The sequence below is a fragment of the Chitinophaga sp. genome (assembly GCF_035761305.1).
Taxonomy (GTDB): Bacteria; Bacteroidota; Bacteroidia; order Chitinophagales; family Chitinophagaceae; genus Chitinophaga.
Genome location: NZ_DASTRI010000132.1, coordinates 1 through 43,022 on the forward strand (window position 1 = coordinate 1; position 43,022 = coordinate 43,022).

Sequence of the window (43,022 nt, forward strand, 5' to 3'; positions counted from 1 at the left end):
TTTGTTGTACCGCAAGGCACTATGCTGCAGTTTAACCCGACGGTGAACGACTCTACGGTCCTTACTTTCCGCTGGACGCCTGCCGGCGACTTCCCGGATCCCACGGTGCTGCGTCCCTACCTGCAGGCCATGCACGATGAAACCTACACGCTTACAGCAGTAGGGCAGGGTAACTGCGCTGCCGCCGACGAGCTGACCGTAAAAGTGCTCAAGCCGGTGAAGGTGCCCAATGCATTTTCTCCCAACGGCGATGGTATTAACGATACCTGGGTGATTACCAACCTGGCCGATTATCCCGGCGCAACAGTAGACGTGTACAACCGTTACGGACAGCGTATTTACACTTCCAACGGCTACCATGTGGAGTGGAACGGCACCTGGAACGGCAGGGCCCTGCCGCTGGCAACCTACTATTATGTAATAAAGCTGCAGAACGGTTTTCCACCGCTCACCGGCAACGTAACCATTTTGAGATAAATAAAAATTGTACGTATGAAACTTCTTACCAGAACCCTGTGCATGCTGGTCATAGCAACACTCTCCGCCCTGGGTACACAGGCGCAGATTGACCCGCACTTTTCACAATACTACGTGTACCCCTCCTGGTTAAACCCTGCCTTAACCGGCGCATTCGACGGCGACTACCGCCTGTCGGCCATTTACCGCACGCAATGGGGTAACATCAGCAGCCCCTTCTCAACCTTTGGCGCTGCGGCGGATATTACTACAAACAAGAACTTCAACTTCGGCGCCAGCATCCTGAACCAGTCAGCCGGCGATGGGGGCTACAACTACACCACGGCCTATGCCAACGTAGCTTACACCGGCGTTAAGTTTGGCGCCATGCAAACGCACCAGCTGGCCTTTGGCATGCAGCTGGGTTTTATTCAGCGTAAGTTCGATCCCTCCAAGCTCACCTTTGGTGACCAGTGGAACCCCATTACCGGCTACAATCCCGGTAATACTTCTGCCGATGTATTCAATAAAACATCCGCTATGTCGTTTGACGCCGGCGCGGGCGTGTTGTACTACGATGCCGAGCCCGGGAAAAAATATAACCTCTTTGGCGGTTTTTCAGTAGCGCACCTCACCCGCCCGAAAGATGAGTTCAGCGGTAAAGGCGATGCCCGTTTCCCCATGCGTTTCATTGGCCATGCGGGTATAAGGCTGGCGCTGTCCGATGTGCTTACCCTTACGCCCAATGCCATGTACATGCGGCAGGGTACCGCAACAGAAAAAATGTTTGGCGCATATGCGCAAATGAATGCCGCCATGAATACCGATTTCCTGCTGGGTGCCAACTACCGCGTAAAAGACGCCATCTCCGTATACGCCGGGTTCATATATAAAACCATGACCCTGGGCGCCAGCTACGACATCAACAACTCTGACCTGGGCAAAATGGCAAGGGGCGCCAATAGCTTTGAAGTATCGCTCACCTTCATTGGCCGTAAGAAATACAAGGCGCAGGAAGTGGAATTTGTTTGTCCGAGATTATAATCATTCAAAAGATCAACACCCATGAAAAGAACATTCTTAGTTGCAGCAATTGTGTTAATGGGCATGGCGGCACAGGCGCAGTTCACCTACGACTACCTGAAAGCAGGCGACTTTTATTATAAAAAAGCCGATTACAATTCTGCGGCGCAGTATTATGAAAAATACCTGGCGTCCCGCAAAAGCATTGTGCGCCCCGCGGCATACAACCCTTACACTACCGGCACCCTCCGTAAAAAAAAGGGAGCCCCTGTAAGCAGCGGGCAGCAGGCCATTTACAACCTGGCGGAGAGCTATCGCAAGCTGCACTACTATGTAAAGGCCGCGCCTTATTATGAAGAGGCGCTGGAATTTGATAAAGCACAGTTCCCGCTGGCGGCTTACTATTATGCCACTGCATTGCGCGCGCTGGAAAAATATGAAGCAGCGGAAAAAGCGTTCACCTATTTCCTGGGTATACACGAAGCTAAAGATGATTATACCCAGGCCGCAGAAAGGGAGGTGCGCAACCTGCGCTTTATACAGGAGCAGCTGCACCGCGGCGACCTGGCGGATTATGTTGTGCGTAAAGGCGTTACCGGCCTTAATGCCACCGGCGCCAGCTATGCGCCGGTGTGGATGAACAACGGTACTTTAATATTCACCTCCACCCGGCCCGACAGCGCTACAGATAAAAACCATGTGCACCTGAACCGTGTGTACCAGGCTACGGTTACGGAAGGCCGCGCCGGTAACATTACCCGTTTTGAAGTGCCGCAGCCGCGGGATGAGCACCAGGGCGTTGTCAGCATTTCACCGGATGGTAACACCCTGTTCCTTACCCGCTGGAAAGTAGAGGATGGGAAAAAAACAGCAGCTATTTACCGCAGTAAAAAATATGGCGATACCTGGGGTGAGCCTGTAAAGCTGGACGAGCAGGTGAATGCGGCAGGCTACAGCGCACAGCAACCTTTTGTAATGCCTGATGGTACGCACCTGCTATATGCCAGTGACCGCAAAGGCGGCTACGGCGGCTTTGATATCTGGTATGCCGACCTGGATGCAGACGGCAAACCATTGAACAGCCGTAACCTGGGCAGCACCATTAACAGCAACGCCAACGAACAGGCGCCTTACTTCCACGCGCCCAGCGGCACGCTGGTGTTTTCCAGCGATGGCGGTGTTGGCATGGGCGGTTACGATTTCTTTTACAGCAAAGGCAGTTTGGATAGCTGGGAACCGCCTGTGAACTTCGGCTATCCCGTGAACTCCGTGAAAGACGACATCTACTTTACCAGCAAAGGCACGGGAAAGAATATACTGGAAAACGTATGGATTGGCTCTGACCGCGATGCCGCATGCTGCCTGGAGCTGTTTGCCCTGAGCAGGCATATACCCGACACCATAACGGCTGTGCCGCCGGTAGTAAAAGAAGTACCACCGCCGCCGCCGGTTGAAACACCCACCATCCTTCAGAATGTGTATTACGATTTTAATGTAGCCACACTGAAAACGGAATCTTACCCCGCGCTGGATGTGCTGGTTGATATGTTAAACCAGCATCCGGGCATGCGTATTGAAATCAGCGCGCATACCGACAGCAAGGGTACAGACGGGTTCAATAACCGCCTGTCTGAAGAAAGGGCGAAGAACGTAGTGGAATACCTGATCAGCAAAGGCATAGATAAAGACCGCCTGGAATACAAAGGCTATGGCGAAACAAGGCCCATTGCGCCGAATACTACGCCGGATGGTAAGGATAACCCTGAAGGCCGTCAGCAGAACCGTAGAACAGAGTTTAAGATACTGAAGTGATCAAATATGAAGTAGGAGGTAAGCGCTACTTCGTTTAAAAAAAATGTTATGCAGTTACTTTTTAAAAAATGCATGGCGGTTGCTTTAATAATCTGTATGGGAATGCATTGCGTGCATGCGCAGCAACAACCGCATTACACGCAGTACATCATGAATCCGTTTATTATTAACCCGGCCGTGGCAGGCATAGAGAACTATTGGGATGTGAAGGCCAGCCACCGGCATCAGTGGACAGGTTTAAACGGATCGCCGGTAACTACCTACCTCACGGTGCACGGGCCGCTGCGCAAGAACGATTATCCGCAGGCATCGCCCACAGGTTTTGAAACAGAAGGCGTAAACCCCCGTGGCAAGGCCTACTGGGCCGATTATGAAGCGCCGCCTTCACATGCAGGCATGGGCTTTACGTTACTGAACGACCGTACCGGTCCGTTGAACCGTTTTTCATTTAGCGGCACCTATGCGCATCATATAGGTCTTGCGCCCCGCACCAGCTTAAGCGCAGGCATTTCACTGGGCATGCAGTCCATTACGCTGGACGCTGCAAAGCTTGAATTACAGAATCCTAACGACCCGGTAATTGCCGGTAGCTCGCTGCTTAACAAGTGGAAACCCGAAGTGGCCGCCGGTCTGTGGTTGTATTCCGCAGACTATTTCATCGGCTTGTCGGCGCAGAACATTATTCCCATGAACCTGGGGTTTGATGACGGTAAGGTAGTAGGCGACTCCGTATACCGGGGCAAGCTGATACCGCACCTGTTCCTTACCACCGGTTATCGCATGTGGCTTTCGGACGATGTAACTCTGCTGCCCTCTGTAATGGTAAAGTACATTACCGCGGCGCCGGTAAGCTTTGATGTGAACGCAAAGGTGCAGTACCGCGACCGTATATGGGCCGGCGCATCTTACCGCTACAACGATGGCGTAGCCGCCATGCTGGGCGTTAACATCAGCGCTACGTTCAACATCGGGTATTCCTATGATTATACCAGCTCCTCCTTAAACACGGTGAGCCATGGCTCGCATGAGATACTGGTAGGCATACTCATTGGCAACCGCTACGGCGACCTGTGCCCGCGCAACATCTGGTAACCATAACAACATAATTATTCATTTTTCAACCAATCCAATACAAACAACAAACAAGAGTTCTTATGAAACGTTTTTTCAAGGCCTCATGGCTTATTACTTATGCATTTGCATTGTCTATTGTATTAGCGGCAGCATCCTGCTCTAAAGACGGGGATCCGGGCCCTGCCGGTAAGGATGGTCCTGCTGGTCCGCAAGGCCCTGCCGGCCCGCAGGGTCCCAAGGGCGACAGCGGCACAGCCAATGTGATCTACTCCGGCTGGATGGATGTGACCTTTGATACAGATGCTGACTCGCTTACCTGGGTAGCTGCTTTGGATGCGCCGCAGCTGTCGCAGGAAGTGCTGGCCGGCGGCGAAATAAAAGTGTTCATGAACCTGGGTGCTGCTGATGATCCGCTGGTAGTGCCCCTGCCTTATTTTGACGGTGGTTACATCATTAATGTACGTTTTGTTGAGCAGGCCATTGGATTGCTCAGCAACGCCAACCTGTCGACCTATACAGACGATGCCGGCGTGAAAGCGCAGCAGGCGCGCTATATCATTATTCCGGGCGGTACCGCTGCGCGCAAGGCGGCCAGCATTGACTGGAATAATTACCAGGAGGTAAAAGCCTACCTGCATTTAAAAGATTAAAGACTGATCTACTAATAACTCCATCACAGATTAGATTATAGGAGAAGGGCTGCCCTTTTCAGGGTAGCCTGATTTTAACCTTAATTTTTGGGAACCTTCTATACAGTGCATATGAACAGACATTGTGACCTTACCGACGAAGAATTAATACAGCGCTATTTATCCGGCGACAGCACCGCTTTTACCCGGCTGGTGTACCGGCATAAGGACCGCATTTTTACCACCATTGTACTGCTGGTAAAAGACCGTACCCTGGCAGAAGACATTTTCCAGGAAACATTTATCAGGATCGTGAATGCTTTAAATGCCGGGCATTATACGGAGCATCATCGTTTTATTGCCTGGGCCGTTCGCATTGCCCATAACTGCTGCATTAACCATTTCCGGAAAGTACATGTATCGCTGCCGGTAGTGCTGGGTTACGGGGACGGGGCAGCAGCGCATTTTTCGGGTACAGAGCAAAGCGAGGAGCAGCGCCTTATAGCCCGGGAGTGGCAGCAGGAGCTGCACGGCATGCTGGATATGCTGCCGGCAACACAACGCGAAGCGCTTATACTGCGTTACTATGCAGACCTTAGCTATAAGGAAATAGCGCAGGTGGTGAACATAGGTATTAACACCGCCCTGGGCCGCGTAAGGTATGCCATTATGAACCTGCGGAAAATTATGGAGCACGCAAGAGAGAATGCTATTGCATAACAACGCCGTACAACCGGTTAAACCTGCACGCTTCGGAATTTATCGGATGGGTAGCTTTAAACCAGGCAGGGGGAGGAAAAGAGAGGGTTAAAAGTGTTCGCCTGTTACTGTGTCAGCACCTGGGTTGCAGGCACTAAGCAGCAATAACAGGCGTGATTGCAGGTTATTGTTCCTGCGCAGGTTTGGCTGCAGCCGCCTTTTTACCGGTAGCCGCTTTTTTGTCAGCTGCTTTTTTACCGGCCGCGTTCTTTTTAGCTGCTTTCTTATTAACAGGTGCTTCTTTCTTAACCAGCGGCAGGCCTTTGCTGAATACCTTGGCCGCTTTTTTTACCCGGTTCCTGAATTTCTTTTCCCCTAACTGTTCCTTCCAGTTACTAAGCAGCGTTTCAAACTGCTGTTCAATGGCTTTACGGGTATCCTTACCGGAAGGATGGTCCTTTTTAACTGTTGACATTTAAAAAAAATGGTTTATAAATTATAATTAATGTGTAGTAACATAAAGTTAACAATTATATAATCCCGGCAATGTTAAGTTTTTGGCCCTCACCGGCAGCAGCAGGCTGCCAGGCTGTCGTCGTTATCCCCGGCAGGCCCTATTTTTGATGCACAAACGGAAAAAACAACCATGGAAACAAAAAACGCGCAACCTTCATTCGGAGAGCTGATAAACGGGAGCAAGCCCGTGCTGGTGGATTTTTCCGCCGAATGGTGCGGCCCCTGTAAAATGATGCCTCCTATTTTAAAGGAGCTGAAGAATATGACCGGGGATGATGTAGTGATCCTGAAAATGGATGTAGACCGCAACCCCAAGCTGGCCGCCGCTTACCAGGTACAAAGTGTGCCTACGCTGATGGTGTTCCGTAATGGGGAGGTGAAATGGCGCCAGAGCGGTGTAATGAATGCCCGCGAGCTCAAAGGGGTAATTGACCGGTTTAAGGTCTGATTTTCCCGCATCCGCAGTATCTTGCGGTGCATATGCCGGTTATTCAGCAATCTACTTATAAACCACCTTTCTTTTTACGGCACCGTCATTTACAGACGATCTACCCTGCTTTGTTCCGCAAGCTGCCGCGCGTGCATTATGACCGGGTACGCCTGACCACCACTGACCAGGATTTCCTGGACCTGGATTTCAGCCGAATTGGCAGTAAAAAAATCGTGCTGATCCTGCACGGACTGGAGGGCAATGCCAGCCGGCAGTATGTAAAAGGCATGGTGCACATTTTTAACCAGGGTGGGTACGATACGGTTTCGATGAACTTCCGCGGCTGCAGCGGCGAACCCAACCTGCTGCTGCGCTTTTATCACAGTGGTGAAACCGGCGACCTGGCGCAGGTGATCAACCATCTTATCAGCACCAACACCTACACGTCCATTTACATCGTTGGCTTTTCACTGGGCGGCAACGTTACCCTTAAATACCTGGGAGAGCAGGGCGGCAATATTCATCCCGCTATACGCGCCGCAGTGGCTATTTCGGTGCCCTGCGACCTGCAGGACAGCTCCGTGGAGCTGGAGAAGAAACATAACGCTGTTTACATGCGGCGCTTTATCCGCGAGCTGGGCTGCAAGCTGCAGCAGAAAGCGCGGCGTTTCCCGGGAATGATCAACCTGGACAATTACCATCTTATTAAAAGCTTCCGCCAGTTTGATGATCTTTATACGGCGCCTATCCACGGGTTTCCGGATGCGCTCACCTACTGGGCCCGCTGCAGCTCCAAACCTTTCCTGGAAAACATCCGTGTTCCTACTTTGCTCATTAATGCCCTGGATGATCCTTTCCTGGGCAAGGGCAGCTTTCCCTATGAAGCAGCGGAGAAAAATGCCTGCTTTTACCTGGAAACACCCCGCCACGGCGGACATGTAGGCTTTGTAACCTTCGGCGGCACGTTTTACTGGTCAGAGCGGAGGGCATTCGGGTTTGTACATTGCAATGAGCAGAAAGCAGGAAGCAAAAAGTAAAAAGCAAAAGGTAAAAAGCAAAAAGTAAAAAGCAGAAAGCAGAAAGCAGAAAGTAAAAATCGTAAGGCTTATATTTATAAGCTTAATTATATAAGTCAGGATGTAGCCTTTCATAAAATTTGCCGGCATTTAACACTCCTCCTGAATAATCCGGCGAGTGCAAAACCACCCCCATCTTTGTCGTTATCACCCCTGCGCCGCTACATGGGGTTGGCTTATTTTTGGTGAACAAATTCTTTGACTATGCGTAAGCTAATTATGAAGATGTCGATCTCGGTCGACGGTTTTGTCGCCGGTCCCAATGGGGAGAAAGATTGGGTCTTCAAAAGCTCGGATGAAGCTTCAAGAGCCTGGAGCGTTGGGCAAATTCTGGATGCCGGCCTGCTTATTATGGGCAGGAAGTCGTTTGAGGAGATGGCGCCTTACTGGCCAACTGCAACGGGGCCTTTTGCCGCACCAATGAACGAAATTCCCAAGGCCGTATTTACCCAAAAAGGGTTTAAGGGATTGCGCGGCGCTTCTTCGTTGCCCGCAGCTGCCTCCTGGGCTGAGGCGCAGGTCTTCGACGGCGATCTTGCCGAAACTATTAAGCAGCTCAAACAGGCGCCGGGGAAGCCCATTGTTGCACTGGGCGGTGCGGGGTTTATGCGCAGCCTGATAGGAACGGGCCTTATCGATGAATACCACCTGGCGGTTCATCCGGCAGTGTTAGGCGCCGGGCTGCCGATCTTCGCCCCGCCCGCAAAGCCGCTCGACCTGAAACTGGTAGCTGTAAAGGATTTTCCCGGCGGAATTGTTGTGCACACTTATCAGCCTGTATAGGGTTGCCAAACAGCGCATAGCGCTTTGCGGGATGGTATTCCGGCTTATATTTATTGATGCCAGCCCGGATAGTAACTATTACAGCCAATGCAGGAAAGCCTTCTGCTTTTTGCTTTCCGCTTTTCTCAATACTTCTTATAATAAATCAGCTCTCCGGCTTCACTGCTGCCGCTGTTCTCACTGGGCACAAACAACGTTACCAGTATGGCGTTACGCCCGTCAATCACGGTGTTGGTGATAGTAGGGTTGGCAAAGGCCAGGCTGCCATGATCAGTTACAATATGCAGCTGGTCGGCATTGCCCGTTTGGTAGTCATATAAATAGGTGCGCCAGGTGCCGAAATCGCCTTTAGTGCCCTGGCCTTCTATTACGCCAAAATTATAGCCTTTGTACACCGCAGCATCCCGGTCGCCGATGTTGCCTTTTACGCCCCAGTATAAAAGCGCATTATCAAAGTTGGGTTGCCTGCTGGTGGTCCAGCTGTTAAAGTTGGTGAGCGTGCCGCGCGCCTGCCGGTCTACGTCGCAGTTGGAGTAGTAATGATGGCCTACATCCAGGCGCGTGCTGCTGGCATAATACAGGTTGGGTGTACCTTCTGCACAGGATGATAGTGTTCGCGGCGCTTCAAAGCTTTTCGCAACAGCGCCGTTCTGCAGGTCGGTCCAGTTGCGGAAGTACACGAATTTCAGGTGGTTGTTGGGCTCTTGTTCCCAGGCCATTACAAAACCGCCGTCGGCCGCAACGGCAATAGTGGGCTGTGAGGCGCTGCCGGTATTGCTGCCGGCCAGCTCGCGAATCCAGGTCCAGTGCAGCACGTCGGCAGAAGAGGCCAGGTTTACTTTTGCTTCACCGTTCACGTAGGTGTGATATACGGCAATAAACCCGCCAGCGGGGTTGGCAATGATCTTTGCGCAATCCATGGTATGGCCCACATTGTCTTTGGCATTATAAATATGCGCATCGGCGCCGGTTACATTTTCAATAATGACTCTCAGCTCTGCGCGGGTAGGGTCCGACGGCGCGCCCAGAGCAGTAGCCCCGGACGCGGCAGTTAAGGTGGTGTTTTCAGCAGGTGTATTGGTTAAGCTGTTTTTACTGCAGGCGCTTGCCAGCAGGCATAAGCCCGCGGCAAACAAAAAAGATATTTTCATAACAGTGGAGGATTTGGGTTTTCAATTATAACAAGATATTACTTTTCATCATCGTTTGCAACAGATGGGGTGGCTGCATCGCCGAGTAATAAATTTACCTGCTCCGGGGGCAGCTCCTGTACGTTGCGCAGCTTGCGTTCAATGGTGCGGGTGCGGCGGTTTGCTTCATCTATCACGTTGCTGGCTTCCTGTAATTTTTTCTGTGTTTTGTCCAGTATAGTTCCGAAGTTGCCGAACTCTGTTTTTACAGCGCCCAGCAGCTGCCATACTTCGCTTGAACGTTTTTCAATGGCTAGTGTACGGAAACCCATTTGCAGGCTGTTGAGCAGCGCCGACAGGGTAGTGGGGCCGGTAATAATAATGCGCGACTCCCGCTGTATGCTTTCAAACAATCCCGGTGAGCGAAGCACCTCTGCATACAGGCTTTCAAACGGCAGGAACAGGATGGCGAAGTCGGTGGTGTTGGGCGGGTCAACGTATTTGTTAAAAATATCGCCGGCGCATTTTTTTATGCCCCTGATAAAGTTTTTGCGGCACTCCTCTATTACCTCCGGTATGGCCTGGTCATAAGCTTCAGTTAGTAATTCAAAATCCTCTTTTGGAAATTTGGAGTCAATAGGCAGCCAAAGCGTTTGTTCTTTTTCATCTTTGCCCGGCAGCTTTACTGCAAACTCCACCAGCGCATTGGAGCCGGCTTTGGTTTTTACGTTTTTGCCGTATTGATCTGGTGTCAGCAATTGCTCCAGCATATTTTCCAGCTGGTATTCACCCAGTATGCCCCTGGTTTTTACATTGGTAAGCACCCGCTTCAGGTCGCCTACGCCGGTGGCCAGCTGCTGCATGTCGCCCAGCCCTTTATGTACGGCTTCCAGCCGTTCGCTCACTAAACGGAACGACTCGCCCAGGCGTGTTTCCAGTGTTTTCTGCAGCTTTTCATCTACCGTGGCCCGCATCTCATCCAGTTTTTTTTCATTGCCGGATTGCAGGTCTGTGATCTTTTTATCCAATGAGCTGGTAAGGTGATGCAGCTTATCTTCCATGCTGCGTGTAAGCATGTGCAGGTTGGTGGAAAAGGTTTCAAGCTGGTTCTTTTGCAGGTCGCTGGTGGTTTTCATGGCAGTGGAAAGCTGTCCGCCAAAAAGGCGCAGCGTGTCCGTCATTTCAGTACGGGCGGCCCTGGCCGCTTCAGTGGCTTCTGTACGGTTAGCCGTCATTTCCTGCTTTATAATGGCTTCCAGCCGGTGCAGGCTGTCCAGCACCTGGTCGGTTTTATATTGCAGGGTGTTTTGCTGCGCATTGCCGGCGGCTTTGTTCACCAGCACCAGTATTACTACTAACAGCAGTATAACAAGCGCCAGTAAAAGGTATGTGATTTCCATCGGTTCTTCTTTTTAGTATACAATAAAGTGGGGTATTTATCATTAAACGAAAAACAGCCGGAATAATTTTTATACTAAAATTTCAATGTTTGTTTTCCCGGTGGTTTCCGCTTAACTTCTGCCATATCAGCTCCATCACCCGCTCCCGGTCCTCCAGCCAGTCTTTTGCATACACGTTCACGGTTTGCCAGCCGAATGCCTGTAAAATGGCAGGTCGCTGGTAATATTGCTCCATTACATCCGGGTTGCGGTAATGCACGGCATCGTCTACTAAAATGCCCAGGCAGTACTGTGTATCGGCGGCCTGCCGTTTAACAGCCAGCGAACATTTGAAGCTGCTTTGTCCCACTCCTGTATCTGCAACAAGCCCCGCTGCTTCCAGCGCTGCTTTTATCTGCTGTGTTACGGTGTTGCTGTTATCCGCTGTATAAGAGGCCTGTTTGCCGGGCGGCGCCACATCGTCCAGCACCTGCCGGGCCTGTGCTGTATTGCCGCTGCTCACCATTTCGGCATACTGTAAAAAGCGTTTGAAATAGCGTGCGCCGTCATTATGCTCATTGGTAATGTGCTGGTGCCGTATGCTGCTTACCACTGCCATGTGCCTGCGCGCCCGGCTGAATATTACATTCAGGCGCTTTTCGCCGCCGGGGCGGTTAATGGGGCCAAAGTGCATACGCATATCGTGTTGCCGGTCGTGGCCGTAGCATACGCTGATGATGATAATGTCCCTTTCATCGCCCTGCACATTTTCCAGGTTCTTTACAAACAGGCCGGTGAACTGCCCCGCCTCTTCGCGGTTGCCCGCATTTTCCAGCAGCGCTTCAAACTCCCGGTCGGCAGCAGCCAGTGTGTTGAGCGCAGCTATGATGGCAGCCTGCTGCTCCTGGCTGAATGCTACTATGCCTATGCTATCCTGCACATTATCCAGCAGCAGCTGTTTTACAAGATGGGCTACATAGTTCGCCTCCTGGTCATTACGCCGGTTTTCGTATATGCCATTAGGTAAGTAGTGCCAGGTTATGCTGGGCTGCAGTAACAGCTGCGCATTGGCAGCGCCTTCTTCCGGCTGCTGCACATGCTGCAGGGGCGTTTGCCGTACAGGTGTGGTACGATCCGGTATGGTAAGCAGCGCAGCGCCATAGAAGGCATGGTTGGAAAAGCTGATGAGCGACTCATACCGGCTGCGGTAATGCCAGCTTAGCATGGCGTCCGGCAGCTTGCCCGCACCCAGCAGCAGCAGGCTTTCCGCCGCTGTTAAATGATCGTCAGGGGCATCTGCTGTATCAGTGGCTGCCTGTTGCCGGAAAAACTGTGCCGGCGGCATTTGCTTGTCGTCGCCTGCAATGATGGCCTGCGGTGCGCGAAACAGGGCGGGAATGCCTTCTTCTACTGGTATCTGGCTGGCCTCATCAAATATCACTACATCAAACAATGTATGGTCCGGCGGCAGGCTGTCGCTTACGCTTAAAGGGCTCATGAGCCATACGGGCTTAATATCTTTCAGCACCAGGCCGCTTTCTGCCGAAGCTATTTCCCGTATGCTGCGGAAACGCATGGTTTTACTCATTTCATGCTCCAGTACGCGGCGGCCTTCCGCATATTGTTTTTTGAATGCCTTTTGTGCCGGGGTAAGCTGTGTGGCGGCAGTATGGCTAATGGCATAATGCTGCAGGAACTGCTGCCGTCTTTTAGCCCGGATGTAATCGCTGTTCAGCTGTAACAGCAGCTGGTAGGTTTGATCAATTTCCGTTACCGCCTGCTGCAGGGTGTGTTGTGTGGTGGCTGCAAAGCCGGGGTGCCGGTCCAGGATAAGCTGCAGCGAAGCCTGCGCCATGGCGGCTTCGGCCTGCGCCGGCGTAAGAGGAATGTGCCGTATCACTTCCTGCAAAGGCAGCGGCAGCGCGGCAAATGCCTGCAGGGCGGGCAGCAGCTTTTGCAGGGCGCCGGCATGCCGGCTAATAGCAGTAAGCTCCTCATTCACCTGCAGCAGGGATTTTTGTCCGTACCTGTATAAACACTGGCGCAGCTGCAGCTCCAGCTGTTGCAGGGTATTGTTCAATGCATTCAGCTGCAGCACCAGCTCGTTGGCGGCAGGGTGCTGCAGCAGGTAATCCACCTTTGCGTCGCCCAGCTTACGGCGTAATGTTTCAATGCCTATGTGTATGGTTTGCAGGTTGTCAACCCGGTATTTTTGCTGTGTGTGATGTAAGTGTTCCTGCATTTTTTCCAGTGCTGCATATTCGTCCTGCAGCTGTTGTAAAACAACACCGTAAGCAGGCGGCAGCTGGTAGCCGGAAAAATCGTAGGCCTTTAGCAGCTGCTTTTTCAGCCGTTTCCACGAGCTGCTGAAGAACCGGAAAAACGATTGTTCGTACCTGCCGGCAATGGCTAACCCATATTGCGTTTCCTGCGGGCTGAATTTGTGCAGCCATTTGCTGTTGATCTTTGCCGCCTGTTTGTAGGCCTTTTGCAGTTTGCGGTACCGGCGGTAAGCTTTTTCAAACCGTTTGGCATCTTTATGCGTAGGATCTACCAGGTGCAGGTTGCTGCGCTCTGCCAGCGGCGCCAGCACAGCGGCGGTTTTTACCAGGCCAATGATATTGGCCAGCTTTTCCGTGTGCTCATACGGCAGCTGGTTAGTGGTAATGATCCGCACAATTTGGTCAATGGCGCTTTGTGCGTGGGCTGCCATGTTGTGCACCAAAGTAAAAGCCTGGTCTGATTGTATGGCACCGTTGCCCAGGTTGCGGAAGGGGTGCAGCGCCAGCGCGGGGGCAGCGCCCTGCTGCTCCAGCGTATGTGCCAGCGTTTGCAGGGTGTCGCCAAACTGCAGCCACTGGCTGTAGCCGGGTATGGCGGCCTGCTGCGTGCTGTCGGGGGAAGGTATATGCGGTTGCAGGTCAATAAGGCGGGCTATCAGCTCCCGGGTGGTAATGCCTGCATCTTCGTATATACTTTGCTGTTGTATATGATAAGCCTGTAATACCTGCAGCTGCCGTTGTAAATGCTCCGTAGCTATTTGCCGCCGCAGTGTTAAGTGGGTAAAGTCCATACGGGAGCGCAGGAACTCGCCGTACACGCTTTTCAGCTCCTGTATGAACGCTTTTTTATCCGCCTGGCTGTCGTGAATATAGCAGCAAAGCTCTGCCAGGTTATTTTGCTGCAGGCGGTGATATACCACATCCAGCGCAGCCCTTTTTTCACAAACAAACAGCACGCTTTTACCCCGGGCCAGGTAATCTGCTACCAGGTTGGTGATCGTTTGGCTTTTGCCTGTGCCTGGCGGGCCCTGTATAATATAGCTTTGCCCGGTGCGGCTCTGTAAAATAGCATTTGTTTGTGTAGGATCGGCGCTGATCACATGATACCATTCAGCAGGCGCGTGCACTACCGGCGGGGGTGGCGGCGCTTTGGGCCGGTCGCTGAACAATGTGGTGAATACCGGGTGTGTAATATCCTGTGCCAAAGCCTGGTTATAATCGCGTACCAGGCTCATTTTTTTATAATTGAAATTGCCCAGCACCAGGTTGCAGATGTCCAGCTCCCAGTGCAGGGGACCGGGTGCGGCAACCGGCGGCGGGGCGGTAGTTTCGTGTAATGCAGCACCTGCGGGCAGCTGCCGTAAACGTTTCAGGTAGGTGTTAACAGTTTGCTGCGCGGTATAGTACAGCTGCGCTACATCCGGCTGTTCTTTAAAATGTAAATGCACCTGCTGCCCTGCGCCTGTTAATTGTGCTTTTACCGCTTCGTAAAAATCCTGCATGCCGGCCTTGTCAAAAGCAACGCTTTCCGGCAGGGTGATGCCGTATAGCTCTTGCAGGTGCTGCGCCAGCACAGGATTTACTATGGCGGTGCTGTCTGTTATTTCCAGTGTGAACTTTTCTTCCGGCGCGCCTTTGCTGCGTTTCAGCTTTACAGGCAGCAGCAGCAGCGGGCTTTGAATGCGGATGCCTGCAGCTGCCTGCAAATTTTCCCAATGTAAAAATGCCACCACCAGCCGCAGCTGGTTAAAGCCGTATTCGCGTTCATCATTGGTGGCCTGCTGCCGTAATGCATTCAGCTGCGCCGGCAGGTAAGGATGTTCCTTTAAATGCAGGTGCGTGTTCAGCACCAGCGCCTGCTGGCCTTTTACTGCCTTGGATATATGCTGCCAGGTGAATAAAGCAGCGGGGGAAATATAGGCAGGCTTTAAAGTCAGCGGTATGCTGCCCGCAGTAAGGTTCACAAAACGGCTGCCTGGCTTGTAATACAGCAGGCGGTTACGCCGGCTGGTATCAAACAGGCGGTTCCTTAACCTGGAAAGTATAGTGGTGTGAGAGCCGGCATCGGCAGTATTTTTTTTAGCATGATCAGGCATCAGTAGGCCGGCGTTTTGTACTTTTTTATGCGGAAAAATTAGCGCATTGCGTGCGATTATACAATTATTTTTTCACCGCTGCTTCTTCGGGTTGAATTATAATGTAATGCACCAGCGGGTAGGCTTTCTTAATGGTGTTGCGGATGCGTTCAATGGCATCGTAAATATCATCGGTGTCCAGGTCGGGTTTAAAAGACAGCATTACCATCAGCATTACTTCTTCGGGCGACTGGTACGTAGAAAAAATGTGCTGTACGCGCTCTGCGGCAGGGTCCTGCTCTACCAGCTGGATAATGTGTTTTTGCGTGGCAGGGCCGATCCCTTCACCCATTAGCAGGCTGCGGCTTTCCCGCGCCAGCAGCACAGATACAATGGTAAGCAGCACGCCTACCAGCAGCGACGCAACACCATCCAGGTATGGATTATTGAACAAATGCCCCAGGTACACGAACAGGCCTACCACCAGCAGGCCTATTACGGCAGCGCTGTCTTCAAACAGCACCACAAAGCTCGATGGGTCTTTACTGCGGCGGATGGCCGGCCACCATGAGCTGTCGCCGCGTACCTTGTTAAATTCTTTGGCGGCTATTACCAGCGAGCCTCCGTCAAACAACAGTGAAAAGGCCAGCACAACATAGTTCCAGGTAGGGTCTTCCAGGGGTGGCGGGTTACGCAAATGCACAATGCCCTGGTAAATAGATACGCTGCCGCCCACGCCGAAAATAAGAATAGAAACAATGAACGACCAGAAGTAAAGCTCCTTGCCATAGCCAAAGGGGCGGCTGGCATCCGGCGACCTTTTGCTGCGGCGTATGCCCAGCAGCAACAGCAGCTGGTTAGCCGTATCTACCAGCGAATGCACGGCTTCTGATAGCATGGCAGAGCTGCGGGTGGCAAATCCTGAAATGAATTTAACAATAGCTATCAGCAGGTTAGCTGCCAGCGCTGCATATATGGTTTTGTTGGAACGGGCCATTACACAGCTTTTAATAAAATCATGCCAGCCTGCGGGTATTGGCTGTGTACCGCTATAAAGGCCGTACCTATAGCGCCGGGGAGAAACAGTTGAGTAATAATTTTCACAACCGGTTTGATTTTTGAGGTAGCGGCTTTTATAAGCAATAAACAAACAAATCATGGACATACTTGATACTGTTTGGGGCAGGGGGGAGCACCTAACCGTTTTGCAAATGTCGTCCCGCGCCCTGGTAACGTTCTTTATTACGCTGATCCTGATCCGCGTGGGAGGTATGCGCATTTTTGGGAAAAAATCAGCCTTTGACTCCATTGTTGTGATTATGATGGGCGCTGTACTGGCCCGTGGTGTGGTAGGCGCATCCCCGTACTGGTCTACCGTGGCAGCTGCCGTTGTTATGATCGCCATTCACCGCATATTGGGGTGGACAGCGGTAAAAAGCCACCTGGCCGATAATGTGCTTAAAGGCAAAAGCCTGGTGCTGTACGAGTCAGGCGCTATTATCTGGGAAAACATGAAAACGGCCTCCCTGAGCAGAGAAGACCTGCTGCAAAGCCTGCGGCTGGAAACACAGCAGGAGTCCTTAGCCATTGTGGAAAAGGCATATATGGAAACCAATGGCCGCATCAGCTTTATTACGCGGCATAGTTAGCAGAAAGCAGAAAGCAGAAAGCAGAAAGCAAAAAGCAAAAGGCAAAAAGCAAAAAGCAAAAAGCAAAAGGTAAAGGTGAAAGGTGGAGGTCTACTTTTTTAGGATATACCTGGGGCTAAAAGCAGCACTGCACTACTCCGCGGTTCCGGAGGTGCGGCAAATGGGCCTTTGCCCGGCGCGACACGCTTGATAAAGCCCAATAGTAAACAAGTGTTGATACGATAACCCGCTGCTATAGTGGTGTTCCAAACAGGCGGGTGCAGCCCATTTGCCGTACCTCCGGGAAAGCACACGGGAAAAGCAAAAAGCTTAAAGCAGAAAGCTAACAACTTTTAGCAGCCCACACTGCATGTTTCCCGGAAATAGTCAGCATTTTTCACGGGCATTCTTCCAATTAATGAATTATTAATCGTTCTGTTAAGGGTGCGCAGGTACATTGCAGTTGTACCAAATTCCATGTCAGTAATGAAAAAACTGTTACAAGTATTGTTTGTACCGGCCCTCCTGTGCGGCCCTTCTGTTACCCAGGCACAGGTAGCCACGCCTGCCCAGGCAATTATCGGAAAAACCATTTGCGGCTACCAGGGATGGTTTAACTGTTACGGCGATGGCTCGCCGGTAGCCCGTTGGCGGCACTGGTCTGCCGGGCAGTATAATTCCAACACCGGCAGCCCGGCGCCCGGCGCCATTACTTTTGAGGCCTACCCGGATGTAACGGAATATCCCGCCAGCCAGCTGTTCCAGACCAACCTGGGTAACCTGAACGATGGCCGGCCGGCAAAGCTTTTCTCATCTTACCCTTATGAAACCGTTGACCTGCATTTTAAATGGATGCAGCAAAATGGCATTGACGGCGTTGCCCTGCAGCGCTTTCTGGGCGAAACCCGCGACGGCGTGTTTAAAAGCCAGCGCGATAGCACCGCAGTACGCATGCGCCGCGCAGCTGAAAAATACCAGCGCATCTTTTATATCATGTATGATATGAGCGCAGATGATACCACGTATTTCAAAAACGACTGGCTGCACATAGAGAACGACCTGCAGGTAACCAGCTCGCCCTACTATGCGCACCAGGATGGTAAGCCGGTGATCTGCATCTGGGGCTTTGGCTTTAACAGCCGCGTAAACGCGCCAGCCGCCAGCCTGGCCATTATCAACTGGTTAAAAGGCAAGGGCTACTACGTAATAGGCGGTGTGCCCACTTACTGGCGTACCGGCAATAATGACTCCTGGAGCGGCTACAGCCAGGTGTACAACGCCTTTGATATGCTTTCTCCCTGGTCAGTAGGGCGTTTTTCAAATACCAGCGGTGCGGATAATTTTGCCGCTAACCTGGTAGCGCCGGACCTGGCTTACTGCAATGCTAACAATATTGACTATCAGCCCGTGCTGTTTCCCGGTTTTGCATGGAGTAACTGGAACGGGGGCACGCCTAACCAGATACCGCGCAGCAAAGGCGAGTTTTTCTGGCGGCAGCTGTACAATATTAAAAACCTGGGCTTTACCACCAGCTACATTGCCATGTTTGACGAGTATGACGAAGGCACGGCCATTACTAAAATGGCCGACAGTTATTTTGCCGTACCCAATAACCAGTACTTTTTAACCACCAGCGCCGACGGCACTTTTATTGGCCCGGATTTTTACATGCGCCTGGCCGGCCAGGCCACCAAAGTGCTGAAAGGCACTGCACCGCTTACTGCCAATGTAACCATTCCATACGCCACTGCGCCGCTGTGGTTCCGTACCAGCATGGAGCCGGGCTATGATGCTACGCTTACCTGGACCGACAGCCCGGACCCCAGCTCCATACCCAGGAACGTAAGCGCGCCCATATGTGGTATAGTAAGCAATGAAACCAGCCACACCGGCCCGTCCTCAATACGTGTAGCCGGTACCGATAATGCTGCCGCCGGCGGATCGTATTATTACTTCCGCGCCTTTGATGTGAACATACCGGTAAACGCCAATACCAAACTCAGCTTTTGGACCTTTCCCACCAATAACCTTTCCCGTTATGTAACAGTAGACCTTGTTATGACAGACGGCACCAACCTGCGTGATATTGGAGCTACAGACCAGAACGGCGTTTCCATGCACCCGGGCGCAGGCCATGGCACGGTAAATACCTGGCAGCGCATTGTGTGCAGCATTGGCAACTGGCTGAACGGCAAAACCATTGACCGCATTATGATCGCCTATGACCATGGCGCAGATACCGGGAACTTTAAAACCTATTTCGACGACATTGTGATAAGCGATACCGCCAGCAGCCTGCGTACCGTACCAGCGCACCCGTTTGCAGACAGTGTGTACAAAACACTTGTAAACAGCCAGAGCAGGCTGCTGCAGGTGTACCCGCAGCCTGCTGCCAATACCGCTATTCTTAAATTCGGCAATGGCTGGAAAGGTACCGGCTACCTCACCATTTTAACCGCTACCGGTGGAGTGGTTGGCCGCCGGGTAATTAATATTGAAAGCGGGCAGGCCACTCTGCCGGTGAATGAGCTGCCGGGCGGCATTTACTTCCTGCGCATTAACCGGGGCGGGCAGGTAGTTACGCAAAAGCTGGTGGTAGTGCATCCGTAGTTTTTTTGTTATCTTAGGAGAGGATTACGGATAACATTTAAAACAGGGTAAAATGGAAGTACATTATGATACCGTTGCAAATGCCATTGAAGCATTGCGCAAACAAGGATATACAACTGACTTTAACATTGAGGGCAACTACCTGGTGAGCGAAAAAAGCCGCCTGCACCTGGATCATTTTACAATTGTAGATGTATACCGTTACGAAGGCAACACCGACCCGGCCGATGAAGCCGCTGTATATGCCATTGCATCTGCAGACGGCACTGAAAAGGGCGTGCTGGTAACCGGTTATGGAATGTCTTCTGATCCGCTCTCTACCGAAATGCTGCAAAAGCTCAGCGTACATCCATAGCACCGCAGTTAAAAACATTTTTACAGCGCTATGCCCGCCCGGCGGGCATAGCTTTTTTTTTAATGGATGGCCCGGCCGGTATGATAGTTGAGGAAAACATAACAAAGACTTAACATTGCTCACGGTAAACCATTAAATTTACCTGTCCATTTTAAATACCGGTACCGTACCGGGGGGCAACAACAACATGAAGAATTTTATACTGGATGCGTCTGACAAGCAGGCTTACACATTACCGATTGATGCGGCCCTTTCCTTTGACCCGTTTATCACCTGCCTGAAAAAGCGGACAGAAAACGAGCCTACTATCAAGGCCGGCTTTTATAAAAGCGCGCTGCAGCAGTTTGAAAGCTGCCGGGTAAGTGACCTTACGCTGCAAAATATTAACCAGTATGAAACCCTCCTGGAACATATATATGCCTGCAATACCTCCCCGCTGGCCAACCAGCACGAACTGGCCTGGGGGCTTAGCTTCCCTTTTCAGCCCTGCTTTTTTTACGGTACGGATAAGCTGTACCAGCTGCTGAACCAGAAGGCGGCGCCCGATGGTTATGAAGGCACCAAAACGCCTGAAGACCATCTGCGGGAGCGCCTGCAGCTGATATATTCGTTTATCCTTAAACGTTTATACAACTTCGAGGTGCCGGTAAAAAAAGGAATATCCCATGCAGGCACCAACATTAACACGGGCCTGCTCGAATATTACAGCGTAAACGTGAACACCGATTTTATTGCGGTTACTGCCAAAGGCGAGCTGCCTTCGCTGGACTGTAACCGCCTGTACATGCACCTGAGCGAAGGCGCCAGCTATGAGATCATGCAGGAAATGCTGCCCCTGGAGCTGTTTTCCTTCCGCGGCATTGGTATGGTAACCGTAACGGATATTACCCCGTATAAGGCGGTAGATAATATCCGGAAGGTGCGCCTGAGCCGCAACCCCGGCGATGCTGTTTCCGGTAATGAAACCGTTATACAGTCGCTGAAAACACTGGTGCGCAATAATAAAATTGAGTTCGACCTGTTTCCTTTCGTGCATATAAACGATGAGCCGGTGTATGGCTTTGAAAAAACAGGCACCGGTATTCTCTTTTCCGTATGGGGAGAGGAAACCCTTTCGCCGGAAGATTTTAAGCAGCAGGCAAGCTCCTATGCAGCCAATCCCAGCTTTTTTTTCTCCCCGGATATTTTCACGGAAGCAGATAAGAAAGAATATAGTTTCCTGCAGCGTTTCTGCAAGCTGGGGGTAAGATCCCTTGCCCTGATGCCCGTTTTTCATGAGCATACGCCGGTGGGCGTGCTGGGCGTGCACACCTGGGGCGACGACCAGTTCGATGAAAAAACACTGGGCCTGCTGGAACCTGCCATTGGCGCTATTGCGCAACTGCTGCAGGTGTATATCGATGAATTTAACCTGGAGATAGAAGCCATTGTAAAGGAAAAATTTACCTCTTTGCAGCCTGCGGTGCAATGGAAGTTTAATGAAGCCGCCTGGCATTACCTGCAGCGGAAAAAGAAACAGCTGCCTGCGCGCACCGAAAATGTAATTTTTAAGGATGTGTACCCGCTGTACGGCGCCATTGACATCCGCAACTCCACCCTGGAAAGGAACAAGGCCGTACGCGCCGACCTGGATAATCACCTGCGCCTGCTGTCGGGGATGCTGGAGAAGGCGCAGGAACGGCACTCGTCTACCCTGTTGGAAGAAGCGCTGTTCAGCTGCGGTAAATGGAAACAGGTATTACAGCAGGAGGAATGGAATGCCACGGATGAAACCAACCTTAATTTCTTTTTAACAGAAGGCACCCTTCCTTACCTGAAGCACCTGTCGCAGCAGGAGCCCGCTGCCCGTGCAGATATTGAAAAATACATGCAGCTGATGGATAGGGGAGATGGGGCCATACAGCAGCATCGCCACGCGCTGGAAACATCCATGCAAATGATCAATAACGCCATCAATAATTATTTTGAAACAGAAAAGGACAAGCTGCAGCAGGATTATCCCTGCTACTTTGAAAAGTTCCGTACCGATGGCATTGAATATGATATTTACATAGGCCAGTCCATTACCCCGCACCGGGAGTTTGACCACTTCCACCTTAAAAACCTGCGCCTGTGGCAGCTGTCATCCATGGCCGCCATTACAAAGCTTACCCGCTCCCTGCTGCCGGAAATGCCGTTGCCGCTGCGCACTACCCAGCTCATATTTGCCCATGACCGCACCATCGATATCAGCTTCCGCGCGGATGAAAGAAGGTTTGATGTGGAGGGCACCTACAACATCCGGTACCAGATGATCAAGAAAAGGATCGATAAAGTACATATCCGTAATACCGACGAACGTTTAACGCAAACAGACAAGATTGCCCTCATTTATTTTAACCGGAAAGATGTAGAGGATTACCTGCCCTACCTGCAGTACTTGCAGGAAACAGGGGTGCTGCAAAACAACCTCGAAGAGCTGGAGCTGGAAGAGCTGCAGGGCCTCAGCGGGCTAAAAGCTTTCCGGGTAGGAGTAGTTTAAAATATTAGCCTTTGTAAACATATTACATTATCTTTATTTTGAGTTACCTGTTACATTGTATCGCCGGACTGGCGGCCTCTTCCGTGTGAAGCCGCTATACAGGTGTGTCCCGATAATTAACATGCAGGTGTTGTATTGAAATTGAAAGATGGGTTAACTTACATGCCATTCCTTTAATTGCTCTAATGCCGCGAAAATGAATACCAGGAAAAAAACCAATGGCGCAGTAGTGCCGCAGGGCAAGGATGCAACTAAAAAAAAATTGCCTGCCAACAGTAAAACAGGAAAATCCAATATTGTTCAACAGCAGCTGCAGGATGAGCTGGATAACCGCCTGCTGCTGCAGGTGCTCTCCGAAGTGAAGGGCGGTAATTTCAGCGTGCGCATGCCCGTTGATAACATAGGACTGAGCGGAAAAATATGTGATACCGTAAACGAAATCATTACGCTGAATGAAACGCTGGTAGAGGAGCTGCTGCTGGCCCGCAACACCATTGGCAAAATGGGTAAGCTGAACCACCGCGTATCTATGCCCCGCACGGCCAAAGGCGCGTGGAGCGAAGCCGTAGGCTCCCTTAATACATTAATATCCGACCTGGTGCACCCCACCATTGAAATAGCGCACGTGATCAGCTCCGTGGCCAAAGGCGACCTGTCGCAGGAAATGACGCTGCAGATAGAAGACCATGAGCTGCAGGGCGAGTTTGCACGCATAGCCACGGAAGTGAACGGGATGGTAAAGCAGCTGAACCTGTTTTCCCGTGAGGTAACGCGCGTGGCCCTGGAAGTGGGCTCCGAAGGTAAGCTGGGCGGCCAGGCTAAGGTAAAAGACGTGGCGGGCGTGTGGAAAGATCTTACCGACTCCGTGAACCAGATGGCCGATAACCTTACCGCCCAGGTGCGCAACATTGCAGATGTAACTACCGCCGTGGCGCGCGGCGACCTGTCCAAAAAAATCACCGTGGATGTGAAGGGAGAGATCCTGGAGCTGAAAGATACCATTAACACCATGGTGGACCAGCTGAACTCCTTCTCCTCAGAAGTAACGCGCGTGGCGCGTGAGGTGGGTACAGAAGGTAAGCTGGGCGGCCAGGCCACGGTAAAAGGCGTGGGCGGTGTATGGAAAGACCTTACCGACTCTGTAAACCAGATGGCCGGCAACCTTACGGCCCAGGTGCGCAACATTGCAGACGTAACTACCGCCGTGGCCCTGGGCGACCTTTCCCGCAAAATTACCGTGGATGTGCGCGGCGAAATACTGGAGCTGAAGAACACCATCAATACCATGGTGGACCAGCTGAACTCCTTTGCATCGGAAGTAACGCGTGTAGCCCTTGAAGTAGGTACGGAAGGTAAGCTGGGCGGCCAGGCCAAAGTGCAGGGCGTAGGCGGTACCTGGAAAGACCTTACCGACTCTGTGAACCAGATGGGCTCCAACCTTACCGCGCAGGTGCGTAATATCGCGGAAGTAACTACCGCCGTGGCCAAAGGCGACCTGTCGCGCAAGATCACGGTAGATGTAAAAGGTGAAATATTAGAGCTGAAGAACACCATTAACACCATGGTGGACCAGCTGAACGCATTTGGTTCGGAAGTGTTCCGCGTGGCGCGTGAGGTAGGCTCCGAAGGTAAGCTGGGCGGCCAGGCCGATGTGCCGGGGGTAAAAGGCCTTTGGAAAGACCTTACCGACTCCGTGAACATCATGGCCTCCAACCTTACATCGCAGGTGCGTAACATTGCGGAAGTAACCACCGCCGTGGCCAACGGCGACCTGTCGCGCAAAATTGAGGTGGATGTAAAAGGAGAGATACTGAAGCTGAAGAACACCATCAACACCATGGTGGAGCAGCTGCGCTCCTTTGCGTCGGAAGTAACGCGTGTGGCGCGTGAGGTGGGTACAGACGGTAAGCTGGGCGGCCAGGCCTTTGTGCCCGGTGTGGCAGGTACCTGGAAAGACCTTACCGACTCCGTAAACCAGATGACGGGTAACCTTACCTCCCAGGTGCGCAATATTGCGGAGGTAACAAAAGCCGTGGCCTCCGGCGACCTGTCAAAGAAAGTGACCATAGATGTAAAAGGTGAAATATTAGACCTGAAAAACACCATCAACACCATGGTGGACCAGCTGAACTCCTTTGCCTTTGAGGTAACGCGCGTGGCGCGTGAGGTAGGTACAGAAGGTAAACTGGGCGGCCAGGCCGAGGTGCAGGGCGTGGGCGGTACCTGGAAAGACCTTACCGACTCTGTGAACATGATGGCCTTTAACCTTACCAACCAGGTGCGCGGTATTGCCAAGGTGGTAACCTCCGTGGCTACCGGTAACCTGAAGCAAAAGCTCTCCATTGTATCGCGCGGTGAAGTGGCGCAGCTTACAGAAACCATTAATGAAATGATCGATACCCTGGCGGTGTTTGCCGACCAGGTAACTACCGTGGCCCGCGAAGTGGGCGTGGAAGGGCGTTTGGGCGGCCAGGCCAGCGTGCCCGGCGCATCCGGCATATGGAAAAACCTGACGGAGAACGTGAACCAGCTGGCGGAAAACCTGACCACGCAGGTGCGCGCTATCTCCGCGGTAGCATCTGCCGTAACCAAAGGCGATCTTACGCAAATGATCCGCGTGGAGGCCAAAGGTGAGGTGGAAGAGCTGAAAGATACCATTAACCAGATGATCGCCAACCTGAAGGAAACCACGCTGCGTAACCAGGAGCAGGACTGGCTCAAATCCAACCTGGCCAAATTTACGCAGATGCTGCAGGGCCAGAAAGACCTTAACACGGTAACCCGCCGCATCCTGTCGGAGCTGGCGCAGGTAGTGCAGGCGCAAAAAGGTATGTTCTACATCCTGGAAGACGAGTCGGCCAATCCCAAGCTCAAGCTGTTTGCAGCCTATGCCTACGGCGATGAGGTAAGCCTGAGCCGCGAGTTTTCGCTGGGACAGGGCCTGGTAGGGCAGTGCGCCGTGGAAAAAAGGCAGATACTGCTTACCAATGTGCCGGGCGACTATATTAAAATAAGCTCCGGCCTGGGCGAAGCTACGCCGTTGAACCTGATAGTGCTGCCGGTGTTGTTTGAAACGCAGATCAAAGCAGTAATAGAGCTGGCCTCTTTTGATACCTTTAACCAAACCCACCTCGACTTTTTAAGCCAGCTTACGGAAAGTATCGGCATTGTGTTAAACACCATTGAGGCCAACTCCCGTACCGAAGCGCTGCTGGAGCAATCACAGTCGCTGGCCGATGAGCTGAGAAGAACCAATGAAGAGCTGCAGGATAAAGCCCACCTGCTGGTGAAGCAGAAAGAGGAAGTGGAGGAAAAGAACATGGAGGTGGAAGAGGCGCGCCGCTCACTCGAAGAAAAAGCAGAGCAGCTGCAGCTTACCTCCAAGTATAAATCAGAGTTCCTGGCCAACATGTCGCATGAGCTGCGTACGCCGCTGAACTCCCTGCTCATACTCGCGCAGCAGCTGTATGAGAACCATGAAGGTAACCTGAGCGAAAAGCAGGTGCGTTATGCCAAAACCATTCACAGCTGCGGGGACGATCTTATTCAGCTGATCAACGACATCCTGGACCTGTCCAAGATCGAGTCGGGCTATATTTCAACCGACTTTATCAATGTACGTTTCGGGGAAGTGGTAGCCTTTGTGGAAACCACCTTCAAGCATATATCCGAAAGCAAGAACCTGCGCTTTAGCATTATAATGGATGAAAAGCTGCCGCAAAGCCTGGAAACAGACGTGCAGCGGCTGAACCAGATATTAAAGAACCTGTTGTCCAATGCCTTTAAGTTCACGGAAAAAGGAGAGGTAAGGTTACGCATATACGAAGCAGAGCGTAACTGGAAAACCGCCAACAGCAGCCTGGATAATGCCGACCGGGTAGTAGCGTTTGAGATTAAAGATACCGGCATTGGTATTTCAAAGGATAAGCAGAACATCATTTTTGAAGCCTTTCAGCAGGCAGAAGGCTCTACCAGCCGTAAATACGGCGGTACGGGCCTGGGGCTGTCCATCAGCCGCGGCCTGGCCGACCTGTTAGGCGGCTCTATTGAGCTGGAAAGTGAGGCCGGCAGAGGCAGCAGCTTTACCCTGTTCCTGCCCTTGCAGTATAACCCTGCTGATATTGAAAAAGAAATAGCCAGCAGCCTGAAACCCGGAGAGTATAAGCTGCCAGGGGGAGATAACAGCGACGTGCTGCATTCCGTACCTACAATACGGAGCGATGTACGGAGCGATACCCGCGACCTGGAAGGGCTGAACGAGATCATTAATGAAACCGGCGACGACCGCACCCACATCACGGAAAGCGATAAGGTGATCCTGATTGTGGAAGATGATGTGCGCTTTGCCAAGATCATGCTGGAAAAGGCGCATGAGATGGACCTGAAAGTAGTGGTGGCTACTACCTTCAGCGAAGTGTTTGATCTTACCAACAAGTTCAATCCCATTGCAGTAACGCTGGATGTGAAGCTGCCCGATGCCAGCGGCTGGCGCGTGCTGGACCTGTTTAAGAACGACGTGAACCTGCGGCATATTCCCATTCACCTTATATCAGGTGAGGAAAACCGCCTGCTGGCCATGCACCGGGGCGCCCGCAGCTTTAACCTGAAGCCCATGAAAACAGAGGCGCTTACAGTATTGTTCAATAGCATTATTGAGCAGGATAGCCGCAAGTCAAAACGCGTGCTGGTGGTAGAAGATAACCAGGCAGAGGCCAGCCAGATAGCCAGTGTGCTGGATAATGAAGACCTGATAGAAATTGAAGTGGCGGATAACGGCAAGGCAGCGCTGGAAAATATCAACAATAACGCCTACGATTGTATTATTGCAGATTACATGCTGCCGGATATTGACGGGGTGGATTTTATTACCAATGTGCATGCGCTGAACAAGTATAACACCACACCGGTGATCGTTTACTCCGCCAAGGACTTTTCCGTTAAGGAAAAGAGCCGCATTAAGCAGTACGCCAACAAAATATTGCTGAAAGGCGTAAGCAGCCTGGAGCTGCTGCTGGAAGAAACCGTGATGCAGCTGCACCTGAACCACCAGGCGCTGCAGCCGCAAAAGCGGAAAATGATAGAAGAGCTGCGCTCCCGCAAAGATGTGCTGCTGCATAAAACAGTGCTGGTGGTGGATGATGATGTACGTAACCTGTTTGCCCTTACCACCGCCTTTGAACGGTACCAGATCAATACCATCACGGCGGAAAGCGGCAGGGAAGCCATTAATATTATGGCAGAGAACAACCATATAGATATTGTGCTGATGGATATTATGATGCCGGAAATGGATGGATATGAAACAATGCAGAAAATAAGAAGAGAGCATAAGAACAGCGCATTGCCTATTATTGCGGTTACCGCAAAAGCCATGAAGGGCGACCGCGAAAAGTGCCTGGAAGCAGGCGCTTCCGATTATATTACCAAACCGCTGAAAATTGACCAGCTGTTATCGCTCATGCGCATCTGGCTGTACAGATGATTTAAAATATTAAATGTAAAAGTCAGTGACAGTGCCATTAAACAAGGTATTGTTTTTAAACTGGAAGCAGTACGGGCGCTTATCCAACATTCACTTATCCACACTTTTACATTTAATATTTTACATTTAGCATTTTACATTTATTAAAACTATGGGGTTGCAGGAAAATGATCCGATTAAAATATTAGTAGTAGATGACCGGCCGGATAATTTGCTATCCATCTCCTCTATACTGGAGCGGGAAAGCTATATTACCGTTAAAGCAGGGTCGGGCCGGGCGGCATTAAAAATATTGCTGCAGGAGTACGACTTTTCTTTGATACTGATGGATGTGCAAATGCCCGATATGAACGGGTTTGAAACCGCGTCGCTTATTTACCAGCGTGACCGGTTAAAGAATATTCCTATCATTTTTATTACCGCTTACAGTCATGAAGAAGAAGCCATTTTCAAAGGCTATAAGGTAGGCGCGGTAGATTTTATTTATAAGCCTGTGAACCCGGAAGTGCTGCGCATGAAGGTAGGCGTGTTTGTAGAGCTGTACCGCAAAACGCAGTCGCTCAGGGAGCAGGAGCAAAAGCTGCTGAGCATTAACGCCTCCCTGCAAAAAGAAATTGAGGAAAGGGAAGCCTCCGAACAAAAGGTGCGGGAGCTGAACCGGCAGCTGATGCAGAACAACCAGCGCCTGAAAGCCGCTAATGAGGAGCTGGACCGCTTTGCCTACATTGCCTCACACGATCTGCAGGAGCCGCTGCGCAAGATCCGTATGTTCAGCGACCTGATTGTGCAAAAAAAGCCCACCATAAATGAGCTGGATAAGCACGTACAGAAAATTACCAATGCCACGGAACGTATGCAGCAGCTGATCAACGACCTGCTGCGCTTTTCGCGGCACTCTGTAGGCAAAGGCGACTTTGTGCACACCGACCTCAATTTTGTGCTGCGCGAAGCGGTGAGGGAGCTGGAGCTGAAGATACAGCAGGCGCAGGCCCGCATTACTATCGACGAGCTGCCCAGCACCTACGTGATCCCAACGCTTATACAGCAGGTGTTCCATAACCTTATTGCCAACGCCATTAAGTTCAGCAAAAAGGGAGTAACGCCGGAGGTGCACATTTATGCCAGGCACGGGGTAGCGCCTGCTTTCCAGGATAATCAACGGGAAGGGCTGTACTATAACATTTATGTAAAAGACAATGGTATTGGCTTTGAAACCAAGTACCTGGACGATATTTTTATTCCTTTCAAACGCCTGCACAGCTATCATGAAATAGAAGGATCAGGCATCGGCCTGTCTATCTGTAAAAAAATAATGGAGCAGCACAACGGCTTTATAACGGCCACCAGTGTGCTGAACGACGGGGCTACCTTTGTTATCGGCATTCCCGAAAGCCAGATCACCTTAACATAAACAGCGCGGCCGCACAAGTAGTATGAACAATAACACATCACCCATACGCACTGTAAATGTAGTACGGTATGTAACGCCTTTACGTGAAGGCGGCTCTATGCCGGCCATTGCAGAAGCAGATGACGATTTCCTGTATGTGCTTAAATTCCGGGGCGCAGGGCAGGGCGTAAAGGCGCTGATAGCGGAGCTGATCGGCGGGGAAATTGCCCGCGCATTGGGGTTAAAGGTGCCGGAAATTGTATTTGCCGATCTCGATACCGCGTTTGGCCGCACCGAGCCGGATGAGGAGATACAGGACCTGCTGAAAGCCAGCGTAGGCCTTAACCTGGGCCTGCACTACCTGAAAGGCGCTATTACATACGACCCTGCTGTTTACACCATTGATGCCCCATTGGCTTCGCAGATCGTGTGGCTCGACTGCCTGCTCACGAATGTAGACCGCACGGCGCGCAATACCAACATGCTTATGTGGGGCCGCGAGCTGTGGTTAATAGACCATGGCGCCTCCCTGTATTTTCACCATACCTGGTCTAACTGGAAAGAGCATGCCCTGCGCCCCTTTGCGCAGGTAAAGGATCATGTGCTGCTGCCGCAGGCCACGGGGCTGGAGCAGGCAGACAAGGCCGGCCGCGCCATACTAACGGAAGAGCGCATCCGCGCCATTGTATCGCTGGTGCCCGATGAGTGGCTGCTGGCCGATACTCGGGAAGCAGGTAATGCAGCGGAACGCCGCGAAGTGTATATACAGTTCCTGGAAACACGCATCGCATCATCAGAAATTTTTGTAAAAGCCGCACAACATGCAAGGGAAGCTCTTATTTGAATATGCTGTTATCCGCATTGTTCCCAGGGTGGAGCGGGAGGAGTTCATCAACGTGGGCGTTATCCTTTATTGCAGGGAGCGTAAGTTCCTGCAGGCGGTATTTACATTAAATGAAGAGAAGCTGCGCGCGCTGGCGCCGGGTATAGATGTGCAGGAGGTAAAGGATTATTTGCAGGCATTTGAGCAGATATGCTGCGGCGGCAATAAAGGCGGGCCTATTGGCCGGCTTGATACTGCCCTGCGTTTTCGCTGGCTCACTGCCACGCGCAGCACCATTTTACAAACCTCCCGCGTGCATACCGGTTTTTGTGACGACCCTGCCGCCACGCTGCAAAAGCTGCATGCCCAGCTGGTGCTATAACAGGTAAATGAACCCGCCGCTTATACCCATGCCGATAATGCCGCCAATAACCGCGGCAACAGCATCCAGCACCTCATGATGTCCCCTGCCGGTTACCAGCGAAAACAGCTCAAACCCATAGCTTACCGCAACCACAGCCGCAAAGGTAAGCAGCGTAACCTGCACCGGCCTGCCGGGCAGCAGCAGCCAGGCCACGCTTTGCAGGATGGCGCCCATCAGGATGCCTACGTAGAAATGCGTCCATTTATCCGGTCCTATTTTCTTGAGCATAGTAAGCATGTAAAATACTGAATGTAAAAGTTATACAGCAAACGGGATATACAAAAAATGAGATGATTTGTTAAAATAATGATACGATATGAAAACTTCCGGTGCGCAAATAGCAGTTACTTCACCGTTCAAAGCACAAGGGAAAATGTAAACAGGAGGGCGCAGGTAAACGTTATGGTAAGTAATATAGCGCCCTTCCTTTTACCTTTTACATTTTATATTTTGCATTTTACATTTTCTAAATAAGTTGTAATGTATCAATGCATCCGTAAAACGCTGCTGCTGTCAGGCATGGTTATGGGGTTAACCTGCAGCAGCACGGCCATAAAGGCACAAAGCAAAAACACGTTCACCAAACCCGGATATATTGCGCTGCCGCTGGGCAGCATTCATCCCAAAGGCTGGCTGCTGCACCAGCTGCAGATTATGCGTAAAGGCACCACAGGCCACCTGGATGAAGTGTATGCCAAAATAAAAAAAGATAACGGCTGGCTGGGCGGCAAAGGCGATGGCTGGGAGGAAACGCCTTACTGGCTGGATGGCGCCTTGCCGCTGGCTTACCTGCTGGATGACCAGGCGCTGAAAAACAAGGTAGGCAAATATGTAAACTGGGTGCTGAAGCACCAGCGCCCTTCCGGCTACTTTGGCCCTGTTACCAAAGCGGAAAGGGACGATAGCAGCGTAACCATTGGCAGCAATAACGCCGGCCAGGGAGAGGACTGGTGGCCCAAAATGGTAATGCTTAAAGTGCTGCGGCAGTATTATATGGCCACCGGTGATGCCCGGGTTATTCAATTTATGACTAAATATTTTGAGTACCAGATGCAGGTGCTGGATGCAGTGCCTATTGGCAAATGGACAGACTGGGCGGCTGCACGCGGCGCAGACAATGCCATGATAGTGCAGTGGCTGTACAGCATTACCGGCGATGCACGCCTGCTGCGCCTGGCCGCGCAGATTGAAGACCAGTCGTTCCCGTGGAGCAAATGGCTGGGCGGCCGGGATTGGGTGATGAACGCCGCGGCCCACCAGAATAACGACAGCTGGATGCACCGCCACGGCGTAAACGTAGGCATGAGCATTAAAGACCCGGCCATCCAATACCAGCGTACCGGCGACAAAAAATACCTGCAGTACCTGAAAACGGGCTTTACAGATATTATGACCCTGCATGGCATGCCTTACGGCATGTTCTCTGCCGATGAAGACCTGCACGGCAATAACCCCGTACAGGGCACAGAGCTGTGCGCCATTGTAGAGTCAATGTTCTCCCTGGAAGAGATCGTCGGCATTACCGGCGATCCCCTGTATATGGATGCGCTGGAAAAAATGGCCTTTAATGCGCTGCCTACCCAAACTACCGATGATTATAATAACAAGCAGTATTTCCAGATAGCCAACCAGGTGCAGGTAACAAAGGGCGTATTCAACTTTTCGTTACCGTTTGACCGGGAAATGAATAATGTATTTGGCATGCGCAGCGGCTATACCTGCTGCCTGGCTAATATGCACCAGGGCTGGACAAAATTTGCCTCCCACCTTTGGTACGGCACGCCGGATAAAGGCCTGGCGGCGCTGGAATACAGCCCCAACGACATTACCTGTACCGTAGGCGCTTCCAACACCGGCATTACCATTAAGGAAACCACCGGCTACCCGTTTGACGAAGCCATTAACTTTGAGCTGCTGCCGCAGCAACCCGTGAGCTTTCCGCTGCAGCTGCGCATCCCGTCATGGTGTAAAGAGGCTGTGATAACGCTGAACGGGCAGGAGCTGCGCCGTGAAAAAGGCGGACAGGTAATCACTATCAACCGCAGCTGGAAAAAAGGCGACCAGCTGACATTACAGCTGCCCATGGAAATAACCACTTCTGAATGGGGCCATAACTCCCGCGCAGTAGAAAGAGGACCGCTGGTATATGCCCTGAAGCTGCAGGAAAAATGGGTAAAGGCAACGGATGAGAAGGAAGGAGATTATTACAGCGTATATCCGCAGGGGCCGTGGAATTACGGGCTGCTCGAAGCACAGGTAAAAGACCCTGCGCAGCTGCAGGTAAAAAAGGTACGGCCGGTAACCGGTGATTTTGTATGGAACCTGGCGCATGCCCCCATTGAGATCACTGCCGCAGCGAAAAAAATACCGGGATGGACGCTTTACAACGACATAGCGCCCACACCCGTAACAGAACGTTCCGGTATTTACAAAGGCAAGGTAAATGACCAGGTTGAAAAGATCACCCTCATCCCCTACGGCTGCACCAAAGTAAGAGTGGTGGCCTTTCCCGTAGTAAAGTAAGCACGTTATTGAAACTGAAAATAAAAATTACATCACCATGCGAATAAAAAACTTTATACTGCCTGTAATTGCGCTTTGCTTTGCTGTAAATGTGCAGGCGCAGAAAAAAAAGCAAACAACAACTGCAACCCCGGGCCAGCAATGGTCTGTAGAAAAAGCAAACGAGTGGTACAGCCAGCATAAATGGCTGAGCGGCGCCAACTACATACCTGCCAATGCCATTAACCAGCTGGAAATGTGGCAGGCCGATACCTTTGACCCCGCTACCATTGATAAGGAGCTGGGCTGGGCAGAAGGCATTGGCTTTAACACCATGCGCGTGTTCCTGCATTCAGTAGCCTGGCAGCAGGACCCTGAAGGGTTTAAAAAGCGCGTAGACCAGTTCCTGGCTATTGCAGACAAGCATCATATTCAGCCCATGTTTGTTTTCTTTGACGATGTTTGGAATAAAACACCCAAGCCGGGTAAGCAGCCCGAAGTAAAACCCGGCATCCATAATTCCGGCTGGATGCAGGACCCCGGGCAGCCTGCTTCCAGCGACCCGGCCAACTTTCCGCAGCTGGAAAAATATGTGAAAGATGTATTGGGCGCTTTTGCGCACGACAAGCGCATACTGCTGTGGGACCTTTATAACGAACCTGGTAACAGCGGCAAAAGGGACTCTTCCCTGGCATTGCTGACCGGCGTGTTTCAGTGGGCGCGGGAAGTAAACCCCGATCAGCCTATCAGCGCCGGCCTGTGGGCCTGGGACCTGGAAAAACTGAATACTTTTCAGCTAACACATTCCGACATAGTTACCTATCATGATTATGAGGAGCCGCAATGGCACCAGCGTGTAATAGACCTGTTAAAAGCCAGCGGCCGTCCGCTGATTTGTACAGAGTACATGGCCCGTACGCGCAACAGCCGTTTTTCCAACATCATGCCCATGCTTAAAAAGGAAAATGTAGGCGCTATTAACTGGGGCTTTGTAAGTGGTAAAACCAATACCATTTATGCCTGGGACACGCCGCTGCCCGATGGCAGCCAGCCGATAGAATGGTTCCACGACATTTTTAACCCCGATGGCACTCCTTACCGCCAGGATGAAGTGAACCTGATTAAGAAGCTGAATGGCAAATAAAATCTAAAATGTAAAATACCAAATGTAAAATGTAAAAGTGAGTGCAGTGTTTACCGGCTTAATAGCGCCACCGCTGCATTCACTTTTACATTTTACATTTTTCATTTAATATTCTACATTCCCTCAAACCCATATATTTCAGCAGTAAAACACCTGTTCAAAAGAATCAGTGAACAACAGTCGTACGGCGTTGCAGCCTGCTGTTGTGATACGGTACGCGCTTGGTGGTTAACGAAACGGCTATTTCAAACAGCCCTATAACCAGGTGAGGCGCCCATACCTGTCCGGCAAAGCCAAACAGCCAGGGCGAAACGGCCAGCAGAATGCCGGCTGCCAGGTCCAGCAACAGGTGCACCCCCATGGGTATGGAATGAGAAAGGCTAAGCTCATAATCTGTGAACAGGCTGTACAGGATAGTGCCCGCACCCAGTATCACAGGCACCCAGGTTTCAGCTCCGCCTGCGGCAAAACCCATTGCCCAGGGGGCAACAATCAATAGCACGCCTACCAGGTAATCCAGGTAGCCATGTGTGCTGGTTTCAATAACTCGCATAATCACGCATTTTAATGGATAAACAATAAGAATTGTCTTTATAACCGGTACAAACTGTAAGCCATAAAAGACCTTACTCCGGCGCATGCAGGCAGCGTATCTATTGTTGCAGGGGAAGTGTGGAAATTCGGCCATAATCGCCTAACTTCAGGCATTTACAGCTTATTTATGGCACGAAAATCATATTTACTGTTTGCTTTTTTACTGGCAATGATAATACGTACACAGGCGCAGCAGCAGCCGCTGCCCGTTATACTCGATACCGATATAGCCGGCGATTATGATGATGTTGGGGCGCTTACGCTTTTACATGCTTTTGCGGATAAAGGGGAGGCCCGCATACTGGCCGTAATATCATCCAATGCATTTGAAACAACGGTGCCCACCATCAGTGTGCTGAATACCTACTTTAACAAACCGCACATACCTGTTGGCATTACCCGGAAGTCTGCACCCAACGAAAGCTGCCCGCAGCAATGGGCGCAGGCCATTATTGCCAAATATCCCCATAACCTTACAGGCAATGCGCAGGCCGAAGAGGCAGTAGCGCTATACCGCCGTATACTGGCGCAGCAGCCCGATCATTCGGTTACCATTATCACCATTGGCTTTTTCACGAACCTGGCAGGTTTGTTAGCTTCCAAAGCAGATGCATATTCTGCGCTGAACGGGCGGCAGCTGGTAAAGCAAAAGGTAAAGCAGCTGGTATCAATGGCTACCAGCCTGCCCGTAGGTAAAACAACCGGCAGGGAGTATAATGTGTATATAGACGCACCTGCGGCACAAACGGTACTGGCGCAATGGGAAACACCGGTAACATTAAGCCCGTTTGAGGTAGGGGAGCAGGTGCGTACCGGTATTCCACTGATAAAGGATAAAAGCATTCAGCACAGCCCTGTAAAAGATGCTTTTGCCATAGCCCTTGCCAAAGACAAAGATACCATTGGCCGTATGAGCTGGGACCAGACAGCTGTTTTTGCCGCCATCCGCGGTATTACCCCGTGGTTTAACAGCCGTAAGCTGAACCTGCGTATAGAAAAAGACGGCAGCAATACGCTGATACCCGGCACGCGCTTCACCTACCTGGAGCTGACGGGCAGCCAGGCAAAAAAATTACAGCAGGAAATTGAAAAGCTGATGCATCACCAGCCGGCGCATTAATGCGCCCGTTCCCGTTGCCGGTCCAGGAACAGGTAGCGTGCGCGGTGCTGCTCCGGCTCCATGCGCGTATGCACGTCAATATGCATTACCGGTACATTATCCGTGCCCGTTATAGCGGGCCATTTGGGTAAGCCCGGCCCGTTGGGATCTGCATTTTTAACAAAGTTGGCAAAGTACGCCTGCATAATGGCAGATACTTTATAGTCATCCGGCTGCCAGTTATATACCTTATTTGACGACAGGTTGCCCATAGCATATTCTATTTCTGCGGAGTGTACCGCGCCTTTTGCGGCAGGCGGTTTGGCCGCCGTTGCCTTTTTATCGCGGATAACGCCGCCGGCCAGCCCGGGAGCGGCATTGCCCATGGAGGCGTTCATGGCCGGGCGCGGCCTTGAGAAAAGATAACGGAACACCGGCTCGCCGCTGGTTTTTACATGATCATCTATCCACTTCCAGGTGCTGAAGCTGATGAAGCGGTCGCTGGCAAGGTCAGTGGCTACCTGCTCCACATCTGCATCAGTAGCAGGGTTGTACAGCTGCAGCATGCTGTCGGCCAGGGCAGCATTACTATATAGCTTGCGCACTGCTTTTTCAAAATTCTCTTTTGTAAGCGGCTGGTTGCCTAAAATAGCCTGGTAGCCCATTTCCTGCGAGTTCCAGCCGGCCAGCAAAGGCACGTGGGCCTGTTCGCCTGCGGCATATACTTGATAGGGGTCTTTGGTAAAGAAATAACCATCAACGGTAACGGGAAAACGAAATGCGCCAAACCGGGTAGCTGCCTGCAGCAGCGAGTCTGCCGGCAGCGCGCGCAGCTCCTGCAGGGACCCCGCGCCTATGCTTTTTGCAAACTCCACGCCTGCAGCTTCTCCTTTCGCCAGCGGTACGGCGGATAAGGCGCCCAGTACAGAGCCGCTCTCGCCAATAGCGCCTGCAAACAGGTCCTTAGCCAAAGGTGAAGCCATTTGTGCGCTTACGGCAATGGAACCAGCTGACTCGCCTGCAATGGTTACCCGTTTGGGATCGCCGCCAAAAGCAGCAATATTTTCCTTAACCCATTTCAGCGCTGCCCATTGATCCATTAAACCGTAGTTGCCCGAAGCATGGGCCGGCGACTCCTTTGTAAGCCCGGGGTGGGAAAAGAAACCGAACACGCCCAGGCGGTAATTGACCGTAAGCGATATAATACCTTTACGCGCCATGCTTTCGCCGTCATACCGCGGCTCTGACCCGTCGCCGGCTACAAAGCCGCCGCCGTAAAAGTATACCAGCACAGGCAGCAGCTTACTGCTTTTGCGGGCAGGGGCCCAAACATTCAGGTACAGGCAGTCTTCGCTCATGCCGTCGGAACGGAAGTTCATATCGCCAAAAATGGGCGCCTGCATGGTGCGCGGTCCAAAGTGATCTGCTTTGTGGATGCCGGTCCATGCAGCAGGCGGCTGCGGCGGCTGCCATCTTAAATTACCTACCGGCGGCGCCGCATAGGGAATGCCTTTATAGGCAAGCACGCCGCTTTTTTCAATAATGCCGGTAACGGAGCCGTAGGCTGTTTTTACAGCCGGCGCAACGGCTGCCGTATGCTGCGCCCGGGCAGGTAAGACGAAAAGCCCGCTTAGGCAGGCCAGTAATATAGCTGGTAATACTTTTTTCATGGTTAACGGATTAGACGTGGACAGATGTTGATCAGCAGATCAATTTATGTTTTTTGTTCCAGAAAGCCAACTTTGCTGTATAAACGACAATAAAAAAGGACGTACCGTGATGCGGTACATCCTTTCTTTAATCCTGGCTGTTATACTATTACAACAACCTCCGGGAAAGGTATTATTATGAAAGACTGGATTTAGCGGGATTGTTTATGGCTTTCCGGCGCTTTCTTTAATTCTTCTTTTTGTTTGGTCAGGTCAGGCCGTGTTTTGTCGGCTCCCTTGTTCTGGTTTTCGCGTTCTGTTTGCTCAATAGCTGCTTCGGACTGTTCTGCTTTCCCGGTCAGATCTTCCTTTCTGAATAAAGTGTCCGGCTGCCTGTTATTATTTTCTCTCCGTGCCATGATCGTTACATTTTATGGTGAACGAATATCTGTTATAAATGGCACAAAGAACAGGCCATAAACAGCTTCCACCCTGCTAAAAGCAGCGTCAGCAGCAGTAAGGTGTTGCGTTTGTTACACAAAGCTGTGGCGCTGGCTGCCAGCCTAATTTGGCGCCATGACGGGTTGAGCATGCCTGCTCAAATGCAATGCGGCTAGTCCCTGCAATGCGTGTAATCCGTTTAATTTGTATAGCCTGTTTTTTTGGCAGCAACTGTTGTCTGGAAAAAAAATTCCGGGAAAAAATGCGTAATCCAAAAGTTACATATTATCTTTGGGTAACTTAAAAGTTACATATTTATGCAAAGGGACCTTCATATCAAATGGTTTTATCCGTACCCGGTAGAAACAATCTGGCAATGCCTTACAGACCCTGACCTGCTGAAACAGTGGTCGTTGAACGCGGGCAATTTTAAAGCAGAAGTAGGTTTTAAATGGATGATGGTGCAACCGCCCCGCCCTAAAATGAAATGGGATGGTAAAACCTATTTTGAAGTGCTGGAAATAGTGCCGTTGCAAAAGCTGGCATACAGCTTACAGGGCGGCCCGGCTGAAGGGGTTATTACGCTGGACACCGTGGTTACCTGGAAGCTGTACCCCCAAAACGGCGGTACAGAGCTGCACCTGCACCATACCGGCTTTAAAGGCCCGCGTAATATTTTTACCAGCTTTATTATGGAAATGGGCTGGAAGAAAAAAGTGATCAAAAGACTGGAAAAAGCAATGCAACAATTTATCCATGGCCAAGAACAAAACAACCGTTGATTGTTTCCAGGCGCTCTCCGATCCTAACCGGCGGGAGATACTGATGATGCTTACCAAAGAGAAGCAGAACATCAACGCCATTGCAGACAATTTCAACATCAGCCGGCCCGCGGTATCTAAACACATAAAAGTGTTGTACGACAGCGGGTTTATTACCATTACCACACAGGGGAGGGAACGCTACTGCGAGCTGCAGCAGCAGGGCTTTGACGAGCTGAGGGAATGGATCAGCTTTTTTGAGGCCTACTGGACCAAAGAGCTCAGAAGGCTGGAAAATTTTTTACACGCAAAGCATGGGCGGAAAAAGAAGTAACAAATGGCGTCGCCGGCGTTCGTGCTTAAAAAACAGCAGCTGCGGAAGGCAATACATTTGCGGGAATTCCTGCCTGTATTGGCGTAATATCATCGGGAATAATAAAAGCATTTAGCGCGTGTTTTGGTAAATTGTATTGCAACAAACCCGTGTATCATGGCCAAACAAAGCGCCGGTATTTTAATGTACAGGAAACAGGCCGGCGGCCTGGAGGTGCTGCTGGTGCATCCCGGCGGGCCTTTCTTTGCCAGGAAGGATGCCGGAAGTTGGACCATTCCCAAAGGCGAATACCCTGAAAGCGAAGCCCCGCTGGATGCCGCCATCCGTGAGTTTGAAGAGGAAACCGGTTACCGCCCCTCCGGTAAGTTCATACCCTTGCGGCCTGTTAAGCAAAAAGGCGGCAAGGTGGTACAATGCTGGGCGGTAAGCGGAACGCTGGACCCCGCGCATATTGTAAGCAATACATTTGAGCTGGAATGGCCGCCCCGCAGCGGTAAAAAGCGCACCTACCCCGAGGTGGACCGCGCTGCCTGGTTTAGCCTGGCCGATGCCCGGCAAATGATGAACGAGCGGCAAACCGCTTTCCTGGACGAGCTGGAAACCCTGGTATAGCGTTATTGCTCAAACACCAGCAGGTCGGGCTTTGCCCCCAGCGCTTCCAGCGCCTGGTTAATGTCGGCTATCATCTTATCGGGACCGCATACATAAAAGTGTTTATTGAAATCAGGGATCCGGGCTTCCAGGAAAGCGCGGTTAATGAGGCCATTGTCATAGCCTTCTTTCTTTTCCCGCGTAAGGGTAAAACGGGCATTACGGCCCAGCATGCGGTTTAGCTCTTCCTCATAAATAATATCGGCAGCTGTTTTGTTGGAAAAGAACAGGATGTTATCTGCCAGGTTGCCTGCTTTATGCAGCATGCGTAAAATGGCGATAAACGGCGTAATGCCCGCGCCGCCGGCAATAAAGTAGCCGGGGCCCTTGTAGGCAATGGCGCCCCATACGTCGCGCAGTATCAGCTCATCGCCCTCCTTCAGCTGGTGCAGCTGGTTGGTAACGCCGTTATGGTCGGCATAGCGTTTAATGGTAAACTCCAGCCAGGGCGCGTCTTCCAGCGCAGTAAAGGTAAAAGGCCGCGCTTCGTCTTCCCAGCCGGCTTTGTTAACAGATACCTCCGTGGCCTGCCCGGGTACAAACCGGTAACCGGCGGGCTTCTCCACCCGGAAACATTTTACATCATGCGTAACCGGCTGTATGCTCATGATTTTTACAATATGCTTTTCCATAAAGGCGTGTTTTTATATAGTAATATAACTTTTTTACCGGAGCTATACAGCAGGCTGCTTGCCTTTGCTACCCCTTTACAGCCACTTGTCAATTAACAGTACGGGAAAAGCCGGGTTTTTTTATTTTGCATAGTCACCGTTATGGAACGGCAATGCACAACCCATTGCCGGCAACAGAATCAATCTTTAAACGCTTATGAACAAGTTCCTTTTTACATGTGCAGGCCTGCTCATGGCCGCCTTTACCTATGCACAGGATAATGCCCTGTGGCTGCGTTACCCCGCTATTTCGCCCGATGGCAAAACCATTGCCTTTGGCTACAAAGGGGACATTTACCGGGTAGATGTGAACGGCGGTATAGCCGTACCGGTTACTATTCACGAAGCACAGGACATGATGCCGGTGTGGAGCCACGACGGCAAATACCTGGCCTTTGCCAGCGACCGTTACGGCGATTTTGACGTGTTTGTAATGCCTGCTACGGGCGGCACGCCGGTAAGGCTTACCACCAACAGCGCCCGTGATTACCCCTACGATTTTACGCCGGATAACAAGCAGGTGCTGTTTGGAAGCGGCCGTAATGCGCCGGCTGCCAGCGTGCGTTTCAGCACCCATTTATTCGACAACCTGTACACCGTGCCCGTTACCGGCGGCCGGGCCATGCTGCTCAGCGCCGCCGGCGCAGAGTGCGCGCACTATAATTCAAAAGGCGATCAGCTGGTATTCCAGGACCGTAAAGGGTATGAAGATCCCTGGCGCAAACATCATACTTCCGCTGTTACGCGCGACATCTGGCTGTATGATATTAACAAAAAAAGCTACCAGCAGGTATCTACCTACGAAGGGGAGGACCGCGAGCCCCTTTTTGCCGGGGACGATGCCGTTTATTACCTGAGCGAAAGGGCGGGCGGATCGCAAAACCTTTTCAAAGCCGTGCTGGCGCAGAAAGACAAACCGCAGCAGCTCACCCATTTTGACAAACACCCCGTGCGGCACCTCTCAAAGTCGGACGATAATACCCTTTGCTTCACCTATAACGGTGAGATATATACGCTGAAAGAAGGCTGGCAGCCCCAAAAAGTGAACATAAAAGTGTTTAACGATGGCGGTACTGCCACCGAAAAATTCCTGCCTGTAAACGGGAACATCACCGAGTTTGCCATGAGCCCCAATGGTAAGGAAATGGCCTTTATTGCACGCGGTGAGGTATTTGTAACCAGCGTGGAAGGCAACATGACCAAGCGCGTTACCAATACTCCCCAGCAGGAAAGGATGATAAACTGGTCGCCCGACGGCAAGCGCCTGGTATACGCCGCAGAACGTAACGGCAACTGGGATATTTACCAGAGCACGGTTGTACGAAAGGAAGATCCCTACTTTTTTGCAGCCACGCTGCTAAAGGAAGCGCCGCTGGTTGCCACGGCAGCAGAGGAATACCAGCCCGTGTTCTCACCCGACGGAAAAGAGATCGCCTATGTAGAGAACCGTAATGTGCTGAAAGTATATAACCTGGCATCCGGCAAAAGCCGTGCGCTGCTGCCGGCAGGTAGCAACCACTCTTATTCCGACGGCGACTGGAGCTTTACCTGGAGCCCGGACAGCAAATGGATTGCCACTGATGACCAGCAGGGTTATTTTAATGTGCGCAACGTAGCGCTGCTGCCGGCCGATGGAAAAGGTGAGCCGGTATATCCTGTTAACAGCGGCTTTGGCGAAGGCAGCGCCAAATGGACCGCCGATGGTAAAATGCTTACCTGGGAAACCAGCAGGGATGGCCGTAAATCACTGGCCCGCCAGGGCAGCCGTGAAACGGATATTTACGCCGTGTTCCTTGACCAGGAAGCGTACGACCGGTATCAGCTGTCCAAAGACGAATTTAACCTGCTGAAGGAAAAAGAGGAAAGCGCTAAAAAGAACGGCAAAGACTCTACCGCGGCAGGCAAGGAAAAAGATACCGTTACTAAAAAGCCGGGACCTTTTAAGCCTGATTTTGAGCACCTGGACAACCGCCAGCGCCGCCTTACCATTAACAGCGCCTCCATTGGCGATTATGTGCTGAACCAGGACGGCAGCAAGCTGTTTTACATGGCTGCGTTTGAAAAAGGCTACGACCTGTGGGTAACAGAGCCCCGTACCGGCGATACAAAAATACTGGCCAAGCTGGGTGGAAGCCCGGGCAGCATTGAGCTGGGCAAGGATGGCAACACCTTGTTCGTAAGCAACAACGGCAGCGTGGTAAAGGTAGACGCCGGCTCCGGGAAAATAACGCCTATCAATATACGCACAGAGCTGGTGCTGAACGCAGCAGCAGAACGCGCCTACATTTTTGACCATGCGTGGAAGCAGGTGAAGGAAAAGTTCTATGATCCCAGGCTGCACGGCGTTGACTGGCAAATGTACCACGATAATTACGCGCGCTTTTTACCGCACATCAACAACAACTACGATTTCCAGGAGCTGCTGAGCGAGCTCCTGGGAGAGCTGAATGCCTCCCATACCGGCGGCCGCTACTCACCGCGCCACCCCGAAGGGGACAACACCGCTTCCATTGGACTGCTGTTTGACGAAACCTGGGGAGCAGACGGCCTGAAGGTAGATGAGGTGAGTGCCGGCGGCC

Annotated in this window: 34 protein-coding genes; 24 read left to right on the forward strand and 10 right to left on the reverse strand. The window is 51.5% G+C overall.

The genetic code is table 11. The features are described from left to right. The 6 genes from VFS25_RS11475 to VFS25_RS11500 form a co-directional block, all read left to right on the forward strand. A partial coding sequence (locus VFS25_RS11475; protein ID WP_326462284.1) for a gliding motility-associated C-terminal domain-containing protein occupies positions 1-477 on the forward strand: 477 nt, incomplete at its 5' end. A 15-nt stretch (positions 478-492) separates the two neighbouring features. Continuing rightward, entirely contained in the window at positions 493-1,500 is a 1,008-nt protein-coding gene (locus tag VFS25_RS11480) for a PorP/SprF family type IX secretion system membrane protein (RefSeq protein WP_326462285.1), read from the forward strand. Between the two features lie 21 nt (positions 1,501-1,521). Continuing rightward, positions 1,522-3,291, forward strand: coding sequence for an OmpA family protein (locus VFS25_RS11485; RefSeq protein WP_326462286.1), 1,770 nt, complete (start codon positions 1,522-1,524; stop codon positions 3,289-3,291). 72 nt (positions 3,292-3,363) lie between these two features. Next, positions 3,364-4,383, forward strand: coding sequence for a type IX secretion system membrane protein PorP/SprF (locus VFS25_RS11490; protein WP_326462317.1), 1,020 nt, complete (start codon positions 3,364-3,366; stop codon positions 4,381-4,383). Between the two features lie 62 nt (positions 4,384-4,445). Next, the gene (locus VFS25_RS11495; RefSeq protein ID WP_326462287.1) at positions 4,446-5,015 is read left to right on the forward strand and encodes a hypothetical protein; all 570 of its coding nucleotides are present in this window, start codon (positions 4,446-4,448) and stop codon (positions 5,013-5,015) included. Positions 5,016-5,126: 111 nt separating this feature from the next. Continuing rightward, positions 5,127-5,714 (forward strand): RNA polymerase sigma factor, encoded by a 588-nt coding sequence (locus VFS25_RS11500; RefSeq protein WP_326462288.1) that lies wholly within the window; start codon positions 5,127-5,129, stop codon positions 5,712-5,714. 163 nt (positions 5,715-5,877) lie between these two features. On the opposite strand, the gene VFS25_RS11505 is transcribed toward VFS25_RS11500, so the two are convergent. Continuing rightward, a complete protein-coding gene (locus VFS25_RS11505; RefSeq protein WP_326462289.1) occupies positions 5,878-6,168 on the reverse strand; it encodes a hypothetical protein in 291 nt (96 codons plus the stop codon). Between the two features lie 171 nt (positions 6,169-6,339). Between VFS25_RS11505 and trxA the strand changes: the two genes are divergently transcribed. The 3 genes from trxA (at position 6,340) to VFS25_RS11520 (ending at position 8,498) form a co-directional block, all read left to right on the forward strand. Continuing rightward, positions 6,340-6,657, forward strand: a complete 318-nt coding sequence (gene trxA, locus VFS25_RS11510) for a thioredoxin (RefSeq protein ID WP_326462290.1) — start codon at positions 6,340-6,342, stop codon at positions 6,655-6,657. Positions 6,658-6,689: 32 nt separating this feature from the next. After that, entirely contained in the window at positions 6,690-7,676 is a 987-nt protein-coding gene (locus tag VFS25_RS11515; RefSeq protein ID WP_326462291.1) for a YheT family hydrolase, read from the forward strand. 243 nt (positions 7,677-7,919) lie between these two features. After that, a complete protein-coding gene (locus VFS25_RS11520; protein WP_326462292.1) occupies positions 7,920-8,498 on the forward strand; it encodes a dihydrofolate reductase family protein in 579 nt (192 codons plus the stop codon). A 125-nt stretch (positions 8,499-8,623) separates the two neighbouring features. On the opposite strand, the gene VFS25_RS11525 is transcribed toward VFS25_RS11520, so the two are convergent. The 4 genes from VFS25_RS11525 to VFS25_RS11540 all read right to left on the reverse strand — a co-directional run bounded on the left by VFS25_RS11525 (position 8,624) and on the right by VFS25_RS11540 (position 16,361). Beyond that, entirely contained in the window at positions 8,624-9,649 is a 1,026-nt protein-coding gene (locus VFS25_RS11525; RefSeq protein ID WP_326462293.1) for a hypothetical protein, read from the reverse strand. 38 nt (positions 9,650-9,687) lie between these two features. Beyond that, complete coding sequence (locus tag VFS25_RS11530; RefSeq protein ID WP_326462294.1) at positions 9,688-11,028, reverse strand: DNA recombination protein RmuC; 1,341 nt, start codon at positions 11,026-11,028, stop codon at positions 9,688-9,690. Between the two features lie 82 nt (positions 11,029-11,110). Further along, positions 11,111-15,385, reverse strand: coding sequence for an AAA domain-containing protein (locus VFS25_RS11535; RefSeq protein WP_326462295.1), 4,275 nt, complete (start codon positions 15,383-15,385; stop codon positions 11,111-11,113). A gap of 64 nt (positions 15,386-15,449) precedes the next feature. Beyond that, on the reverse strand, positions 15,450-16,361 hold the full coding sequence (locus tag VFS25_RS11540; RefSeq protein WP_326462296.1) for a cation diffusion facilitator family transporter: 912 nt from the start codon (positions 16,359-16,361) through the stop codon (positions 15,450-15,452). A 160-nt stretch (positions 16,362-16,521) separates the two neighbouring features. On the opposite strand from VFS25_RS11540, the gene VFS25_RS11545 reads away from it, so the two are divergent. The 8 genes from VFS25_RS11545 (at position 16,522) to VFS25_RS11580 (ending at position 30,555) form a co-directional block, all read left to right on the forward strand. Further along, a complete protein-coding gene (locus VFS25_RS11545) occupies positions 16,522-17,013 on the forward strand; it encodes a DUF421 domain-containing protein (protein ID WP_326462297.1) in 492 nt (163 codons plus the stop codon). A 465-nt stretch (positions 17,014-17,478) separates the two neighbouring features. Then, entirely contained in the window at positions 17,479-19,602 is a 2,124-nt protein-coding gene (locus tag VFS25_RS11550; RefSeq protein WP_326462298.1) for a T9SS type A sorting domain-containing protein, read from the forward strand. A 52-nt stretch (positions 19,603-19,654) separates the two neighbouring features. Beyond that, positions 19,655-19,957, forward strand: coding sequence for a hypothetical protein (locus tag VFS25_RS11555; RefSeq protein ID WP_326462299.1), 303 nt, complete (start codon positions 19,655-19,657; stop codon positions 19,955-19,957). 187 nt (positions 19,958-20,144) lie between these two features. After that, positions 20,145-22,478 carry a GAF domain-containing protein gene (locus VFS25_RS11560; RefSeq protein WP_326462300.1) on the forward strand — a complete coding sequence of 778 codons (2,334 nt, stop codon included), beginning with the start codon at positions 20,145-20,147 and terminating at the stop codon, positions 22,476-22,478. A gap of 196 nt (positions 22,479-22,674) precedes the next feature. Beyond that, positions 22,675-27,960 carry a HAMP domain-containing protein gene (locus VFS25_RS11565; RefSeq protein WP_326462301.1) on the forward strand — a complete coding sequence of 1,762 codons (5,286 nt, stop codon included), beginning with the start codon at positions 22,675-22,677 and terminating at the stop codon, positions 27,958-27,960. A 151-nt stretch (positions 27,961-28,111) separates the two neighbouring features. Beyond that, positions 28,112-29,371, forward strand: a complete 1,260-nt coding sequence (locus tag VFS25_RS11570; protein ID WP_326462302.1) for a sensor histidine kinase — start codon at positions 28,112-28,114, stop codon at positions 29,369-29,371. Between the two features lie 22 nt (positions 29,372-29,393). Continuing rightward, positions 29,394-30,194 (forward strand): HipA family kinase, encoded by an 801-nt coding sequence (locus VFS25_RS11575; protein WP_326462303.1) that lies wholly within the window; start codon positions 29,394-29,396, stop codon positions 30,192-30,194. After that, positions 30,172-30,555 (forward strand): DUF3037 domain-containing protein, encoded by a 384-nt coding sequence (locus VFS25_RS11580; protein ID WP_326462304.1) that lies wholly within the window; start codon positions 30,172-30,174, stop codon positions 30,553-30,555. Before VFS25_RS11575 ends, VFS25_RS11580 begins: the two co-directional genes overlap by 23 nt. On the opposite strand, the gene VFS25_RS11585 is transcribed toward VFS25_RS11580, so the two are convergent. Beyond that, the gene (locus tag VFS25_RS11585; protein WP_326462305.1) at positions 30,550-30,825 is read right to left on the reverse strand and encodes a hypothetical protein; all 276 of its coding nucleotides are present in this window, start codon (positions 30,823-30,825) and stop codon (positions 30,550-30,552) included. The genes VFS25_RS11580 and VFS25_RS11585 overlap by 6 nt on opposite strands. A 252-nt stretch (positions 30,826-31,077) precedes the next feature. On the opposite strand from VFS25_RS11585, the gene VFS25_RS11590 reads away from it, so the two are divergent. Continuing rightward, positions 31,078-33,120, forward strand: a complete 2,043-nt coding sequence (locus VFS25_RS11590) for a beta-L-arabinofuranosidase domain-containing protein (protein WP_326462306.1) — start codon at positions 31,078-31,080, stop codon at positions 33,118-33,120. A gap of 37 nt (positions 33,121-33,157) precedes the next feature. Continuing rightward, a complete protein-coding gene (locus tag VFS25_RS11595) occupies positions 33,158-34,243 on the forward strand; it encodes a 1,4-beta-xylanase (RefSeq protein WP_326462307.1) in 1,086 nt (361 codons plus the stop codon). Between the two features lie 166 nt (positions 34,244-34,409). Here VFS25_RS11595 and VFS25_RS11600 read toward each other — a convergent pair whose 3' ends face one another. After that, positions 34,410-34,796, reverse strand: coding sequence for an SPW repeat domain-containing protein (locus VFS25_RS11600; RefSeq protein WP_326462308.1), 387 nt, complete (start codon positions 34,794-34,796; stop codon positions 34,410-34,412). Between the two features lie 168 nt (positions 34,797-34,964). Between VFS25_RS11600 and VFS25_RS11605 the strand changes: the two genes are divergently transcribed. After that, on the forward strand, positions 34,965-35,957 hold the full coding sequence (locus tag VFS25_RS11605; protein ID WP_326462309.1) for a nucleoside hydrolase: 993 nt from the start codon (positions 34,965-34,967) through the stop codon (positions 35,955-35,957). Here the strand turns inward: VFS25_RS11605 and VFS25_RS11610 are convergent. Next, positions 35,954-37,606: a carboxylesterase/lipase family protein gene (locus tag VFS25_RS11610; RefSeq protein WP_326462310.1), complete on the reverse strand. Its 1,653-nt coding sequence runs from the start codon at positions 37,604-37,606 to the stop codon at positions 35,954-35,956. The genes VFS25_RS11605 and VFS25_RS11610 overlap by 4 nt on opposite strands. 191 nt (positions 37,607-37,797) lie before the next feature. Further along, positions 37,798-38,004 (reverse strand): hypothetical protein, encoded by a 207-nt coding sequence (locus VFS25_RS11615; protein WP_326462311.1) that lies wholly within the window; start codon positions 38,002-38,004, stop codon positions 37,798-37,800. 339 nt (positions 38,005-38,343) lie between these two features. Here VFS25_RS11615 and VFS25_RS11620 point away from each other — a divergent pair, with 339 nt between their 5' ends. The 3 genes from VFS25_RS11620 to VFS25_RS11630 all read left to right on the forward strand — a co-directional run bounded on the left by VFS25_RS11620 (position 38,344) and on the right by VFS25_RS11630 (position 39,733). Next, entirely contained in the window at positions 38,344-38,808 is a 465-nt protein-coding gene (locus VFS25_RS11620; protein WP_326462312.1) for an SRPBCC domain-containing protein, read from the forward strand. After that, the gene (locus VFS25_RS11625; RefSeq protein WP_326462313.1) at positions 38,783-39,121 is read left to right on the forward strand and encodes a metalloregulator ArsR/SmtB family transcription factor; all 339 of its coding nucleotides are present in this window, start codon (positions 38,783-38,785) and stop codon (positions 39,119-39,121) included. Before VFS25_RS11620 ends, VFS25_RS11625 begins: the two co-directional genes overlap by 26 nt. 156 nt (positions 39,122-39,277) lie before the next feature. Then, positions 39,278-39,733, forward strand: a complete 456-nt coding sequence (locus VFS25_RS11630) for an NUDIX domain-containing protein (RefSeq protein ID WP_326462314.1) — start codon at positions 39,278-39,280, stop codon at positions 39,731-39,733. 2 nt (positions 39,734-39,735) lie between these two features. On the opposite strand, the gene VFS25_RS11635 is transcribed toward VFS25_RS11630, so the two are convergent. Beyond that, positions 39,736-40,404: an FAD-binding oxidoreductase gene (locus VFS25_RS11635; protein WP_326462315.1), complete on the reverse strand. Its 669-nt coding sequence runs from the start codon at positions 40,402-40,404 to the stop codon at positions 39,736-39,738. 196 nt (positions 40,405-40,600) lie between these two features. On the opposite strand from VFS25_RS11635, the gene VFS25_RS11640 reads away from it, so the two are divergent. Then, on the forward strand, positions 40,601-43,022 hold a 2,422-nt coding region (locus VFS25_RS11640; protein WP_326462316.1), incomplete at its 3' end, for a peptidase S41.

What these genes read in the sequence shown, in the direction of transcription:
- VFS25_RS11580 (WP_326462304.1), top strand. Translation starts at nt 30,172, where the DNA reads ATGCAAGGGAAGCTCTTATTTGAATATGCTGTTATCCGCATTGTTCCC.
- VFS25_RS11590 (WP_326462306.1), top strand. Translation starts at nt 31,078, where the DNA reads ATGTATCAATGCATCCGTAAAACGCTGCTGCTGTCAGGCATGGTTATG.
- VFS25_RS11585 (WP_326462305.1), bottom strand. Translation starts at nt 30,825, where the DNA reads ATGCTCAAGAAAATAGGACCGGATAAATGGACGCATTTCTACGTAGGC.
- VFS25_RS11610 (WP_326462310.1), bottom strand. Translation starts at nt 37,606, where the DNA reads ATGAAAAAAGTATTACCAGCTATATTACTGGCCTGCCTAAGCGGGCTT.
- VFS25_RS11550 (WP_326462298.1), top strand. Translation starts at nt 17,479, where the DNA reads ATGAAAAAACTGTTACAAGTATTGTTTGTACCGGCCCTCCTGTGCGGC.
- VFS25_RS11480 (WP_326462285.1), top strand. Translation starts at nt 493, where the DNA reads ATGAAACTTCTTACCAGAACCCTGTGCATGCTGGTCATAGCAACACTC.
- VFS25_RS11605 (WP_326462309.1), top strand. Translation starts at nt 34,965, where the DNA reads ATGGCACGAAAATCATATTTACTGTTTGCTTTTTTACTGGCAATGATA.
- VFS25_RS11515 (WP_326462291.1), top strand. Translation starts at nt 6,690, where the DNA reads ATGCCGGTTATTCAGCAATCTACTTATAAACCACCTTTCTTTTTACGG.
- VFS25_RS11570 (WP_326462302.1), top strand. Translation starts at nt 28,112, where the DNA reads ATGGGGTTGCAGGAAAATGATCCGATTAAAATATTAGTAGTAGATGAC.
- VFS25_RS11575 (WP_326462303.1), top strand. Translation starts at nt 29,394, where the DNA reads ATGAACAATAACACATCACCCATACGCACTGTAAATGTAGTACGGTAT.
- VFS25_RS11545 (WP_326462297.1), top strand. Translation starts at nt 16,522, where the DNA reads ATGGACATACTTGATACTGTTTGGGGCAGGGGGGAGCACCTAACCGTT.
- VFS25_RS11565 (WP_326462301.1), top strand. Translation starts at nt 22,675, where the DNA reads ATGAATACCAGGAAAAAAACCAATGGCGCAGTAGTGCCGCAGGGCAAG.
- VFS25_RS11620 (WP_326462312.1), top strand. Translation starts at nt 38,344, where the DNA reads ATGCAAAGGGACCTTCATATCAAATGGTTTTATCCGTACCCGGTAGAA.
- VFS25_RS11495 (WP_326462287.1), top strand. Translation starts at nt 4,446, where the DNA reads ATGAAACGTTTTTTCAAGGCCTCATGGCTTATTACTTATGCATTTGCA.
- VFS25_RS11525 (WP_326462293.1), bottom strand. Translation starts at nt 9,649, where the DNA reads ATGAAAATATCTTTTTTGTTTGCCGCGGGCTTATGCCTGCTGGCAAGC.
- VFS25_RS11600 (WP_326462308.1), bottom strand. Translation starts at nt 34,796, where the DNA reads ATGCGAGTTATTGAAACCAGCACACATGGCTACCTGGATTACCTGGTA.
- VFS25_RS11595 (WP_326462307.1), top strand. Translation starts at nt 33,158, where the DNA reads ATGCGAATAAAAAACTTTATACTGCCTGTAATTGCGCTTTGCTTTGCT.
- VFS25_RS11500 (WP_326462288.1), top strand. Translation starts at nt 5,127, where the DNA reads ATGAACAGACATTGTGACCTTACCGACGAAGAATTAATACAGCGCTAT.
- VFS25_RS11555 (WP_326462299.1), top strand. Translation starts at nt 19,655, where the DNA reads ATGGAAGTACATTATGATACCGTTGCAAATGCCATTGAAGCATTGCGC.
- VFS25_RS11490 (WP_326462317.1), top strand. Translation starts at nt 3,364, where the DNA reads ATGGCGGTTGCTTTAATAATCTGTATGGGAATGCATTGCGTGCATGCG.
- VFS25_RS11520 (WP_326462292.1), top strand. Translation starts at nt 7,920, where the DNA reads ATGCGTAAGCTAATTATGAAGATGTCGATCTCGGTCGACGGTTTTGTC.
- VFS25_RS11535 (WP_326462295.1), bottom strand. Translation starts at nt 15,385, where the DNA reads ATGCCTGATCATGCTAAAAAAAATACTGCCGATGCCGGCTCTCACACC.
- VFS25_RS11505 (WP_326462289.1), bottom strand. Translation starts at nt 6,168, where the DNA reads ATGTCAACAGTTAAAAAGGACCATCCTTCCGGTAAGGATACCCGTAAA.
- VFS25_RS11560 (WP_326462300.1), top strand. Translation starts at nt 20,145, where the DNA reads ATGAAGAATTTTATACTGGATGCGTCTGACAAGCAGGCTTACACATTA.
- VFS25_RS11625 (WP_326462313.1), top strand. Translation starts at nt 38,783, where the DNA reads ATGGCCAAGAACAAAACAACCGTTGATTGTTTCCAGGCGCTCTCCGAT.
- VFS25_RS11540 (WP_326462296.1), bottom strand. Translation starts at nt 16,361, where the DNA reads ATGGCCCGTTCCAACAAAACCATATATGCAGCGCTGGCAGCTAACCTG.
- VFS25_RS11485 (WP_326462286.1), top strand. Translation starts at nt 1,522, where the DNA reads ATGAAAAGAACATTCTTAGTTGCAGCAATTGTGTTAATGGGCATGGCG.
- VFS25_RS11530 (WP_326462294.1), bottom strand. Translation starts at nt 11,028, where the DNA reads ATGGAAATCACATACCTTTTACTGGCGCTTGTTATACTGCTGTTAGTA.
- trxA (WP_326462290.1), top strand. Translation starts at nt 6,340, where the DNA reads ATGGAAACAAAAAACGCGCAACCTTCATTCGGAGAGCTGATAAACGGG.
- VFS25_RS11615 (WP_326462311.1), bottom strand. Translation starts at nt 38,004, where the DNA reads ATGGCACGGAGAGAAAATAATAACAGGCAGCCGGACACTTTATTCAGA.
- VFS25_RS11630 (WP_326462314.1), top strand. Translation starts at nt 39,278, where the DNA reads ATGGCCAAACAAAGCGCCGGTATTTTAATGTACAGGAAACAGGCCGGC.
- VFS25_RS11635 (WP_326462315.1), bottom strand. Translation starts at nt 40,404, where the DNA reads ATGGAAAAGCATATTGTAAAAATCATGAGCATACAGCCGGTTACGCAT.